Origin of the sequence: Mycolicibacterium chitae (assembly GCF_900637205.1) — a bacterium.
GTDB classification, from domain to species: Bacteria; Actinomycetota; Actinomycetes; order Mycobacteriales; family Mycobacteriaceae; genus Mycobacterium; species Mycobacterium chitae.
Genome location: NZ_LR134355.1, coordinates 3,641,284 through 3,697,083, shown reverse-complemented (window position 1 = coordinate 3,697,083; position 55,800 = coordinate 3,641,284). Strand labels below are relative to the sequence as shown.

General features: G+C 70.2%; 60 protein-coding genes (2 of these 60 cut by a window edge). 32 read left to right on the top strand and 28 right to left on the bottom strand.

Translation table 11 applies throughout. The annotated features are described in order from the left end of the window. The 3 genes from EL338_RS17670 to EL338_RS17660 all read right to left on the bottom strand — a co-directional run. Positions 1-12, bottom strand: partial view of an SDR family NAD(P)-dependent oxidoreductase gene (locus EL338_RS17670; protein ID WP_126334936.1) — the 5' end (the start) only. The gene continues 780 nt to the left of window position 1, outside the view; 12 of the gene's 792 nt are visible here — the first part of the coding sequence; it begins with the start codon at positions 10-12; its stop codon lies off the left edge, out of view. Positions 13-160: 148 nt separating this feature from the next. Next, on the bottom strand, positions 161-913 hold the full coding sequence (gene nei2 / locus EL338_RS17665; RefSeq protein ID WP_126334935.1) for an endonuclease VIII Nei2: 753 nt from the start codon (positions 911-913) through the stop codon (positions 161-163). After that, positions 913-5,487 (bottom strand): ATP-dependent helicase, encoded by a 4,575-nt coding sequence (locus EL338_RS17660; protein ID WP_126334934.1) that lies wholly within the window; start codon positions 5,485-5,487, stop codon positions 913-915. The genes nei2 and EL338_RS17660 overlap by 1 nt, the downstream gene beginning before the upstream one ends. 95 nt (positions 5,488-5,582) lie before the next feature. Between EL338_RS17660 and EL338_RS17655 the strand changes: the two genes are divergently transcribed. The 4 genes from EL338_RS17655 (at position 5,583) to EL338_RS17640 (ending at position 8,957) form a co-directional block, all read left to right on the top strand. Further along, on the top strand, positions 5,583-7,784 hold the full coding sequence (locus EL338_RS17655; protein ID WP_126334933.1) for a winged helix-turn-helix domain-containing protein: 2,202 nt from the start codon (positions 5,583-5,585) through the stop codon (positions 7,782-7,784). Between the two features lie 165 nt (positions 7,785-7,949). Beyond that, entirely contained in the window at positions 7,950-8,237 is a 288-nt protein-coding gene (locus EL338_RS17650) for a hypothetical protein (protein ID WP_126334932.1), read from the top strand. Positions 8,238-8,287: 50 nt separating this feature from the next. Then, positions 8,288-8,638, top strand: coding sequence for a heme-binding protein (locus EL338_RS17645; protein WP_126334931.1), 351 nt, complete (start codon positions 8,288-8,290; stop codon positions 8,636-8,638). A gap of 31 nt (positions 8,639-8,669) precedes the next feature. Next, the gene (locus EL338_RS17640; protein WP_126334930.1) at positions 8,670-8,957 is read left to right on the top strand and encodes a hypothetical protein; all 288 of its coding nucleotides are present in this window, start codon (positions 8,670-8,672) and stop codon (positions 8,955-8,957) included. Positions 8,958-8,964: 7 nt separating this feature from the next. Here EL338_RS17640 and EL338_RS17635 read toward each other — a convergent pair whose 3' ends face one another. Next, on the bottom strand, positions 8,965-9,600 hold the full coding sequence (locus EL338_RS17635; RefSeq protein WP_126334929.1) for a TetR/AcrR family transcriptional regulator: 636 nt from the start codon (positions 9,598-9,600) through the stop codon (positions 8,965-8,967). Positions 9,601-9,649: 49 nt separating this feature from the next. On the opposite strand from EL338_RS17635, the gene EL338_RS17630 reads away from it, so the two are divergent. Continuing rightward, a complete protein-coding gene (locus EL338_RS17630; RefSeq protein ID WP_126334928.1) occupies positions 9,650-11,089 on the top strand; it encodes a cytochrome P450 in 1,440 nt (479 codons plus the stop codon). On the opposite strand, the gene amaB is transcribed toward EL338_RS17630, so the two are convergent. Further along, positions 11,086-12,633 (bottom strand): L-piperidine-6-carboxylate dehydrogenase, encoded by a 1,548-nt coding sequence (amaB, locus tag EL338_RS17625; RefSeq protein WP_126334927.1) that lies wholly within the window; start codon positions 12,631-12,633, stop codon positions 11,086-11,088. The two genes, EL338_RS17630 and amaB, sit on opposite strands and share 4 nt — an antisense overlap. Further along, complete coding sequence (gene hglS / locus EL338_RS17620) at positions 12,621-13,880, bottom strand: 2-oxoadipate dioxygenase/decarboxylase (RefSeq protein ID WP_126334926.1); 1,260 nt, start codon at positions 13,878-13,880, stop codon at positions 12,621-12,623. The genes amaB and hglS overlap by 13 nt, the downstream gene beginning before the upstream one ends. 30 nt (positions 13,881-13,910) lie before the next feature. Here hglS and EL338_RS17615 point away from each other — a divergent pair, with 30 nt between their 5' ends. Then, the gene (locus EL338_RS17615; RefSeq protein WP_126334925.1) at positions 13,911-14,369 is read left to right on the top strand and encodes an Lrp/AsnC family transcriptional regulator; all 459 of its coding nucleotides are present in this window, start codon (positions 13,911-13,913) and stop codon (positions 14,367-14,369) included. Positions 14,370-14,413: 44 nt separating this feature from the next. Here EL338_RS17615 and EL338_RS17610 read toward each other — a convergent pair whose 3' ends face one another. Further along, complete coding sequence (locus tag EL338_RS17610; protein WP_179967217.1) at positions 14,414-14,830, bottom strand: hypothetical protein; 417 nt, start codon at positions 14,828-14,830, stop codon at positions 14,414-14,416. A gap of 115 nt (positions 14,831-14,945) precedes the next feature. On the opposite strand from EL338_RS17610, the gene EL338_RS26190 reads away from it, so the two are divergent. Further along, positions 14,946-15,086: a hypothetical protein gene (locus EL338_RS26190; protein WP_170217459.1), complete on the top strand. Its 141-nt coding sequence runs from the start codon at positions 14,946-14,948 to the stop codon at positions 15,084-15,086. 372 nt (positions 15,087-15,458) lie between these two features. Beyond that, positions 15,459-16,751 carry an L-lysine 6-transaminase gene (gene lat / locus EL338_RS17605; RefSeq protein WP_235666192.1) on the top strand — a complete coding sequence of 431 codons (1,293 nt, stop codon included), beginning with the start codon at positions 15,459-15,461 and terminating at the stop codon, positions 16,749-16,751. Here lat and EL338_RS17600 read toward each other — a convergent pair. Further along, on the bottom strand, positions 16,748-17,326 hold the full coding sequence (locus tag EL338_RS17600) for a restriction endonuclease (RefSeq protein WP_372939072.1): 579 nt from the start codon (positions 17,324-17,326) through the stop codon (positions 16,748-16,750). The genes lat and EL338_RS17600 overlap by 4 nt on opposite strands. A 147-nt stretch (positions 17,327-17,473) precedes the next feature. Between EL338_RS17600 and EL338_RS17595 the strand changes: the two genes are divergently transcribed. The 4 genes from EL338_RS17595 to EL338_RS17580 all read left to right on the top strand — a co-directional run bounded on the left by EL338_RS17595 (position 17,474) and on the right by EL338_RS17580 (position 19,883). Beyond that, positions 17,474-17,857, top strand: coding sequence for a hypothetical protein (locus EL338_RS17595; RefSeq protein ID WP_126334922.1), 384 nt, complete (start codon positions 17,474-17,476; stop codon positions 17,855-17,857). 236 nt (positions 17,858-18,093) lie between these two features. Further along, on the top strand, positions 18,094-18,546 hold the full coding sequence (locus EL338_RS17590; protein ID WP_126334921.1) for an ATP-binding protein: 453 nt from the start codon (positions 18,094-18,096) through the stop codon (positions 18,544-18,546). A gap of 59 nt (positions 18,547-18,605) precedes the next feature. Then, a complete protein-coding gene (locus EL338_RS17585; protein WP_235666191.1) occupies positions 18,606-19,331 on the top strand; it encodes an RNA polymerase sigma factor SigF in 726 nt (241 codons plus the stop codon). A gap of 69 nt (positions 19,332-19,400) precedes the next feature. Then, on the top strand, positions 19,401-19,883 hold the full coding sequence (locus tag EL338_RS17580; RefSeq protein ID WP_435404971.1) for a nucleotidyltransferase family protein: 483 nt from the start codon (positions 19,401-19,403) through the stop codon (positions 19,881-19,883). A gap of 28 nt (positions 19,884-19,911) precedes the next feature. On the opposite strand, the gene EL338_RS17575 is transcribed toward EL338_RS17580, so the two are convergent. From EL338_RS17575 to EL338_RS17535, 9 genes are all read right to left on the bottom strand, one after another. Beyond that, positions 19,912-20,904, bottom strand: a complete 993-nt coding sequence (locus EL338_RS17575) for a malate dehydrogenase (RefSeq protein WP_126334918.1) — start codon at positions 20,902-20,904, stop codon at positions 19,912-19,914. A 2-nt stretch (positions 20,905-20,906) separates the two neighbouring features. Beyond that, positions 20,907-21,245 carry a hypothetical protein gene (locus tag EL338_RS17570; protein WP_126334917.1) on the bottom strand — a complete coding sequence of 113 codons (339 nt, stop codon included), beginning with the start codon at positions 21,243-21,245 and terminating at the stop codon, positions 20,907-20,909. A 17-nt stretch (positions 21,246-21,262) separates the two neighbouring features. Then, positions 21,263-23,059, bottom strand: a complete 1,797-nt coding sequence (locus EL338_RS17565) for an acetyl/propionyl/methylcrotonyl-CoA carboxylase subunit alpha (protein WP_126334916.1) — start codon at positions 23,057-23,059, stop codon at positions 21,263-21,265. Positions 23,060-23,256: 197 nt separating this feature from the next. Beyond that, complete coding sequence (locus EL338_RS17560) at positions 23,257-23,592, bottom strand: hypothetical protein (protein WP_126334915.1); 336 nt, start codon at positions 23,590-23,592, stop codon at positions 23,257-23,259. 93 nt (positions 23,593-23,685) lie between these two features. Next, positions 23,686-24,090, bottom strand: a complete 405-nt coding sequence (locus tag EL338_RS17555) for a SufE family protein (RefSeq protein WP_179967292.1) — start codon at positions 24,088-24,090, stop codon at positions 23,686-23,688. A 2-nt stretch (positions 24,091-24,092) separates the two neighbouring features. Continuing rightward, entirely contained in the window at positions 24,093-24,986 is an 894-nt protein-coding gene (locus EL338_RS17550) for a sulfurtransferase (RefSeq protein ID WP_126334913.1), read from the bottom strand. A gap of 10 nt (positions 24,987-24,996) precedes the next feature. Further along, on the bottom strand, positions 24,997-25,668 hold the full coding sequence (locus tag EL338_RS17545; protein ID WP_197721941.1) for a Maf family protein: 672 nt from the start codon (positions 25,666-25,668) through the stop codon (positions 24,997-24,999). A gap of 25 nt (positions 25,669-25,693) precedes the next feature. Beyond that, positions 25,694-25,966, bottom strand: a complete 273-nt coding sequence (locus tag EL338_RS17540; protein ID WP_126334911.1) for an acyl-CoA carboxylase epsilon subunit — start codon at positions 25,964-25,966, stop codon at positions 25,694-25,696. 67 nt (positions 25,967-26,033) lie between these two features. Next, positions 26,034-27,659: an acyl-CoA carboxylase subunit beta gene (locus tag EL338_RS17535; RefSeq protein ID WP_126334910.1), complete on the bottom strand. Its 1,626-nt coding sequence runs from the start codon at positions 27,657-27,659 to the stop codon at positions 26,034-26,036. A 115-nt stretch (positions 27,660-27,774) separates the two neighbouring features. Here EL338_RS17535 and EL338_RS17530 point away from each other — a divergent pair, with 115 nt between their 5' ends. Then, complete coding sequence (locus EL338_RS17530) at positions 27,775-28,293, top strand: PH domain-containing protein (protein WP_126334909.1); 519 nt, start codon at positions 27,775-27,777, stop codon at positions 28,291-28,293. On the opposite strand, the gene EL338_RS17525 is transcribed toward EL338_RS17530, so the two are convergent. Beyond that, positions 28,248-28,931, bottom strand: a complete 684-nt coding sequence (locus EL338_RS17525) for a GtrA family protein (protein ID WP_126334908.1) — start codon at positions 28,929-28,931, stop codon at positions 28,248-28,250. The two genes, EL338_RS17530 and EL338_RS17525, sit on opposite strands and share 46 nt — an antisense overlap. A gap of 67 nt (positions 28,932-28,998) precedes the next feature. Here EL338_RS17525 and EL338_RS17520 point away from each other — a divergent pair, with 67 nt between their 5' ends. Genes EL338_RS17520 through EL338_RS17510 form a run of 3 tightly spaced genes read left to right on the top strand, consistent with a single transcriptional unit; the run spans position 28,999 to position 31,954 of the window. Further along, on the top strand, positions 28,999-30,249 hold the full coding sequence (locus EL338_RS17520; protein ID WP_170217457.1) for a 5-(carboxyamino)imidazole ribonucleotide synthase: 1,251 nt from the start codon (positions 28,999-29,001) through the stop codon (positions 30,247-30,249). Next, positions 30,249-30,755, top strand: coding sequence for a 5-(carboxyamino)imidazole ribonucleotide mutase (purE, locus tag EL338_RS17515; protein ID WP_170217454.1), 507 nt, complete (start codon positions 30,249-30,251; stop codon positions 30,753-30,755). The genes EL338_RS17520 and purE overlap by 1 nt, the downstream gene beginning before the upstream one ends. Before the next feature lie 29 nt (positions 30,756-30,784). Further along, positions 30,785-31,954 carry an acyl-CoA dehydrogenase gene (locus tag EL338_RS17510; RefSeq protein WP_126334906.1) on the top strand — a complete coding sequence of 390 codons (1,170 nt, stop codon included), beginning with the start codon at positions 30,785-30,787 and terminating at the stop codon, positions 31,952-31,954. A gap of 3 nt (positions 31,955-31,957) precedes the next feature. Here the strand turns inward: EL338_RS17510 and EL338_RS17505 are convergent, their stop codons facing one another. The 3 genes from EL338_RS17505 to EL338_RS17495 are packed head-to-tail and all read right to left on the bottom strand — an operon-like array spanning position 31,958 to position 34,976. Next, positions 31,958-32,764 carry a biotin--[acetyl-CoA-carboxylase] ligase gene (locus EL338_RS17505; RefSeq protein ID WP_126334905.1) on the bottom strand — a complete coding sequence of 269 codons (807 nt, stop codon included), beginning with the start codon at positions 32,762-32,764 and terminating at the stop codon, positions 31,958-31,960. Positions 32,765-32,785: 21 nt separating this feature from the next. Further along, positions 32,786-33,496, bottom strand: coding sequence for a TIGR03089 family protein (locus EL338_RS17500; RefSeq protein WP_126334904.1), 711 nt, complete (start codon positions 33,494-33,496; stop codon positions 32,786-32,788). Between the two features lie 10 nt (positions 33,497-33,506). Then, the gene (locus EL338_RS17495; RefSeq protein ID WP_126334903.1) at positions 33,507-34,976 is read right to left on the bottom strand and encodes an LCP family protein; all 1,470 of its coding nucleotides are present in this window, start codon (positions 34,974-34,976) and stop codon (positions 33,507-33,509) included. A gap of 67 nt (positions 34,977-35,043) precedes the next feature. On the opposite strand from EL338_RS17495, the gene rfbD reads away from it, so the two are divergent. Genes rfbD through manB form a run of 3 tightly spaced genes read left to right on the top strand, consistent with a single transcriptional unit; the run spans position 35,044 to position 37,887 of the window. Next, on the top strand, positions 35,044-35,901 hold the full coding sequence (gene rfbD / locus EL338_RS17490; protein WP_235666190.1) for a dTDP-4-dehydrorhamnose reductase: 858 nt from the start codon (positions 35,044-35,046) through the stop codon (positions 35,899-35,901). A gap of 25 nt (positions 35,902-35,926) precedes the next feature. Further along, positions 35,927-36,805: a glycosyltransferase family 2 protein gene (locus EL338_RS17485; protein ID WP_126334901.1), complete on the top strand. Its 879-nt coding sequence runs from the start codon at positions 35,927-35,929 to the stop codon at positions 36,803-36,805. Next, entirely contained in the window at positions 36,802-37,887 is a 1,086-nt protein-coding gene (gene manB, locus EL338_RS17480) for a mannose-1-phosphate guanylyltransferase ManB (RefSeq protein WP_126334900.1), read from the top strand. The genes EL338_RS17485 and manB overlap by 4 nt, the downstream gene beginning before the upstream one ends. A gap of 14 nt (positions 37,888-37,901) precedes the next feature. Here the strand turns inward: manB and EL338_RS17475 are convergent, their stop codons facing one another. The 3 genes from EL338_RS17475 to cofD are packed head-to-tail and all read right to left on the bottom strand — an operon-like array spanning position 37,902 to position 40,785. Next, positions 37,902-38,441 (bottom strand): NUDIX hydrolase, encoded by a 540-nt coding sequence (locus EL338_RS17475; RefSeq protein WP_126334899.1) that lies wholly within the window; start codon positions 38,439-38,441, stop codon positions 37,902-37,904. Next, a complete protein-coding gene (locus EL338_RS17470) occupies positions 38,438-39,790 on the bottom strand; it encodes a coenzyme F420-0:L-glutamate ligase (RefSeq protein ID WP_126334898.1) in 1,353 nt (450 codons plus the stop codon). The genes EL338_RS17475 and EL338_RS17470 overlap by 4 nt, the downstream gene beginning before the upstream one ends. Further along, a complete protein-coding gene (cofD, locus tag EL338_RS17465) occupies positions 39,787-40,785 on the bottom strand; it encodes a 2-phospho-L-lactate transferase (RefSeq protein ID WP_126334897.1) in 999 nt (332 codons plus the stop codon). Before cofD ends, EL338_RS17470 begins: the two co-directional genes overlap by 4 nt. A gap of 416 nt (positions 40,786-41,201) precedes the next feature. Here cofD and EL338_RS17455 point away from each other — a divergent pair, with 416 nt between their 5' ends. Continuing rightward, positions 41,202-41,465 (top strand): WhiB family transcriptional regulator, encoded by a 264-nt coding sequence (locus tag EL338_RS17455; protein WP_179967291.1) that lies wholly within the window; start codon positions 41,202-41,204, stop codon positions 41,463-41,465. 9 nt (positions 41,466-41,474) lie between these two features. On the opposite strand, the gene EL338_RS17450 is transcribed toward EL338_RS17455, so the two are convergent. Beyond that, positions 41,475-41,885: a metallopeptidase family protein gene (locus tag EL338_RS17450; protein WP_235666540.1), complete on the bottom strand. Its 411-nt coding sequence runs from the start codon at positions 41,883-41,885 to the stop codon at positions 41,475-41,477. Positions 41,886-42,079: 194 nt separating this feature from the next. Between EL338_RS17450 and EL338_RS17445 the strand changes: the two genes are divergently transcribed. The 4 genes from EL338_RS17445 (at position 42,080) to manA (ending at position 46,419) form a co-directional block, all read left to right on the top strand. After that, positions 42,080-42,499, top strand: coding sequence for a DUF3499 domain-containing protein (locus EL338_RS17445; protein ID WP_126334894.1), 420 nt, complete (start codon positions 42,080-42,082; stop codon positions 42,497-42,499). 148 nt (positions 42,500-42,647) lie between these two features. Continuing rightward, positions 42,648-44,066 (top strand): phosphomannomutase/phosphoglucomutase, encoded by a 1,419-nt coding sequence (locus EL338_RS17440; RefSeq protein ID WP_126334893.1) that lies wholly within the window; start codon positions 42,648-42,650, stop codon positions 44,064-44,066. Continuing rightward, positions 44,063-45,142, top strand: a complete 1,080-nt coding sequence (locus EL338_RS17435; protein ID WP_126334892.1) for a TobH protein — start codon at positions 44,063-44,065, stop codon at positions 45,140-45,142. The genes EL338_RS17440 and EL338_RS17435 overlap by 4 nt, the downstream gene beginning before the upstream one ends. Before the next feature lie 50 nt (positions 45,143-45,192). Further along, entirely contained in the window at positions 45,193-46,419 is a 1,227-nt protein-coding gene (gene manA, locus EL338_RS17430; protein ID WP_126334891.1) for a mannose-6-phosphate isomerase, class I, read from the top strand. Here the strand turns inward: manA and EL338_RS17425 are convergent. Then, complete coding sequence (locus EL338_RS17425) at positions 46,416-47,804, bottom strand: FAD-dependent oxidoreductase (protein ID WP_126334890.1); 1,389 nt, start codon at positions 47,802-47,804, stop codon at positions 46,416-46,418. The two genes, manA and EL338_RS17425, sit on opposite strands and share 4 nt — an antisense overlap. A gap of 60 nt (positions 47,805-47,864) precedes the next feature. On the opposite strand from EL338_RS17425, the gene EL338_RS17420 reads away from it, so the two are divergent. The 8 genes from EL338_RS17420 to EL338_RS17385 all read left to right on the top strand — a co-directional run bounded on the left by EL338_RS17420 (position 47,865) and on the right by EL338_RS17385 (position 54,614). Next, the gene (locus EL338_RS17420) at positions 47,865-49,352 is read left to right on the top strand and encodes an amino acid permease (protein ID WP_126334889.1); all 1,488 of its coding nucleotides are present in this window, start codon (positions 47,865-47,867) and stop codon (positions 49,350-49,352) included. Positions 49,353-49,447: 95 nt separating this feature from the next. Next, complete coding sequence (locus EL338_RS17415) at positions 49,448-50,689, top strand: alkane 1-monooxygenase (protein WP_235666189.1); 1,242 nt, start codon at positions 49,448-49,450, stop codon at positions 50,687-50,689. Further along, entirely contained in the window at positions 50,686-50,859 is a 174-nt protein-coding gene (locus EL338_RS17410) for a rubredoxin (protein WP_126334888.1), read from the top strand. The genes EL338_RS17415 and EL338_RS17410 overlap by 4 nt, the downstream gene beginning before the upstream one ends. Further along, positions 50,856-51,041, top strand: coding sequence for a rubredoxin (locus tag EL338_RS17405; protein WP_126334887.1), 186 nt, complete (start codon positions 50,856-50,858; stop codon positions 51,039-51,041). Before EL338_RS17410 ends, EL338_RS17405 begins: the two co-directional genes overlap by 4 nt. 35 nt (positions 51,042-51,076) lie before the next feature. Then, the gene (gene alkX / locus EL338_RS17400; protein ID WP_235666539.1) at positions 51,077-51,718 is read left to right on the top strand and encodes a TetR family transcriptional regulator AlkX; all 642 of its coding nucleotides are present in this window, start codon (positions 51,077-51,079) and stop codon (positions 51,716-51,718) included. A 79-nt stretch (positions 51,719-51,797) separates the two neighbouring features. Continuing rightward, complete coding sequence (gene ahcY, locus EL338_RS17395; RefSeq protein WP_126334886.1) at positions 51,798-53,252, top strand: adenosylhomocysteinase; 1,455 nt, start codon at positions 51,798-51,800, stop codon at positions 53,250-53,252. Positions 53,253-53,341: 89 nt separating this feature from the next. Next, positions 53,342-53,956, top strand: a complete 615-nt coding sequence (locus EL338_RS17390) for a PepSY domain-containing protein (protein WP_163792214.1) — start codon at positions 53,342-53,344, stop codon at positions 53,954-53,956. Between the two features lie 25 nt (positions 53,957-53,981). Next, entirely contained in the window at positions 53,982-54,614 is a 633-nt protein-coding gene (locus EL338_RS17385; protein ID WP_126334885.1) for a dTMP kinase, read from the top strand. Between the two features lie 4 nt (positions 54,615-54,618). Here EL338_RS17385 and EL338_RS17380 read toward each other — a convergent pair whose 3' ends face one another. Further along, on the bottom strand, positions 54,619-55,188 hold the full coding sequence (locus EL338_RS17380) for an LppA family lipoprotein (RefSeq protein WP_126334884.1): 570 nt from the start codon (positions 55,186-55,188) through the stop codon (positions 54,619-54,621). Between the two features lies 1 nt (position 55,189). Continuing rightward, positions 55,190-55,800: the final stretch of an alpha/beta hydrolase gene (locus EL338_RS17375; RefSeq protein ID WP_126334883.1), read on the bottom strand. It continues 1,183 nt past the right edge of the window; the window shows 611 of its 1,794 coding nt (coding positions 1,184-1,794); its start codon lies beyond the right edge, outside the window; the stop codon is at positions 55,190-55,192.

The window sequence follows — 55,800 nt, the reverse complement described above, 5'->3', positions numbered from 1 at the left end:
GGAATCAGTCACCGATCGACTCGCTTTCTGGGTGGGCTGCGTTGGCGTTCGGGTGCCTACGTCGAGCCGCGGAGGAGGTCACGCGCTATCTAATGCGTTTAGGTTAGCAGTGTGGGAGGTTGCCCGGCAACGGAGCCCGTGCGTCCTCGGGGCGGTGTAGTCAGCGCTGACACGCCGGACACCAGTAGGTGACCCGGTCCCCGGAACGGTCGGTCTCGATCGCCGTCCCGCAGCGCCGGCACGGCTCGCCCGCGCGGCCGTACACCCACAGGTCGCGGCCCCGGCGGGTGTCCCCGGTGGTGACCCGCTGCACCCGGGATCGGTTGGCCCACAACATCTGCTGGGTCCGCTGCAGCAAGCGCACCGGGTCGGACACGGCCCCGACGGCGGTCTGCGGCCGCAGTCCGAACACGTAGCAGAGTTCGTTCGCGTAGACGTTGCCCACCCCGGCCAGTACCCGCTGGTCCAGCAGCGTCTCGGCGATCGGGCGGCCCGGGTCGGCCATCAGGTTCGCCGCGGCGGCCTCCGCGGACCAGTCGGGCCCCAGCAGATCCGGGCCCAGGTGCGCGACGACGTCGAGATCGCGGGCCCGCTCCAGGATCTCCAGGACCCCGAGATCGACGCCGACGGCACGGGAATCGGCCGTCTCGAGGATGATCCGGACCTTGTGGGCCGGCACCCGCATCCGCCCGGTCTGCCAGCTGCCGTCCATCTTCAGGTGCGAGTGGATGCTGGCGGTCCCGGCGCGGATGAACAAATGCTTGCCGCGGCAGAGCACCTCGTCGACCACCTGACCGCTCAGGTCGACCGTGGCGTAGCGAGGGACCCGGACCTCGCAGCGGGTCAGGGTCTTGCCCACCAACGCCTCGCGCAGTTTCTCGGCCGTCCGGTAGACGGTGTCGCCCTCCGGCATCAGCGCAACCGCAGTCCACGCGGGGTGCGGGCGAACCCGGCGGCCAGTAGCGCCGCGGCGGCGGCCGAGTCGCGGCCGGTGAGCACCGGCACGCCGTCGATGCGCTCCACCACCAGGCCCGGGATCCGGCGCTGCGCAACCAGATCCGCTAGCGCCGCGGCCGCCGCGTTCTGCACGCCGACGTCGGTGGTGAAGCTCAGCAGCGAACGCCCGCCGCGTTCGAGGTACCAGGCCGGCTCGCCGTCGACGAGGGCCACCAGGGCACCAGCCTTGCGGCCCGGGCGGTGCGCGCTGTCGGTGTCGACGGCCCGGGCGGGCCAGGGCAGCGCGGCGCCGTAGGGGTTGGCGGGGTCGGTCGCGGCGAGCACCTGCGCGGCACCGGCGCGCTGCTCGTCGTCGATGGTGTCGGCGAAGCCGCGCAACCGATCCACGGTGGTGGCCGTGGCGAACTGCGCCCCACCCAGGGATTCGACGAAATAGCCGCGCTGGCAGCGGCCGGCCTCCTCCAGCGCGGCGAGCACCTTGTAGAGCGTGGCGAACCCGCCCGGGGTGTTCTCGGCGGCGACCGCGCCGCGGGTCAGCACGCCGTGCCGGGCCAGCAGCTGATCGGCCTGGAAGTGCGCGCGCACCGTCGAATCCAGCTCCACTTCCGGCAGCAGCGACCAGCGCCCGGCCACCGTCGGGTCGCTGTCCCGCGCATGCGCGCCGAGGTTGGTGTCGACGCGGTAGTTGCGCATCCGGGGGGCGCGGCGGTGCCGATGCGCCGGGGCGCTCGACCGGCGGGCGCCGGTGCGCCGGCCGCCGGTCAGCAGCGCCCGGACCGGGGCGAACGTGTCGCCGGTGACGTGGCCGCCCCAGATCAGCTGCCACAGCGCCTCTTTGAGCTCACCGGTGCCGATCCCGTCGGTGCTGAGCTGACGGAAGAAGTACGCGCCCCCGCCGTCGAGCGCCGCCAGGATGGCGCGGTGGGCGTCGGTGTGCTCGAGCTCGGTCGGGGGCGCCAACGACAGCGGGGCCGCGTCCGCGCCGTGGAACGCGATCCAGCCGTCGCCGGTGGCCAGCGGGCCGGCGCCGGACCAGATCACCTCGCCGGAGGCCAGCAGTTCGTCCAGCATCGCCGGTTGATAGTCGCGCACCCGTTGCCCGAAGATCAGCGGTTCGATCGCGGAGGCCGGCATCGGCACGCCGGCCAGTTGATCGATCACGGTGGCCAGGCCGTCGACACCGGCGGTCGCCTCACCGCCCACCTGCTGCCAGGCCGGCAGGAAGCGGGCATAGGCGGCGGTGCTGACCGGCTCGATCTGGGCGCGCAGCGCCGCCAGGGAGCGCCGCCGCAGGATGCGCAGCACCTCCGCGTCGCACCATTGGTCGCCGTGGCCGGTATCGGTAGGGACGTCGGTGAATTCGCCGCGCACCAACTTGCCGTCGACCGCGAGGCGGCCCAGCACGTCGGCGGCCACCCGCAGGCCCAGCCCGAACCGCGCCGCGGCCTCGGCGGTGGTGAACGGTCCGCGGGTGCGCGCGTAGCGGCCCAGCAGCTCGCCGAGCGGGTCGACGACGGGTTCGAGGAACGCCGTGGCCACGCCCACCGGCACCGCCACCCCGACCCCGTCACGCAGCCGGGCGATGTCCTCCACCGCGGCCCACCACTGCTTGTCGGCGTAGGAGACCGGCAGCGCCCGCTTGGCCGCCCGCAGCTCCGCCAGCCACTCATCGACCTCGGCGCCGTCGGCGCGCGCGGCGATCTCCTCGCTCGTCAGCGGCCCGAGCAGCCGCAGCAGGTCGGCGACGCCCTCGGCGTCCCGTGCGGCCCGCTCGGTGCTGAGGTGCTGCAGCTGACGGGTGGTCGCGGCGATGACGTCGGCGTCGAGCAGTTCCCGCAACTCGATGCGGCCCAACAACTCGGCCAGCAGGGTGGGGTCCAACGCCAGTGCGGCCGCGCGCCGTTCGGCCAGCGGGCTGTCGCCCTCGTACATGAACGCCCCGACGTAGCCGAACAGCAGCGACGCCGCAAACGGCGACGGGGTGGTGGTCTCGACCTCGGTGACGCGCACCCGGCGCTGCGCGATCCGGGCCATCAGCTCGACCAGGCTCGGCACGTCGTAGACGTCCTGCAGGCATTCCCGCACGGCCTCGAGGACGATGGGGAAGTCGGGGTAGTGCCGGGCCACGTCGAGCAGTTGCGCAGCGCGCTGGCGCTGATGCCACAGCGGGGACCGCTTGCCGGGGTGGCGGCGCGGCAGCAGCAACGCCCGCGCCGCGCACTCCCGGAAGCGGGACGCGAACAGCGCCGAGCCGCCGACCTCGGCGGTGACCAGCGGCTCGATCTCGTCGGGCTCGAAGACGAAAATGTCTGCCCCGGGCGCGGTTTCGGGTCCGTTGAGGGTGTCGGGCAGGCGCACGATGATGCCGTCGTCGGAGGCGGTGGGCTTCTCGTCGATGCCGTAGCGCTCGTAGATCCGCTTGCCGACCGCCAGCGCCAGCGGCCCGTGCACCCGCAGCCCGTACGGCGAGTGCAGGATGACCCGCCAGTCGCCGAGTTCGTCGCGGAACCGCTCGACCAGCAGCGCGCTGTCCGACGGCACGGTGCCGGTGGCGGTCTTCTGCTCGTCCAGCAGCTGCCACAGGTTGTCTCCTGCGTAGTCGTCGAAGCCGATCGTCTGACAGCGCTGGGTGAACGCCTCGCGGTCAAGGCGCGCCAGTTCGCCGGTGAACTCGCCGATCGCGGCCCCGAGTTCGGCCGGCCGGCCCACCCCGTCGCCGCGCCAGAACGGCAGCCGGGCCGGCTCACCGGGGGCGGGGACCACCAGCACCCGGTCGTGGGTGATCTCGGTGATCCGCCAGCTGGTGGCGCCGAGTGAGATCACATCGCCGGGGCGCGACTCGTACACCATCTCCTCGTCGAGTTCACCCACCCGGGAGGGTTTTTCGGTGTCGGCGCTGCTGGCCAGGTACACCGTGAACAGGCCGCGGTCCGGGATGGCGCCGCCGGAGGTGACGGCCAGGCGCTGGGCGCCGGGCCGCGCCGTCAGGGTGCCGGTGTCGCGGTCGTAGACCACCCGCGGTCGCAGCTCGGCGAACTCGGTGGACGGGTACTTGCCGCTGAGCAGGTCCAGGGTGGCCTCGAAGGCGCTGCGCGGCAACGTCGCGAACGGGGCGCTGCGGCGCACCGTGTCGAACCACACGTCGGCGTCCAGCGGCTCCAGCGCGCTGGCGGCCACTGTGTGCTGGGCCAGCACGTCGAGTGGGTTGGTGGGCACCCGCATGGCCTCGATGGCCCCGCCCAGCATGCGTTGCACCGTCACCGCGCACCCGATCAGGTCGGTGCGGTGCTTGGGGAACAGCACGCCCTGGCTGATCTCGCCGACCTGATGGCCCGCGCGGCCGATCCGCTGCAGGCCGCTGGCCACCGAGGGCGGGGTCTCGACCTGGATCACCAGGTCCACCGCGCCCATGTCGATGCCCAACTCCAGGCTCGAGGTGGCCACCACGGCCTTGAGTTGGCCGCTCTTGAGCGCGTTTTCGACCTCGGCGCGCGACTCCTTGGACACCGAGCCGTGGTGGGCGCGGGCCAACACCGGTTCGGCGCCGAGGGTCTGCCCGCTAGCCATGACGTAGGCCGGGGCGCCGCCGGCCACCGTGGGATTGCGCGGGTTCGGACTGTCGTTCGGACGGTCGGAGCCGAGGCGCTCGGCGTGAATCTCGTTGAGCCGGGCGGTGAGCCGCTCGGCCAGCCGCCGCGAGTTGGCGAACACGATCGAGGAGTTGTGCGCCTCGATGAGATCGACGATGCGTTCCTCGACGTCGGGCCAGATGGAGCCCTCGGCCAGATTGGCCATGTCCGGCACGGGCACCTGCACGCTGAGGTCGAAGGTCTTGGTCGCCGGCGGCGCGACGATGCTGGTCGGGCCGGCGGCCGAGCCCGACAGGAACCGGGCCACCTCCTCGGCCGGCCGCACGGTGGCCGACAGGCCGATCCGCTGCGCCGGTGTGTCCAGCAGGGCATCGAGGCGTTCCAGCGACAGCGCCAGGTGGGCGCCGCGCTTGGTGCCGGCCACCGCGTGCACCTCGTCGATGATGACCGTCTGCACGCCGGTCAGCGACTCGCGCGCGGCCGAGGTCAGCATGAGGAACAGCGACTCTGGGGTGGTGATCAGGATGTCGGGTGGCTTGGCGATCAGTTCCCGACGACGGTTGGGCGGGGTGTCCCCGGACCGAACGCCCACGGTGATCGCCGGGGCGGGTTGATTGTTGCGCTCGGCGATCCGCGCGATCCCGGTCAGCGGGGTGCGCAGGTTGCGCTCGACGTCGACGGCCAGGGCCTTGAGCGGGGAGATGTAGAGCACCCGGGTGCTGGGTGTGGTCCGCGGATCCTGGGCCAGCCGGTCGATGGCCCACAGGAACGCCGCGAGCGTCTTGCCGGACCCGGTGGGCGCGATGACCAGGGTGTTCTCGCCGTCGGCGATCGCGGCCCAGGCCTGGGCCTGGGCCGGGGTGGGGGCCACGAAGGTGCCCGCGAACCAATCCCGGGTGAGCCCGCCGAAGCGAGCCAGCGGATCAATTCGAGGGGCCACCCCTCCATGGTGCCAAGAGTGCCCGACAAATATTGCGTCGTCTTCGCGTTGTCGTAGCCGCGCGCAGGTCACGGTGCCGCGTATAGGATTCCTTCGTGGTGGCGGGGGACTGGCAGCCGCTCATTCCGGCGGCCACGATCGGGCGGCCCGGTACGCCCGGTCAATGCGTGCCGCGGACCGCCATCGTGAAGGCGGTGCTGGGCACCCGGGGCGGCGATCTGGTCACGGTGGTGGCGCCGGCGGGCTACGGCAAGACCACCGCCGTCAACCAATGGGATGAGGCCGATCCCAGGCTGTTCGCCTGGCTGCGCCTCGACCGCCTCGACGACGACCCGGTGCACCTGCTGTTGCACATTGCGACCGCGCTCGACCGGATGTGTCCGTTGGACCGGACGGTGTTGCGCTACCTGCGCGGACCCGGTCGCGATCCGCTGACGCAATTGGTACCGGCGCTGGTCGGGGCGTTGGACGAGTGCGAGCCGCTGGTGCTGGTGATCGATGATGTCCACGCACTGTCGGCCGCACCGGCTCGGCTGGCCTTGGCGGCGTTGATCGCCGAGGCGCCGATCTCCCTGACCGTGGTCCTGGTGGGCCGTTCCGTACCGCCGGTGCATGCGGCCCGGCGCCGATTGGGCGGCCGGTTGGTCGAGGTCGACATCACCGATCTGGCATTGTCCGAAGAAGAGGCGACACAGGTCTTTTCGGCCGTCGGCGCGCGCTGCGACGACGATGTGTTCTCGTCGGTCCTGGGCAGGTGCGAGGGCTGGGCGGCGGCGGTGGTGCTCGTCGCGCTCTCGGCGCGGGACGGCACCGACCCCGTCGCATTGACCGGTAGCCACCCGCTGGTGGCCGACTACCTGATGGAAGAGGTTCTCGGCCAACTCGATCCGGACTCCGTGCGGTTCCTGACGGAATCCACGGTCCTGCAGCGGTTCTCCGCGGCCACGCTGGACGAGATGCTCGGCCGTACCGATTCGGCGCGACGGCTGGAACAGATTCGCGGTTCGGGCAACCTCTTCGTGATTTCGCTTGATGCCGAGGGGGTGTGGTACCGCTACCACAGTCTGCTCGGCGACTTCCTGCGGCATCGGCTGCGCTCAACCGACCCGGTTCGACTCCGGGTGCTGGCCGGGCGGGCCGCTCGAATGCTGGACCGGCAGGGCGATCTCGATGCCGCGATGGAGTGTGCCCTGCGCGCCGGGGACCGCCGGTACGCCGCGGCCCTGGTGGGCCGCGAGGCGGTGCGGTTGGGCTTCGACGGCCGCGGCGGACTCCTGGCCCGCCGGGTGGGGATGCTGGACGAGCGCACCGTGACCGAGCACCCCGACGCGGCCATCGCCAGTGCGTGGTTGGCCGTCACCACCGGCGATGCGGCGTCGATCCAGCGCTCGCTGATGTGGGCGGCGCGCGCCGACCGCGGCGCCGCGCTGGCCGACGGTACGCCGTCGGTGGAAGTCGCTGTGGCACTGCTGAGTTCGTTGGTGGGCACGGGCGGGGTGCACGATGTCGTACGGCACGCCGAGACGGTGCGCGCGGCGGGCGACTGCACGGTGAACCCGTGGTGGGGTGCGGCCACGGTGATGCTGGGCGCCGCGGAGGCGATGCTCGGCAACAACGACCGGGCACGGGTGTTGCTGGAATCTGCGCTGCCGCTGCTGGACGAGCTGCCCGGCTTCCAGGCCGCCGCGTTGTCGCACCTGGCCCTGTTGGATCTCGGTGACGGCGACGAGGCCGGCTGCTTGGCGCGCGGATCCACGGCCCGGGATATCGCCGACGCCTTCGATCTCAGCGATGTCGTCCCGCTCATCGTCACCTACGGGGTCAGTGCGCTAGTGGAGGCCCGCACCGGGAAGGTCGCGGCGGCAAGGGAATCGATCGTGATCACCGAACGACTCCTGGGCAACCTGGGAAATCTCGCGGCGCGCACGGCGCTGCTCGGACACGGCCTGCTGGCCTGGTCGGCGGCGGTGCTCGGGGACCGCGAGGTGATGACGCGACATCTCGAGGAGGGGGGCCGGGCCGGGCGACGCGAGCCGGCGGCGGTGGCGCTGCTGCGACGGCTTGAACGGGTCCGCGTGTTGGCCGTCGGCGGTGATCGCAAGCCGTTGACCGCGGCCGAGTTGCGGCTGTTGCCGCACCTGGCAACGCATCTGTCGTTGCAGCGCATCGCCGAGGAACTGATGATCGGCCGCGAGACCGTGAAGAGTCAGGCGACCTCGATCTATCGCAAGCTGGCGGTGGCTTCGCGTGCCGAGGCGGTGGCCGAGGCGAAACGAGTGGGCCTGCTGGCCAATTAAACGCCCGCCGTGGGAATTTCCCCCATTCTGGGTGATGTCGAGGAGCCACCGCCGGTTTACATTGCTCATCAGCAAAGTCGGGGTAGGCCACGGGTGCACAGCGCCCGTGGCCATCAATTCCTGCACTTGGCGGATCGATACGACCTCACGGGCAGGAGATTGGCGATGCGCAAGGCGTTCCCTCTCGCGGTGTTGGCCGCCGGTGTCACGGCCTCGCTGCTGGTCTCCACCCCGGCGGTGGCGAGTCGCAGCGACGGTCCCCGCCCGGCGATCACCGAGAGCACCTATCCGTGGTGCGACTTCGATTGGTACTGCAACGACGACGATCTGGGTGTCCTGCTCGACGAGGGGCCCCAGCGCCCCCAGGTGGACAACGACCTACCGGGCCGCGATCGCCCCGACCGTGATCGGCCAGACCGTGACCGTGACCGTGACCGCGGCGGCCGGAGGTGACGACCGTGGTCTCCAACTTGCGCCATAGTCGACTACGTAAAGGAGCGGGTATGTCCGTTTTCGTTCGATCTGCAGTCGCCGCGGCCTTCGCCGCCGGCATGTTGCTCACCGCGGCGCCGGCAGCGTTCGCCGAGGATCCGCCGCCGCCACCGCCGAACTGCTCGGTGGGAGACATGACCGGCATCATGTCGGGGGTCTCGGCCTCGATGTCGGCCTACATGTTCACCCATCCGCCCGTCAACGCGTTCTTCACCAGCCTGAAGGGACAGCCGAAGGAACAACGGACCGAACAGATCTCGTCGTATCTGGACGCCAATCCGCAAGTACGCAACGAACTCACGGCCATCCGGCAGCCCATGATGGATTTCCGGGCCCGGTGCGGTGTTCCGCTCACCGACTGACCCCTGGACCGCGGCTGCGGCGGTTGCCGCGGTGGCCGCCGCGTCGGCCCTCGGGCTGATCACCAGCCCGCGCGTCGGCGCGGACTGCGTCACCTCGAACGGCACGGTGCTGTGCTCCCAGGGTGACACCCGCGGCAGCAACACCGGCCAGGGGCCGGGCTCGGTGTCGCACCCGTGCGACTTCGACTGGTATTGCGACTACGACGGATTCGACTACGGCATAGTGCTGGACCCGGATTTCGACGGCGGGATCTCCCGCCCGGACCGGCCGAACAACGACCTGCCGGGGCGCGGCGGCGGGCGCGGGGGACGGCGCTGAGCGGCCGTCAGCAGTGTTCGCGCAGCGCGTCGGGAATGCCGGGTACCCGCGCCACCGCGTCCAGCAGGCTGTGGGCCGCCGAGTCGGCGAGTTGGTGGGCGTCGAGTGACGGATCGATGATCCGCTGTCGGCAGATCTCGAGGGTGAAGGCCAGCCAGCCGTAGACGATGACCTGCAGATCGCGTTCGACCTTGTCGTCCAGATCTCCGGCCACCTCGACCACAGCGGCCATGATGCGCTGCATCTGCCGCTCGTTGTCGGCGCTGTCGACGCCGACGAGCACCGGGTCGGTGCGGCCCAGTCCGACGTGGGCCGCCCACGACCCGTGCGGATTGCGCTCGTGATAGTCGAGGTAGGCCAGCACGCCGGTGCGCAACCGCTCGAACAAGGTCTGGCCGGGACGCGCCGGGGTGCTGGTGGCCTCGAAGAGCCGTTCGCCCTCGTTGCGGATGACCTCGGCGAAGAACGCGCGCTTGTCGGGGAAGTAGTGGTACATCAGCGCGCGGGAGACGCCGGCGCGCGCGGCGATTTCGTCGATGCGCACCTCGTCGTAGGGGCGTTGTCCGAAGGCCTGCGCGCCGAGTGCGAGCAGTTCGGTGCGACGATCGTCGGGGGACAACCGACGGCGGGCCTTGCCGGACATGTCAGGGATACTACTTGACACATGTATAACAACGCCGGAGGCTGGACCCATGACCGCCGTTGCTTCCGAAACCGACCGGCGTGCTGCGGGCCAAGCCCTGCGTGCTGCGCGGATCCCGCGCCCGCCCAAGCGGGTTCCGCTGCTCGGCGACATCCTGACCTTTCGCGGTAACGAGCCCACCGGATCGGCGCTCGACTACGCCGCCCAGTTGGGGCCGATCTTCGAGTTCACCTTCATGGGCGCGCGTTACGTGGTGGCCGCCGGCGCCGAGGTCGTCACCGACCTCAACGACGAGAAGCGGTTCTGCAAGCACCTGGGCCCCGAGATCGTCGCGCTGCGCATCGTCGGCGGCGACGGCCTGTTCACCGCCTACAACGACGAACCGAACTGGCGTCGTGCGCACGAACTGCTGATGCCCGCCTTCACCCAGGCGGCGATGCGCCGCTACCACCCGACCATGGTCGACGTGGGTACCGAACTCACCGCTTCCTGGGACATCCACGCGGACAACGGGAGCACCGTCGAGGTCTCGGCCGACACCACCCGGGTCACGTTGGAAACCATCGGACGCTGCGCGGCCGGTTACTCCTTCGACGCGTTCGCCTCCGAGGGCATGCACCCGTTCGTCGACAACATGGTGGCCGCGCTGCGGGGTTCGGACAAGGTCGGGGTGCTCTGGCAGACCTATCTACCGCGCTTCGTCGCCAACGCCTATGAACGACGGGTCCGCCGGTACGCGGCCAATCTGCATGCCATCGCCGACGACATCATCGCGGCGCGCCGCGCCGAGGGGCCGGGTCACCACGACGACCTGTTGGAGCTCATGCTGACCCCCGACGCCGACGGTCGGCCCCGCCTCGGCGAGGCCAACATCCGCTACCAGCTGATCAACTTCCTGATCGCCGGCCATGAAACCACCTCCGGGGCCTTGTCTTTCGCGCTGTACTTCCTGTCCACCCATCCCGAGGTGTTCGCGCGGGCGCGCGCCGAGGTCGACCAGGTGTGGGGTGAGGCGCAACGCCCGGAGTTCGAACAGATCGCCAAACTGCGGTATGTGCGACGGGTGCTCGACGAATCGCTGCGGCTGCAGCCCACCGTGCCCGGCTACTACCGGCAGGCCCGCGAGGACACGGTGCTGGCCGGCACCTACCCCGTCCGAAAGGGAGAATGGGTGCTGGCGCTGACCGGGACGCTGCACCGCGACCCGCGTTGGACCGGCCCGGGTCTGGCCCCGGTCGACCAGTTCGACCCCGACCGGTTCGCCCCCGAGCACCTGCGCGCCCGGTCCGGCACGCTGTACAAGCCGTTCGGCACCGGCGAACGCTCCTGCATCGGACGGCAATTCGCCCTGCACGAGGCGGTCCTGCTGCTCGGCATGCTGATCCGCCGCTACGACCTGGTTGCCGACCCGGACTATCAGCTGGCGGTCTCGGAGCGGCTCACGGTGCTGCCCAAGGGGTTCCGGCTGGGATTGCGCCGGCGCAGCTAGCCGAACTGCACACCTTGGGCCAGGGGGAGTTCCGAGGAGTAGTTCACGGTGTTGGTGGCGCGGCGCATGTAGGCCTTCCACGAATCGGATCCGGATTCCCGCCCGCCGCCGGTCTGCTTCTCGCCGCCGAAGGCCCCGCCGATCTCGGCGCCCGAGGTGCCGATGTTGACGTTGGCGATGCCGCAGTCGGAGCCGTCGGCGGCCAGGAACCGCTCGGCCTCGCGGACGTCGGTGGTGAAGATCGCCGAGGAGAGGCCCTGGGGCACCGCGTTGTTCAGCGCGATCGCCTCGTCCAAGGTGTCGTAGGTCAGCACGTACAGCAGCGGGGCGAACGTCTCGTCGTGCACCACCGCGGTCTGCGCGGGCATCCGCACCAGCGCGGGCGAGACGTAGTAGCACGCCTCGGGGGAGGCGTGCCGCTCCCCGCCGAGCACCTCACCGCCGTCGGCGGCGGCCTGTTCCAGCGCGCCCACCATGGACCGGTAGGCCGTCTCGTGGATCAGCGGCCCCACCAACGTGTCCGACGAGAACGGATCACCCACCGGCAGACTGCGATACGCGGTGGCGATGCGTTCGACCAAGGTGTCGGCCACCGACCGGTGCGCGATCAAGCGGCGCAGCGTGGTGCACCGTTGACCCGCGGTGCCGGCCGCGGCGAACACGATGCCGCGCACCGCGAGATCCAGATCCGCCGCCGGGGTCACCACCGCGGCGTTGTTGCCGCCGAGTTCGAGCAGGGAGCGCCCGAAGCGCCGCGCCACGCGCGGGCCGACCTCGCGGCCCATCCGCACCGATCCGGTGGCGCTGAGCAGCGCGACGCGCGGGTCGTCGACGAGGACCTCGCCGAGGTCGCGACCACCCAGCAGGAGCCGACTGACCTCCGCGGGGGCGCCGACCTCGGCGGCGGCGCGCGCGAGCAGGGCCTGGCAGGCGATGGCGGTCAGGGGCGTCAGTTCGGAGGGTTTCCAGACCACGGTGTCGCCGCAGACCAGGGCCACCGCGGTGTTCCAGGCCCACACCGCCACCGGGAAGTTGAAGGCCGTGATGACCCCGACGACGCCCAGCGGATGCCAGGTCTCCATCAGGCGGTGGCCGGGGCGCTCGGAGGCGATGGTCTTGCCGTAGAGCTGCCGGGACAGTCCCACCGCGAACTGACAGACGTCGATCATCTCCTGGACCTCGCCGAGCGCCTCGGAGCCGATCTTGCCGACCTCGATGGTCACCAGGTCGGCCAGCGCGCTCTTGTGCTCGGTGAGCAACTCGCCGAGCCGGCCCACCAGCGCGCCGCGGACCGGGGCCGGCGTGCTGCGCCAGACGGTGAAGGCCTGCGCCGCTTGGGCTATCGCGGCCTCGGCGTCCGCGGGTGTGGACTCGGCCACCCGGAACAGGATCTCGCCGGTGATCGGGGTGCTCGCCGGCAGGCCCGGCGCGTCGAGATCGCCGAGGACCGGGTCGGCGCCGACGGAGCGCAGTGCGGCGCGGGCCCGGTCGCGCAGGTCGGCGATGTCGGGGAGGGTGAGGGCGGGGAATTTCACGGTGGACATGCGGCCGCTTTCTGGTAGAGGGCGTACGGGTCGAGCAGGTCACGGCCGAGCGCGTCGGCCAGCCAGTGCTCCGAGTAGTCCGAGTCATCGTCGTCAACGTCGTCGTCGGCCGCGGTGCGGCGGGTTTCGCCGTCCAGATTGGACCGGAAGATGCCGGCCGCAGAGGCGGGCAGAAAGTCCTCGTAGACAACCGGTTTGGCGGGGTCACCGCCGACGTAGTAGGCGAGTTGCTGGTCGGCGAACTCGCGGTCGGTGGCGGGGAAGTGCTGGTCCCAGGTGGCCGCCGGGTCGGGGGCGGCCATCGCCGCGTCGTAGCGCTGTCGCCCGGCCGGGGTCAGTGCGACGCCGCGGGCCTCCACCTCTCCGAAGCGCACCCGCAGGCTGCCGTCGCGCACCACGCCGTCGGGGTGTCGGAGCCGGCGCGGCTCGGCCAGCGCCCGAAACGACGTCTGGCGCAACAGGACCGCGGGCCCCTCGGTGCGAGGCGGCCCCTGGATGGCGTCGATCATCGCGACCCCGCGCGCGGTCATCCGTCGGTACAACTCGTCGATGTCGAGCACCCGCGGGGTCAGGTGGTTGATGTGCGTGGTGGTGACCCCGGCGATGTCGGCGGCGACCGCGGAGACCGCCGCGAGTTCGGTGTACCACGCCTTGTCGATCGGTTCCCGGGACAGGGCGAAGGCCGCCACCGCGTCGGCGACGAACTCCTCGGCCGTCTCGGCCGGACACCCGCCGTCGGCGCCGACGCGGGCCGCGCGGGCGATCAGGTCCGGATCGAACAGGGTGCGCCGGACCAGGAAGTTCTGCACCCGCGCACGAAGATCGTCGTCGAAGAAGCGACGGTCGGCGGTGGCCAGCACGGAGGTGAAGACGCGAAACGGGTTGCGCGCCAACTCGTCGGGCGTGGTGGGCCGAAACGCGGTGGAGATCACGGGGACCGGGGAGGCCGCGTCGCGCAGGTCGTAGAACCCCACCGGATACATGCCGAAGGCGGCGAACAGGGTTGCCACCTCGCCGATCTCGCGGGCCGTGCCGACCCGGATCGCGCCGTGGCGCTCGGCAGTGACCCGGTCCAGCGAACCCAGGCGGTACGCCTGCGGATGCGACGCCACGTAGGCGGCGTTGACCTCGGCGCTGACCGCCACCAACGTCGTGTAGGCGGGCACCTCGGCCCCGTACATCGCCGACAGTGCCGCGGCGAACCGGGCGCGCAGTTGCCAGGTCGGGATGTGGAGCGATGGGCTCATCCTGTGGCCCCGCTGCGATAGTCTCCGGCAATGGCCGCAGACGAGCTCGACGACATCGACCGGGCCCTGCTGCGTGAACTCGTTGCCGACGGCCGCACCACCCTGGCGCATCTGGCCTCCACGGCGGGGCTGTCGGTGTCGGCGGTGCAGTCGCGGGTGCGCCGGCTGGAGTCGCGCGGGGTGATCGCGGGGTACGCGGCGCGCGTGGCGCCCGACGCGGTGGGCAAGCAGTTGTCGGCGTTCGTGGCCATCACGCCGCTGGACCCTTCCCAACCCGACGATGCACCCGCACGGTTGGAGCACCTCCCAGAAATCGAGTCGTGTTATTCGGTGGCCGGTGAGGACAGCTACGTGTTGTTGGTCCACGTGGAGTCCGCGCGGGCGCTGGAGGGGTTGCTTCAGCGGATCCGCACCGCGGCCAACGTCAAGACGCGCAGCACGATCATCCTACAGACGTTCTACAGCGACCGGCACTTCATACCGGAATAGTTCCGCTGCTGGTGCGCTCTCGCCATAAAAATGTAGCGCCGACGTTATGAACGCTTGGTGGCCTTGGTGGGGGACGTCTTCTTCGCCGGAGCCTTGCGAGCGGTGGACTTCTTGGCGGGTGTTTTCTTCGCCGGGATCTTGGCGGCGGCTTTCTTGACCGGGGCCTTTTTGGCCGGGGCTTTTTTGGCGGGGGACTTCTTGGCCGGGGTCTCGGCCGCGACACCGCTGTTGTCGTCGGTGGCCTCGATGGCCGCCTCCACCGCCGTCTCGGCCGCGTGGCGGGTGGTCAGCGCGTGCCCGACGCCCAGGCCGAGCGCCACCGGCCACGGGATCAGTTCGGTGACGCCCAGCGCGCCCAGCACCCCGTAGAACGCCAGGTGATCGGGGGGTGGCACCGAAACCTTGCCCACCACCGGGATCTTCACCGAGAACCGCCGCGCGTCGCGTACCAATTCCGACACGTCGGAGTGGGATGACAGGTGGGACGAAACATAGTTACGAACTGAATCCAACATTTCTCTCTCCGTTAACTCGGGCGACCCTGCTCCGGCCTATTCGCTGTTTACCCTCGCGTTCGTGTCCGATGTCCTGCGCAACGTCCACTCCGACACCCTCGTCGAGTCCGGCGTCCGACTGTTGACCCCCGCGGTCGAGCACTTCTACGCCGTCCTGGTCCGGATCGGTGTCCTTGCCATCGACGACGCCACCGACGACTGAGCGCTTCCGTCTCGGGGGCGGGTCGTCGTACCCCGGCCTCGTTCGGCCGCCCTGCCGCCGTCTCGACGGGGCGGCACCGGGCGTGGAAATCATTGCCGCACCGGCTCTTTCTCCGGCGTCCAGTGGCGGCGGCGGGGAGCGGCGGGGGGATTCGCAGACCCGCGGTCGGGATTTCCATCCGGATTCTCTTTCTGATGGACGTGAGTCTACGTATGCGCAGATGTGGGCCGGCTAAACGCGGCGACCCTGGGGGCGACGTGTGCGACGGTCGCAGCCGGTGGTCCTGCCCTTAAGTTCGCATCAGGCTGGAAAAATTACGGTACTATCGGGCGTATGACCGAACTTTTTACGAGTCGGTGTGACCGTGGGGCCATGCGGATAGACGCGAGCGCGGTCCCGACGGTGGTAGGCCGGCGGATGTTGGCAGATGGTATGGACATGGTCCTCGATCTGGAACGGTCGTCCGGCTCCTACCTGGTCGATGAACGCACCGGCCGACGCCATCTGGACATGTTCACCTTCTTCGCCTCGTCCGCGCTGGGCATGAACCATCCCGCGCTCGCCGACGACCCCGGGTTCCGGGCCGAACTGGCCGCCGTCGCGATCAACAAGCCGTCGAACTCCGACATCTACACCGTGCCGATGGCCCGCTTCGTCGACACCTTCGCCCGGGTGCTCGGGGACCCCGCCCTGCCGCACCTGTTCTTCATCGACGGCGGCGCCCTGGCCGTCGAGAACGCGCTCAAGGCCGCCTTCGACTGGAAGAGCCGGTTCAACGAGGCCCGCGGGATCGACCCGGCCCTGGGCACGAAGGTGCTGCATCTGCGCGGGGCCTTCCATGGTCGCTCCGGCTACACGATGTCGCTGACCAACACCGATCCGGCCAAGGTCGCGCGGTTCCCGAAGTTCGACTGGCCGCGCATCGACGCGCCATATCTGCGCCCGGACACCGACGTCGCCGCAGCCGAGGCCGAGGCGGTGCGGCAGGCGCGCGCCGCCTTCGAGGCCCACCCGCACGACATCGCGTGTTTCATCGCCGAACCCATCCAGGGCGAGGGCGGCGACCGACACTTCCGGCCGCAGTTCTTCGCCGCGATGCGGGCGTTGTGCGACGAGTTCGACGCGCTGCTGGTCTTCGACGAGGTGCAGACCGGCTGCGGGATCACCGGAACCGCCTGGGCCTACCAGCAATTGGGGGTGCAGCCCGATCTGGTGGCATTCGGCAAGAAGACCCAGGTGTGCGGGGTGATGGCCGGCGGTCGGATCGACGCCGTGGCCGACAACGTCTTTCGGGTCAGCTCGCGGATCAACTCCACCTGGGGTGGCAACCTCGTCGACATGGTGCGCAGCCGGCGCATCCTGGAAACCATCGAAGCCGAATCCCTTTTCGACAACGCGGCCCGCATGGGCGCCCACCTGCTGGGCCGGCTGCAGGAACTGTCCCGGGAATTCCCCGACACCGTGCTCGATCCGCGCGGCCGCGGCCTGATGTGTGCGTTCAGCCTGCCCTCGCCCGAGGACCGCGACGAGTTGCTGCGCCGACTATGGGACCGCGGCGTGGTCATGCTGGGCAGCGGCGTGGATTCGGTGCGGTTCCGGCCCGCGTTGACGGTGGGCCGCCAGGAACTCGACACCGCCGTCGAGGCGGTCCGCGCCGCGCTCTAATCGGTGCGCGCACCCGGGGCGGTCAGCCGCCGGATGGTGGCCCGCAGATACCGCAGATCGGCGCCGCCGACCAGGACGCAGCCGTGCAACTCGGCCAGTTGGACGGCTGCCGGGGTGAAGCTCTGGTTGGACACCACCATGGTCGCGACGCAGTCCTGCATCGGGGCGCCGGCCACCACCTCCTGCACCGCCGCGGGACCCACCGGACGCGACTGCCGTTTGCATTGGATGGCAACTCGATTGGGACGGGCGCCGACGATGAGGTCGACCCCCCAGTCGCCCGAGAGCGGGGTCATGATCACCGGGACGCCGCAGCTGCGCGCGACCCGGGCGACGTGATCCTCGAACTCCAGGCCGGACATCGCTTCGGCCGGGTGCTCCCGTCGCCCCGGCGTGCGGACCCCGGTCAGCGTGCCGCGCAGGAAGCGCGGCGCGGCGTACACGGCCACCGGAACCGCGGCGCCGATCCCCACGCTGAGCTTCGCGTCGAGCCCGCACAGGTAGGCGCCCGCCGCGATCGCGACGGCCACGGCGACGTAGAGCTTCGTCAGCCGGAGGATGTTGCGCCGCACCACGCCTGGAGATCGTAGAGGTGGGCCCCGACAACTCCGAGGTTTACCGGTGTGGCCCGGCGGGAACCCGGCAATCACCCCGCCTCGGCGGGGTTCGCGCGTGCGACGCATACGTCGAGGGCGAACGAGACGAAGAGGATACGGAGAACCATGAGCACGCAAGAGCGGCGCGGCGGCGATCGACTGGGCCAGGAAGACGACGAGGTCCGCTCGGCCATCCGGTTCGCCGCGATCGCCACGGTGATCGGCGTGGTGTTCCTGGTCATCGCCGCGGTGTGGGTGGGTGGCTGCGACGGTGCCACGGCCGACGCCGACTCGTTCGCCTGCGGTGCGCCGCAGCGCACGGTGCTGGGACTCGGTGCACCGGCGATCCTGATGGCCTCGGGACTGTGGGCGTTCTACCGCACCTACCGGGTGTGGCGCGCCAGGGGCACCTGGTGGGGCTGGCAGGGCGCGGGGTGGTTCCTCATGATGGTCATGCTGATCACCCTGATGGGGATTCCGGCGATGATCGGGCCGATCCTCGGTGACTGAGGCCGACGCCGGGGCGCGAAGGACATTCGGCGGCAGGCGCATTGGCCGACGCCAACTCGTCATCAACTCGTTGCTCCGCGGCAGTTTGGTTCGCGGCCACCTTGGGGTACTCGCTGCCACGATGACTTGTACACGAATTGATGACCGAAACGGCATGTCGGCGCGGGGTCGTCGGCGTGCGTAACAGATCACCGGGCTGCGGTAGTCTCGGTTCGATATCGCCGGGAGGCCACCACATGTCGAATGCCGAAAGCGCGGACTCGCGCGTCCACTCCCGCTCCGCTCGGACCGTCAACGCGGTCGAAGTGCGAGTGACCGCACAGCTGGAGAGCCTTGCGGTGTTGCGCACCATCATCGGAGCGGTGAGCACCTTCGAGGACCTCGACCTCGACACGGTGGCCGACCTCAGGCTCGCCGTCGACGAGGCCTGCACCCGGCTGATCCGGTCGGCCGGCCCGGATGCGTCGCTGGTGGTGGTGATCGACCCGCGGCCCAACGAGGTCGTCGTCGAGGTCTCCACCGAAACGACCGCGACCGACGATATTCTCCCCTCGGGCAGCTTCAGCTGGCATGTGCTGACCTCGCTGACCGACGACGTGCGGACGTTCCGCGACGGCGCCGATGTCGAGGGGGCAGTGCCGGTGTTCGGCATCGCACTGACCACGAGGCGAGTGAGCCCCGCGAGGTGACTTCCTCTGCCCGCCGGTCGCGGACGCGATCGAGCTCTGAGTACGCCGACGTCCCGGACATGTTCCGGGAGCTGGCGAAGCTGGAACCGGACTCGCCGCCGTTCCGGCGCCAGCGCGACAGGATCGTGGAACGGTGCCTGCCGCTGGCCGACCACATTGCCCGCCGGTTCGACGGGCGCGGGGAACCGCGCGACGACCTGGTGCAGGTGGCGCGCGTCGGCCTGGTCAACGCCGTCATCCGGTTCGACGTGAACGCCGGATCGGACTTCGTGTCGTTCGCCGTCCCGACGATAATGGGCGAGGTCCGCCGCCACTTCCGGGACAACAGCTGGTCGGTGAAGGTGCCGCGGCGGCTCAAGGAACTGCACCTGCGGCTGGGTACGGCCACCGCGGAACTGTCCCAACGCCTCGGCCGGGCGCCCACGCCCAGCGAGTTGGCCACCGAGCTGGAAATGGACCGCAACGAAGTGGTCGAAGGCCTGGTCGCCGGCAGCTCCTACAACACCTTGTCGATCGACAGCGGCGGCGGCGGTGGGGACGAGGACGCCCCCGCGATCGCCGACAGCCTGGGCGATGTGGACACCACGCTCGACCAGATCGAGAACCGGGAGGCGTTGCGGCCGCTGCTGGAATCGCTGCCCGAGCGCGAGCGGGTCGTGGTGGTGCTGCGCTTCTTCGAATCGATGACCCAGACCCAGATCGCCGAGCGGGTCGGGGTGTCGCAGATGCACGTGTCGCGGCTGCTGGCCCGGGCCCTGGGCCGGCTGCGCGATCAGCTGGAATAGCCGGCCGTGTCCGCACCGCACTCGGCCGTGGGCATCGTGTTGGCGGCCGGCGCTGGATCGCGCTATGGCATGCCGAAAGTCCTTGCCGAGCAGGGCGATTGGCTGCGTCGCGCGGTGACCGCGCTGGCCGACGGCGGCTGTGACGACGTGCTGGTGGTGCTGGGCGCGGCCGTGGTCGAGGTGCCGCCCCCGGCGCGCGCGGTGCTCGCGGAGGACTGGGCCGACGGGATGAGCGCCTCGGTGCGCGCGGGGCTGACCGCCGCAGACGGCGAGTACGCGGTGCTGCACGTCGTGGACACCCCGGATGTGGGCGCCGAGGTGGTGGCCCGCCTGCTGGCGGCGGCGCACGGAGCCGAATCCGGCGTGGCCCGAGCGTTCTTCGCGGGCCGACCGGGTCATCCCGTGGTCATCGCGGCCGCGCACTGGCCCGCGGTTCTCGCGAGCCTGCGCGGCGACCACGGCGCCCGCGACTTCCTGGCCGCCCGCTCCGATGTGGTCGCCGTCGAGTGTTCCGACCTGGCCGACGGCCGGGACATCGACACCCCTGAGTAGACACCCCTGAGTAGACACCCCCTGAGTATCAGGACGGCAGCAGGCCCAGCGCGGCCACTGCGTCACGCTCGGAACGCAATTCGGCGACCGAGGCGTCGATGCGGGCCCGGGAGAACGAGTTGATGTCGAGGCCCTCGACAATCGCCCAGCGCCCGTCGACCGAACGGCACGGGAACGAACACACCAATCCCTCGTCGACCCCATAGATGCCGGGCGACGGCAACGCCACCGAGGTCCAGTCGTCCTCGGGGGTGCCGTGGACCCAGTCGTCGATGTGGTCGATGGCACCGTTGGCCGCCGAGGCGGCCGAACTCGCGCCGCGCGCCTCGATGATCGCGGTGCCGCGGCGCGCCACGGTGGGGATGAAATCGTCGCTGAGCCAATGGGTGTCGGCGGCATAGTCGGCGCCGGACCGGCCGGCCACGGTGGCGTGGAAGATGTCCGGGTACTGGGTGGGGGAGTGATTCCCCCAGATCGACATGCGGGTGATCTCGGTGACCGGCACCTGCGCGTGCCGGGCCAGCGCGGCCACCGCGCGATTGTGGTCCAGCCGGGTCAGGGCGGTGAACCGGTCGGCGGGGATGTCCGGGGCGTGCGCGGCGGCCACCAGCGTGTTGGTGTTGGCCGGGTTGCCCACCACCAGGATTCGCACCTGCGAGCCGGCGCCGTCGTTGAGCGCCTTGCCCGCGTTGGCGAAGATCTGCGCGTTGGCGGACAACAGGTCGGCGCGTTCCATGCCCTTGCTACGCGGCTTGGCCCCGATCAGCAGCGCGACGTCCACCCCGTCGAACGCCTTGGTCGGATCGTCGTGGATCTCGGTGCCCGCCAACAGCGGAAAGGCGCCGTCGTCGAGTTCCATCACCACGCCCTCGGCGGCGCGGACGGAGGCGGGCAGTTCCAACAGGCGCAGGACCACCGGGGTGTCATGCCCCAGCATGGCCCCGGCGGCGATGCGGAACAGCGCGGCGTAGCCGATCTGGCCGGCGGCCCCGGTGACGGTGACGATCTGCGGCGTGGACACCCCTACGACCTTAGGTGCGCGTCGGCGATCCCGCAGGAGGCGGCGAATCGGGTCACGGCCTCGGCCGCGGCGTGGGCCGCCTCGTCGTGCTCGGGGCGGGCGCGGGTGTCGATGGCGCCGGTGCGGGGGCACAGCGCCACCTCGGCGAGCATCTCCCCGGTGGTGGGTTCGCACACCGCCCAGGCGTACCGGGTGTCGTCGGCCCACTGCTGTTCGACCCGGCCGACGTAGCCGTCGTCGGTCTCGCCGAGTTGGGCCAGCGAGGGCCGGTCGTCCATTCGCTCGTCGGCCCGCACCGCCCGCAGATACCAGTTGCCGGCGTTGATCTCGACGGGTTCCATCGCGAACAGCTCGGGCGTCAGTCCTTGAGTTCGCAGACCACGGTGCCCTGGGTGACCGCGGCGCCGGCCTCGACGGACAGGCCCGTGACGGTGCCGTCCTTGTGCGCGGTGACGGGGTTCTCCATCTTCATGGCCTCGAGCACCACCACCAGGTCGCCGGCCGAAACCTGCTGGCCCTCCTCGACGGCGACCTTGACGACGGTGCCCTGCATGGGCGCGGTCACCGAATCGCCGGAGGCCGCGGCGCCGCCGTGCCCACCGCGCTTGCGCGCCTTGGGCTTCTTGCGGAGGGCGCCGTGGGCGGGCCCGCCACCGTTGCCGATGGCCATGTCGCCGGGCAGCGACACCTCGAGACGGCGGCCGCCGACCTCGACGACCACCTTCTGCCGCGGCTGCTCTTCCTCGGCGTCGACCTCGCCGCCGCCGGTGAACGGCTCGACGGTGTTCTCCCACTCGGTCTCGATCCAGCGGGTGTGCACCGAGAAGCCGTTGTCGTCACCGATGAAGGCCGGGTCGGAGACCACGGCGCGGTGGAACGGGATCACGGTGGCCAGACCCTCGATCTCGAACTCGGCCAGCGCGCGGCGCGAACGCTCCAGCGCCTCGGTGCGGTTGGCGCCGGTGACGATCAGCTTGGCCAGCATCGAGTCGAACTGGCCGCCGATCACCGAGCCACTCTCCACGCCGGAATCCAGGCGCACGCCCGGGCCCGTCGGCGGGGTGAACTTGTTGACCGGTCCGGGGGCGGGCAGGAACCCGCGGCCGGCGTCCTCGCCGTTGATGCGGAACTCGAAGGAGTGCCCGCGCGGGGTGGGATCCTCGGTGATGTCCAGCTTCTCGCCGTTGGCGATGAGGAACTGCTGGCGCACCAGGTCGATGCCCGCGGTCTCCTCGGTGACCGGGTGCTCGACCTGCAGGCGGGTGTTCACCTCGAGGAAGCTGATCAGGCCGTCCTGGCCGACCAGGTACTCGACGGTGCCGGCGCCGTAGTAACCGGCCTCCTTGCAGATGCGCTTGGCGGACTCGTGGATCTCCTTGCGCTGCGCGTCGGTGAGGAACGGCGCCGGGGCCTCTTCCACCAGCTTCTGGAAGCGACGCTGCAGCGAGCAGTCGCGGGTGCCGGCGACGATGACGTTGCCGTGCTGGTCGGCGATCACCTGGGCCTCCACGTGGCGGGGCTTGTCCAGGTAGCGCTCGACGAAGCACTCGCCGCGACCGAAGGCCGCGACGGCCTCACGGGTGGCGGACTCGAACAGCTCGGGGATCTCCTCGATGGTGCGGGCCACCTTCATCCCGCGGCCGCCACCGCCGAAGGCGGCCTTGATGGCGATCGGCACGCCGTACTCCTTGGCGAAGGCGACGACCTCGTCGGCGTCCTTGACCGGATCCGGGGTACCCGGGACCAGCGGGGCCTCGGCGCGCGCGGCGATGTGGCGCGCGGTGACCTTGTCACCGAGGTCGCGGATGGACTGCGGGGACGGCCCGATCCAGATCAGGCCCGCGTCGAGCACGGCCTGCGCGAATTCGGCGTTCTCGGAAAGGAATCCGTAACCGGGGTGGATGGCGTTGGCGCCGGACTGCTCGGCGGCGTTGAGCAGCTTGCCGAAGTCCAGGTAGGACTCCGCCGAGGTCTGACCACCCAGCGCGAAGGCCTCGTCGGCCAGCCGCACATGGGGCGCGTCGGCGTCGGGCTCGGCGTAGACCGCCACGCTCTCCAGGCCCGCATCCTTGGCCGCCCGGATCACCCGGACGGCGATCTCGCCACGGTTGGCTACCAGGACCTTGGTGATGGTCGAGCTGGCGTGACTGGGCACCTGTGCCTCCTACTGCTGGGCATGTCTAAGAAACGTCTTTAAGAATGTATCGGGGGAAGTTTATGCGGCGCGAGTTGCCGGTGGTCAGGCGGTGCCCGTTACCCGCGGGTAAGTTCGAGAGTTGCGCTGGTGGCCGCCCGAAAACGGGGCGGCGAAAATTGTTCGCGCCGCCCCTCGTGTCGGAACCCGCACCGGTCTTACCAGCTGCCCAGACCCGGGTAGCTGTAGCGGCCGCGCGAGAACCCGTTGGCGCGACTGCCCGGATGCGGCACGGCCTTGACCGAGCCGCCGCGGGAGTCGCCCTGACCGCGGACGCTGCCCCTGGGCGAGTAGCGCACCCCGCCGTGGGTCGAGTTACCCGCCACCGCGTCGGCCTGCCTGCTGCTGACGCCCGGATCCGGTCCGATCTCGACGACATCGGCGTGCGCCAGGGGGCCACCCGGTGCGACGACGCCGAGCAGGGCCGCGGCCGCGACCGCCCCGGCGACGGTCAGCTTGCGCGCGGTGGAGAGGCCGACGATGGGCTTGAGCATGAAAGTCTGTCCCCCTGGCTGTTGCCTGTCAGTGTGCTGGCGTTCACCTGCTGAGTGCTAGCACCCTAGCAACAACTGCGCGCCCTGGGCGGCCTACCGCAAACGCCGCTTGATCCGCGCCAGCATGGCCGACATGCCGCGCAGCCGCAGCGGGCTGATCAGCGCCGCCAGGCCCAACTCGGTGTAGAAGTCGTCGGGCACCGCGAGAATGTCGACCTTGGTCTGCCCGTCGAGTCCGGTCGCCAGGATCCCGGCGAAGCCCCGCGTGGTCGGCGCCTCGGGCGGGGCGGAGAAGAACAGCCGGACGTGCTCGGGATCGGCGGCGTCGACGTGCAGGAACAGCGGCGACTGGCATTCGGGTACCGGTTCCATGGCCGCCTCCTCGAGGTCGGCCGGCAGCGGCGGCAACTCCTCGGCGAACTCCAGTAGCAGCCGCAGCTTGTCCTGCCCCTCGACCTCGGTGAAGTCGGAGACCACCTCGGCCAGCGGCGCGGGCATGCTCACCCGGGCACCGCTCCGGGCTCCTCGCCGGTGACGATCGGCACCCGCACGGTGTTGCCCCACTCGGTCCACGAACCGTCGTAGTTGCGCACGTTGTCCATTCCCAGCAAATGCGTGAGCACGAACCAGGTATGGCTGGACCGCTCGCCGATGCGGCAGTAGGCGATGACGGGCGTCTCGGCGTCGCGGGCGAACGCGTAGATCTCGTCGAGTTCGGCCCGGTTGCGGAACCGGCCGTGGTCGTCGGCGGCCTTGGCCCACGGCACCGAGACGGCGGTGGGGATGTGGCCGCCGCGCAGCGCGCCTTCCTCGGGGTAGTCGGGCATGTGGGTGCGCTCGCCGGTGTACTCCTGCGGCGAGCGCACGTCGATGAGCACCTCGGTGCCCAGGGTGTCCAGCACGTCGTCCTTGAAGGCGCGGATGGGCGCGTCGTTGCGTTCGACGACGGGGTAGCCGGTGGAGGTCCGGGTCGGCACGTCCAGCGTGGTGTCGCGGCCGTCGGAGATCCACAGATCGCGGCCGCCGTCGAGCAGGCGGACGTCCTCGTGGCCGAACAGCGTGAACACCCACAGCGCGTACGCGGCCCACCAGTTGCTCTTGTCCCCGTAGATCACCACGGTGTCGTCGCGGGCGATGCCCTTGCGGTCCATCAGCGCCGCGAACTGCTCGCCGGTGATGTAGTCGCGCACGCGCCCGTCGTTGAGGTCGGTGTGCCAGTCGATCTTGACGGCACCGGGAATGTGGCCGACGTCGTAAAGCAGGACGTCCTCATCGGATTCGACGATGGCCAAACCCTTGGAACCCAGGTGGGCCGACAACCAGTCGGCGGTCACCAGGCGCTCGGGGTGGGCGTAGGCCTTCAGGGCGGGGCTGGGATCTGCGGGAAGCGGCACGGTGTTGAGCCTACCGGGCAGTACCTCGATGCTGAAGGTCGGTGGAGTTGCCGCCCGCGCCCCACAACCCGTCGATCGATACTCCGACGCGCTCGAACAGCCTGCGGGTCAGCGGCAGGCTCAATCCGATCACGTTGGACGGATCACCCTCGATGGCCCTGACGAACCAGCCGCCGAGGCCGTCCAGGGTGAAACCGCCCGCCACGCCCAAGGGTTCGCCGCGGGCGATGTAGGCCGTCAGGTCGGCCTCGGTGGGGGTATCGAAATGCACTGTGGTGCTGCCGGTTTCGCCGACCTTGCCGACCGTGCGGCCGGACCGCACCCGCACCACGCAGTGCCCGGTCAACAGCTGACCGGCGCGGCCGGCCATCGACTGCCACTGCGCCCGCGCGGCCGCGGCGTCACCGGGCTTGCCGCACAGCGCGCCGTCGAGCAGCAGCATCGAATCACAGCCGATGACAACGCAATCCGCGGCCACCTCGGCGGGCAGGGCCACGGTCACCGCGTCGGCCTTGGCCTCGGCCAGCACGCGTACTCGCTCGGCGGCCGGGGCGTCGGCGTGAGCGGCCAACAGCGCGTCCTCGTCGACGTCGGAGACGATGATGAGCGGGTCGATCCCGGCGCCGCGCAGCACCGAGAGTCGACCCGTGGACGCCGAACCCAGGACAACCCGGGTCATCAGTGCTGTTCTTCGCGCCAGCGGCTCATCAACGCCGCATGTGGGTGCGCTCCAGCAGCGTGACCCGCTGCCAGCTGGTGACCGCGTAGCGCAGCTTGTCCACCGGGTGGCCCCACGGGTTGAGTTCCTGCGGGCCGGGGGCCTGTTGCCCCCCGCCGGCGGCGGCCAGCACGGTGGCCAGTGCGGCGACCTCCTCCACGGTCGGGTTGCCCTTGAGGACCTGGATCTGCGGCACCGGCGGGGCCGGGTCGTCGATCGTCATGTCCCGCGGGTCGCTGACCTCGATGATGTCGGTGTCCATCTTTTCCTTCCGATTTAGGTGCGCTGGGTTGCGCCAAGCGCCACCGGGCGCACCGAAATCACTCCGGTCACAGGGGGATGTTGCCGTGCTTCTTCGGCGGGGTCTGGACGATCTTGCGCTCCAGCAGCCGCAGCGCGGTCGAAATGTAGCCGCGGGTGTGCGACGGCGGGATCACCGCGTCGAGGTAACCGCGCTCGGCGGCCACATACGGGTTCACCAGGGTGTCCTCATAGGACTGCTGCAGCTCGAGGCGCAGCGCGTCGACGTCGTCGCCGTTCTTGGCGGCCTCCTTGAGTTCGGAGCGATACACGAAGCCCACCGCGCCCGAGGCGCCCATCACCGCGATCTGCGCCGTCGGCCAGGCGACGTTCACGTCGCAACCCATGTCCTTGGATCCCATCACGCAGTACGCGCCGCCGTAGGCCTTACGGGTGATGACGGTGATCTTGGCGACGGTGGCCTCGCCGTAGGCGTACAGCAGCTTGGCGCCGCGGCGGATGATGCCGTTGTACTCCTGATCGGTGCCGGGCAGGAAGCCGGGGACGTCGACGAGCATGACGATCGGGATGTTGAAGCAGTCGCAGGTCCGGACGAACCGGGCGGCCTTCTCCGAGGCGTTGATGTCCAGGCAGCCCGCGAACTGGGTCGGCTGGTTGGCCACGATGCCCACCGGGCGGCCGTCGATGCGACCGAAGCCGACGACGATGTTCTGCGCGTAGCCCGCCTGGATCTCGAGGAACTCGTCGTCGTCGAGGATCCGGGTGATCACCTCGTGCATGTCGTACGGCTGGTTCGGCGAATCCGGGATCAGCGTGTCGAGTTCGAGGTCGGTGTCGGTGAGGTTGTCCTCGATGGCACCGGGGTGCGGCGGCGCGGGGTAGCGCGGTGGCTCGGCGTAGTTGTTGGGCGGCAGGTAGCTCAGCAGATCGCGCACATACTCCAGCGCGTCCTGCTCGCCGGAGGCGACGTAGTGCACGGTGCCGGACTTCGACATGTGGGTGTGGGCGCCGCCGAGGGCCTCCATGGTGACGTCCTCGCCGGTGACGGTCTTGATGACGTCGGGTCCGGTGATGAACATCTGGCTGGTCTGGTCGACCATGATGACGAAGTCGGTCAGGGCGGGGGAGTACACGTGCCCGCCGGCCGCGGCGCCCATGATCAGCGAGATCTGCGGGATGACGCCCGAGGCCTTGATGTTGTTGTGGAAGATGCGGCTGTAGAGGCCCAGCGAGACCACACCCTCCTGGATGCGGGCGCCGGCGCCGTCGTTGATGCCGATCAGCGGGCGACCGGTCTTGATCGCGAGCTCCTGGACCTTGACGATCTTCTCGCCGTAGACCTCACCGAGGCTGCCGCCGAACACCGTGGCGTCCTGGCTGAACACGCACACATCGCGGCCGTCGATGGTGCCGTAGCCGGTCACCACGCCGTCGCCGGTGGGTCGGTTCTTCTCCAGGCCGAAGTTCTTGCTGCGGTGCTTGGCCAGCGCGTCGAGTTCGACGAACGAACCCTCGTCCAGCAGCGCCAGCACCCGCTCGCGAGCGGTCAGCTTGCCCTTGGCGTGCACCTTCTCCACGGCGGCTTCGCCGACCGGGTGCAGGGCTTCGGCGGCGCGCTTGCGCAGCTCCGCCAGCTTGCCGGCGGTGGTGTGGATGTCGGCGGTCTCGTTCTCGGGCTCGGTAACGCTCGTCATGGCGTAGATGCTAACGGCGACGCCTCCCGCGGCGACGCTCGGCCCTTACTAGTCCCTTAAGAAGCCTCGGGAATTAGGGTCCGCGCGCCCGCCGCGCCCCAGTAAACTCCCGTCGGTGGGATACCCCGACAACGTCCTGGCCCGCGACGAGCAGGTGGTGCTGCACCGGCACCCGCACTGGAAGCGGCTGGTGGGCCCGGTGCTCATCCTGCTGGTGATGACCGCGCTGGCGTCCTTCGGTGCGGCGTATGTCAACTCGCTGGACTGGGACGGCAACGCCACCACGGTGGTCTCGCTGGTGATCCTGGCCATCTGGGTGGTGATCGTCGGCTGGCTGTCGCTGTGGCCGTTCCTGACGTGGTGGTCGACGCACTTCGTCATCACCGAACGCCGGGTGATGTTCCGGCACGGCCTGCTGACCCGCGCCGGCATCGACATTCCGCTGGCGCGCATCAACAGCGTGGAGTTCCGGCACGGGATCGTCGACCGGATGCTGCGCACCGGCACGCTGATCATCGAATCAGCGAGCCAGGATCCGTTGGAGTTCTACGACATTCCGCGCGTGGAGAGGGTCCACGCGCTGCTGTATCACGAGGTCTTCGACACCGTGGGGTCCGAGGAATTCCCCAACTGACGGGCCGCGCGGCGCCGTGACCGCCGCAGCGGAGTGACGACATTGTTGGGATCCTGGGCGCCCATGGGCTGACGCAGCTCGTAGTGATCCTCGAGCGCCTCGGCCAACCCGCCACCGGTGAAGGTGGATTCCAGGGCCTTGTCGGGGTTGCGGGCGAATTCGTCGGGAAAGACGAAACGGCGAAATGCCCAGAACCGGAACATCATCTGCAGCAAATTGCCGATGATGTAGGCCGAGATGAAGTCGGCGATGTTCTCGGTGGTCAGCGACACCATCGGAACGCGCAGCATCAACACGTAACTCGACACCCACAGCGGCGCCATGGACAGCAGCACGCCGACCCCGCTGACCCCGAAGAACAGCAGCGCCTCGTGGTGGCGTTCGCGGCCGCCGCGGTCCCGGAAGCTCCATTCGCGGTTGAGGATGTAGGACGCGATCACCGCGACGATGCCCGCGATGATCTTGGCCGTCACCGGCTTGGGCTCGAGGATGGTGAGCTTCAGCGTGTAGAAGATCGCCGAGTCGATGACGAAAGTCGTCGCCCCGACGATGGCGAACTTGATCAGCTCATGGTGCCGCTCGGCGAACGGTCGGACCGGGCGCGGCAGGCGCGCGATCGTGGCATCGGCAAAGGACACGAATAGCCAGTGTACGGAACTTGCGTGAGAGACGCTTAATCGTCCGCCGGATATCGGCCATGACACGATGGATGACGTGCCTGATCCGACTCCTCAGCGTTCGGCTCGAACCATGCCCGTGGTGGCCATGGTCGGCGGTGGTCAACTGGCCCGGATGACCCATCAGGCCGCCGTGGCCCTGGGGCAGACGCTGCGGGTGCTGGCGGTCGACCCGACCGAGTCCGCCGCGCAGGTCAGCCCCGATGTGGTGCTGGGCTCGCACACCGACCTCGATGCCCTGCGCCGGGTTGCCAAGGGCGCGACGGTGCTGACGTTCGATCACGAGCATGTGCCCCCCGAGCATCTGGCCGAGTTGGTGGCCGACGGGGTGACGGTGGCCCCGCCGCCCGAGGCGCTGGTGCACGCACAGGACAAGCTGCTGATGCGCACCAAACTGGCCGCGCTGGGCGCCCCGATCCCGCGGTTCGCCGAGGTCACCTCCGCCGAGGTGGCGCAGCGGTTCGCCGCCGAGGCCGGCGGGCGCGCGGTGATCAAGACCATCCGGGGCGGCTACGACGGCCGCGGCGTGGTGCTGCTCGACGACCCCGAGCAGGCGCACCGCGTGGCCGCGGAGTACCTGGCCGACGGTGTGCCGATCATGATCGAGGAGCGCGTGGCCATGCGTCGCGAACTCGCGGCGCTGGTGGCGCGCTCGACCTTCGGGCAGGGCGCGGCCTGGCCCGTGGTGCAGACCGTGCAGCGCGACGGCATCTGCGTGGAGGTCCTGGCCCCGGCGCCCGACCTCGACGAGGACACCGCGGCCGGGGCCCAGCAGTTGGGCCTGCGCCTGGCCGCCGAACTCGGCGTGGTGGGCGTGCTGGCGGTGGAACTGTTCGAGACCGTCGACGGCGCGATCCTGGTCAACGAGCTGGCGATGCGTCCGCACAATTCCGGGCACTGGACCATGGACGGCTCGGTCACCAGCCAGTTCGAGCAGCACCTGCGGGCCGTGCTGGACTATCCGCTCGGCGATACCTCGGCGCGCGCCCCGCTGGTGGTCATGGCCAACGTGCTGGGCGCCGCGCAGACCCCGCAGATGAGCGTCGACGAGCGGGTGCACCACGTGTTCGCCCGGATGCCCGACGCCAAGGTGCACCTGTACGGCAAGGGCGAGCGGGCCGGCCGCAAGCTGGGCCACGTCAACCTGGTGGCCAAACCCGGCGAGGCGCTGGACGTGGTGCGGGAGCGGGCCAACCGGGCCGCACACTGGTTGTCGCACGCGCAGTGGACCGACGGATACGACGAGCATGAGCACAACGAGCACGGAACGGACAATTGATGACGACTGGACCCCGGGTGGGGCTGATCATGGGCAGCGACAGCGACTGGTCGGTGATGGCCGACGCCGCCGAGGCGCTCGCGGAGTTCGAGGTGCCCTTCGAGGTGGGCGTCGTCTCCGCGCACCGCACGCCCGGGCGGATGCTCGACTACGCCCGCTCGGCCGCCGAGCGCGGCCTCGAGGTGATCATCGCGGGGGCCGGCGGCGCGGCGCACCTGCCCGGCATGGTCGCCGCGGCGACGCCGCTGCCGGTCATCGGGGTGCCGGTGCCGCTGGCGCGCCTGGACGGCCTGGATTCGTTGCTGTCGATCGTGCAGATGCCCGGCGGGGTCCCGGTGGCGACGGTGTCGATCGGCGGGGCCCGCAACGCCGGTCTGCTGGCGGTGCGCATCCTGGGCGCCGCCGACCGCGCCCTGCGTGACCGGATGGCGCGCTTCCAGGCCGATCTGGAGGAGATGGTCCTGGAGAAGGACGCGGCGTTACGGCAGAAGCTGCTGGGCGAGTAAAGTTACCGGCGAGTAGCAAGGAGATCACGATGGCTGACTGGACCGGCAATCCGTCGTTCGATTTGTTTCAGCTGCCCGAGGAGCATCGGGAGTTGCGGGCGGCGATTCGGGCGTTGTGTGAGAAGGAGATCGCGCCGTACGCGGCTGATGTCGACGAGAACGCGCGGTTCCCCGAGGAGGCCTTGGCGGCGCTGAATGCCTCGGGTTTCAGCGCGATCCATGTGCCCGAGTCCTACGGCGGGCAGGGCGCGGACTCGGTGGCGGCGTGCATCGTCATCGAGGAGGTCGCCCGGGTGGATGCTTCGGCGTCGTTGATCCCGGCGGTCAACAAGTTGGGCACGATGGGGCTGATCCTGCGCGGTTCCGAGGAACTCAAGGCCCAGGTGTTGCCGTCGCTGGCCGACGGGTCGGCGATGGCCTCCTACGCGTTGTCCGAACGCGAGGCGGGCTCGGATGCGGCCGGGATGCGGACCCGGGCCAAGGCCGACGGCGAGGACTGGATCCTCAACGGCGCCAAGTGCTGGATCACCAACGGCGGCAAGTCCACCTGGTACACGGTGATGGCGGTGACCGATGCCGACAAGGGCGCCAACGGCATCTCGGCGTTCATGGTGCACGCCGACGACGAGGGGTTCGTCGTCGGGCCCAAGGAACGCAAGCTGGGTATCAAGGGCTCGCCGACCACCGAGTTGTACTTCGAGAACTGTCGCATCCCCGGGGACCGGATCATCGGGGCGCCCGGCACCGGGTTCAAGACCGCGCTGGCCACCCTGGACCACACCCGCCCGACCATCGGCGCCCAGGCCGTCGGCATCGCCCAGGGCGCGCTGGACGCGGCGATCGACTACACCAAGGACCGCAAGCAATTCGGCAAGTCCATCAGCGACTTCCAGGCCGTGCAGTTCATGATCGCCGACATGGCGATGAAGGTCGAAGCCGCCCGGCTGATGGTCTACACCGCCGCCGCACGCGCCGAACGCGGCGAGGGAAACCTCGGGTTCATCTCCGCGGCCAGCAAGTGCCTGGCCTCCGATGTGGCCATGGAAGTCACCACCGACGCCGTGCAATTGTTCGGCGGCGCCGGCTACACGACCGACTTCCCCGTCGAACGAATGATGCGCGACGCCAAGATCACCCAGATCTACGAAGGCACCAACCAAATCCAACGCGTCGTCATGAGCCGCGCACTACTGCGCTGAACCTCAGCGCAGGTGCGTGATGTCGCCCGCGGACACGGTCGCCCCGGCGCCGCCGTCGTCGATGCCGAGGCGGCCGAGCTCGTCGACATGCGTTGCGGTGCCGGTGATCTCGTCACCACCGGGCAATAGCGCCCGCACCGGCGCGCCCAGCGTCAGGCTGTATCGGCGGTAGTCGTCCCGCAACGCCGCGTCCGGGCCGCCGGCGGCCTGCCACGCGGTGACGCGGGCGCCCAGCTGCGCCAGCCACGCCGCGGCCAGCGTGGTCCGGTCGACGTCGCCGTGCCCGAGCTGCAGCAGCGAGGTGGCCCGCGGGTCGGGTGCCTCCTCGGTGGTCAGCGTGACGTTGAGGCCCAGGCCGACCACGATCGTCGGCCCCGGGCTCGCGACCTCGGCCAGGATGCCCGCCAGCTTGCCGTCGCCCGCCAGCACGTCGTTGGGCCACTTCAGCCCGGCCGGCAGCCCGCAGACCTGATCGAGCGCGTCGACGACGGCCACACCGGTCAGCAGCGGCAGCCAGCCCCAGGCCTCGGTGGGCACCCCCGCGGCGCTGACGGCGACCGAACAGGACAGCTGCGACCGCGGTGGGGCCGACCAGCTGCGGCCGTGGCGGCCGCGGCCGGCGGTCTGATGCTCGGCCAGCAGCACCGCCCCGGCGATGTCGGCGCCTTGGGCGGCGCGGGCCAGCAGATCGGCGTTGGTGGAACCGGTTTCGGGCACCACATCGACCTGCCGCCACGGTGAATCGCCGCCGATCACGGCCGCGCGCAGCGTTGCCAGGTCCAGTTCGGGTCGCGGGGCCTCGGTTGCCATGGCCGCCAGCGTAACCGGCTCTCAGTCCAGGACCCGGGTCACCTTCTCGGTTTCGATGCGCCGCGGCGCGGCGCCCGGGTCGGGGTTGGCGACCTGCACCAGCGAGGCGCCGACGGCGAACACACCCACGACGTGGGCCAGCAGGTCCTCGGGCGTGGACCAGCCCAGCGAGGTCAGCACCCGGTCGCCGGGCTCGAGATTCCTTGCCGCCGCCGCGCTTTGGGCCTCGGCCAGCACCTGCTCGGCGGAGCGGCCGCCCAATGCGGGGCCGGGCTGGGTCTCGGGGAAGATCTGATCGCCCTGGGCGCGCACCGCGGTCGCGTAGTCGGTGAGGCCCACCGGCAGGTCCGCGACGGGCTTGCCGAACGGGTCCAGCGACAGGACGGCGATCTCACCCATGCCGACCGCCTCGTCGGCCTCGTCGAGCCGATCTGCGGTGCACAGCGCGATGTCGGCGGGTCCGGACAGCGTCACCTCGGCGCCGATCCACCAGATGCCGAACAGCACGGCCGCGGTCTGCCAGTGCGCGGGCAGCAGCACGGCCACCGTGGTGCCCGGCTGCGCCCCGAGTTCGTCGCGCAGCAGGTTGCCGGTCTTGGCCGCCCAGTTGGCCAGCGTCGCGGTGGACAGCTCGATGCGCTCCCCGGTCGCGTCGTCGTAATAGGTGATGCGCGGACCCGCGGCGTTGTCGTCGAGGAGCGGATCGAGCACCGCCGAGGCCAGGTTCAGCACGGGCCTCAGGCTAGTTGACGCACTTGGGGTCGTCGGATCCGGCGGTGATGATCGGCGACGGGGCCGGCGCCGAGTTCACCTCGAAGGTGCCGGAGTCGGGGGAGCCGCCCGCCAGCTCGGGCTCGTAGCCGTCCAGGCCGGAGCCCGGGCCGGTGTAGTCGTAGGACAGCACCACCCGCACCGTGCCGGCCGGGACGGCCTCGTCGGCGACGACGGGCAGGCCCAGTTCCTCGGCGACGGCCTTGGCGCCCAGATCCTCGGAATCGGCGGCCTGGATCTGGCTCTTGTCGACGGGCTCGCGGTCGTTGTTGCCGACGTTGCCGCCGGTGAATCCCTTGGTGCCCAGGATCGTTGACACGGCCGCGGCCAGACCGCCCACATCGGAGTCGTTGATGACGTCGACGGTGGTCTGGTCCCGCGAGTAGGCGACCTCTTCGGTGTTGCCCTCGTCCTGGTTGTGCAGCAGGCCTTCCACCCATTCCTCGACCGCGGCCTCGTCGACCCGCACCACGCTCTGCATGCCGTCGTCGCTCCAGCCGGCCTCGTCGAGCACCGGGATGGTGGCGAACACCACGTTGCCCGCCGCCAGCTTCTGCAGCTGATCGATGAAACTCATGATGTCCCAGCCCTCGGAGAGCACCACCGAGCGCTGCACGGCTTCCTCGAGCCGGTTCAGCGTGGCCGGGCTGGACAGCGTCTGGCTGGAGATCACCTGGTGGGCGAGGGAGGCCATCACCACCTGCTGGCGCACCACCCGGTCGAGGTCGCCGCGCGGCAGGTCGTGGCGCTGCCGCACGAAGCTCAACGCGCGGGGGCCGTCCAGTTTCTGCCAGCCCGCGGGGAAATCGGCGCCCGAAAGGGGCTCGTACACCGCGTCTTTGAGGCAGACGTCGACACCGCCGAGCGCGTCGGTGATCAGCGAGAAGCCCAGCAGGCCGATCTCGGCGTAGTGGTCGACGGTGACGCCGGTCAGCTTGGCCACGGTCTTGATCAGCGATTCGCGACCGGCCTCGATGCCGCGCTTCTCACCCTCGAGCGGATCCATCTTCTGGACCTCGATGAGGTCCTTCATCACCGCGAGCTTGGCGTCGCCGTAGACGCCGTTGATCTTCATCTTGCCCTCGTTGTCGGGCAGTTCGACGTAGGTGTCGCGGGGGATCGAGATGGCCGTGGCGGAGCGGCCGTTGTTCGGGATGCGCACCAGGATGATGGTGTCGGTGTTGGTGGCCACGTCGTTGCCCGCGTGCAGGATGGCCAATTCCTCGGGCGACAGCGGGTTGCCGTGCGCGTCGGTGCGGCTGTCGGAGCCCACCAGCAGGATGTCGATGGCGCCGTCGTCGCCGTCGCCGCCGAGCGCGGCGGTGCTGATGTGGTGGATGCCGCCCTCGAAGGACCGGATCTTGGCCCAGGCCACGCCGGTTCCGAGCACGATCGCAACGGCAATCACACTGGAGATGACGCGGAAGACCTGGACCGGCACCCCGCAAGGCTACTTGCGCAACCGCCGGGATCCCGTTAGCCGGACCCGGCGTGCCAGACTTCGATCCGTGTCCAACAGAATCGTCATCACGGGTGCAGCGGGTCAGGTGGGGCGGTTCCTGACCGCCCGCGCAACGGCGGAGGGCCGGGCCGTGCTGGCCCTGAACTCCGCGCAGTGGAACATCGCCGACCCGGCCGCCGCGCCCGCGCTGAGCAGCGACGACGTCGTCGTCAACTGCGCGGCCTACACCAACGTCGACGGCGCGGAGGCGGCCCCCGCCGACGCCCGGGCGGTCAACGCAACCGGGCCGGCGAATGTGGCGCGCGCCTGCGCGGCCGCCGGGGCGCGACTGATTCACATTTCCACCGATTACGTGTTCGGCGGCGACACCGACCGCGGCCCGGGACGGCCCTACGAACTCGACGACCCGGCCGACCCGGTCAACGTGTACGGCGCCAGCAAGCTCGACGGCGAGCGGGCCGTGGCCGAGGCGCTGCCGACGGCCACCGTGGTCCGCACCTCGTGGGTCTACACCGGCGGCTCCGGCAACGACTTCGTGGCCGTGATGGCCGGCAAGGCGCGGGCGGGCCAGGCCGTCGACGTCGTCGACGACCAGGTCGGCTCGCCCACCTACACCGGCGACCTGGTGGCCGCGTTGCTGCAGATCGTCGACGAGCGGCCGGCGGCGCCGCTGCTGCACGCCGGCAACGGCGGCGAGGCCAGCCGGTTCGATCAGGCCCGCGCGGTGTACGCCGCCGTCGGTGCCGACCCCGACCTGGTGCGCCCCGTCGGGTCCGGGGCCCATCCGCGCCCGGCCGCGCGCCCGTCGTACTCGGCGCTGGCCCACGGGCAGTCCGAATGGGCCGGGCTGCGGCCGCTGCCGCCCTGGCAGGATGCGGTGGCTCGGGCACTCGCCGGGGCCTGAGGGTTCGCCCGATACCCTCTACGCCGTGAGTGACGAACTGCCCGTGGTGACGGTGACGTATTCACCGGGCCCGCACCTCGAGCGGTTCCTGTCGTCGCTGACGGTGGCCACCGACCGGCCGGTCAGCGTGGTCATCGCGGACAACGGTTCGCAGGACGGCAGCCCGGAGGAGGCCGTCGAGCGCTACCCGAACGCCCGGCTGATCCACAACGAGGCCAACGTGGGCTACGGGCGCGCGGTCAACCGCGGGGTGCGGGAGATCGACCCCGAGTGCTCTGATTTCGTGGTGATCGCCAACCCCGACGTGGTGTGGGCGCCGGGCAGCATCGACGCGCTGCTCGAGGTGGCCACGCGCTGGCCGCGCGCCGGGGCCGTGGGCCCGCTGATCCGCGATCCCGACGGCGCGGTGTACCCGTCGGCGCGGCATCTGCCCAGCATCATCCGCGGCGGTATGCACGCCGTGGTGGGCCCGTTCTGGCGGAAGAACCCGTGGACGGCGGCCTACCGGCAGGACCGCGAGGCGCCGTCCGAGCGTGCGGTGGGGTGGCTGTCGGGGGCGTGCCTGCTGGTCCGGCGCGAGGCGTTCGAGCAGATCGGCGGGTTCGACGAGCGGTACTTCATGTACATGGAGGACGTGGACCTCGGCGACCGGCTGGGCCGGGCGGGCTGGCAGAACGTCTACGCGCCGTCGGCGGAGATCCTGCACGACAAGGGGCATGCCACTGGGCGAGATCCGGCCCGTAATCTGGCCGCGCACCACGAGAGCACCTGGACATACTTGTCGGATCGACATTCGGGGTGGCGGCGCAGCCCGCTGCGGTGGACCATGCGCGGCGCGCTGGTGGTCCGGTCGCGGCTGGTGGTCCGGCGGTCACGGCGCGAGATGAGGAGACAGGACCGATGAGCGGATTCGATCCGAAGAAGGTCGATGCCGTCGTACTGGTCGGGGGGAAGGGCACCCGCCTGCGGCCGTTGACGCTGTCGATGCCCAAGCCGATGCTGCCCACCGCCGGCCTGCCGTTCCTGACCCACCTGCTGTCGCGCATCGCCGCGACCGGCATCGAGCGGGTCCTGCTGGGCACCTCGTACAAGGCCGAGGTGTTCGAGGAGGAGTTCGGCGACGGCTCCAAGCTGGGCCTGCAGATCGAGTACGTCTTCGAATCCGATCCGCTGGGCACCGGCGGCGGCATCGCCAACGTCGCGCCGCGGCTGCGCCATGACACCGTCGTCGTGTTCAACGGCGACGTGCTGTCCGGCGCGGACCTCGGTTCGCTGCTGGAGTTCCATCACGGCCACTCCGCGGATCTGACGCTGCACCTGGTGCGGGTGGCGGACCCGCGCGCGTTCGGGTCGGTACCCACCGACGAGAACGGCCGCGTCACAGCCTTTCTGGAGAAGACCCAGGACCCGCCGACCGATCAGATCAACGCGGGCTGCTACGTGTTCGACCGCAAGATCATCGACCGCATCCCGCGCGGGCGGCCGGTGTCGGTGGAGCGCGAGGTGTTCCCGGCGCTGCTGTCCGACGGGGTGAAGGTGTGCGGCTACGTCGACGCGACGTACTGGCGCGACATGGGCACCCCGGAGGACTTCGTGCGCGGGTCCTCGGATCTGGTGCGCGGGATCGCGCCGTCGCCGGCGCTGCCGGGCGACCGCGGTGAGGCCCTGGTGCACGACGGCGCCTCGGTGGCCCCGGGCGCGGTGCTGATCGGCGGCACGGTGGTGGGCCGCGGCGCCGAGATCGGCCCGGGCTCGCGGCTGGACGGCGCGGTGATCTTCGACGGGGCCAGGGTGGACGCCGGTTCGGTGATCGAGCGTTCGATCATCGGCTTCGGCGCGCACGTCGGGCCGCGGGCGCTGATCCGCGACGGCGTGATCGGCGACGGGGCGAACATCGGGGCGCGCTGCGAGCTGCTCCGCGGGGCGCGGGTGTGGCCGGGAGTCGAGCTGCCGGATTGCGGGATCCGGTACTCCAGCGACGTCTGAGCTTCCTGCGCGCGCTAGCCGCGGGCGGTGGCCTGCGACACCAGGTACGCCAGGGCGTGGTCGGTGTCCGGCGGCAGCGCCGCGCAGGGCCACCAGCGCAGATCCAGGGACTCGTCGCTGAGGGCGATCCTGGCGTCCGCCGGGGCGTGGGCGACGAACTGCAGATCGAGATGCCGGGTGGGGACACCCAGCGAGCAGGTCACCGGATGCACGTGCACGGCAACCAGATTCGGGTCCATGCGCAGCCCGGCGACGCCTGACTCCTCGTGGCCCTCGCGCAGCGCCGCGGCCACGATGTCGGCGTCCTCGGCCTCGCAGTGACCGCCGAGTTGCACCCACCGGCCCAGCCGCGGATGCAGCGTGAGCAACACCTGGGTGCCGGTGTGGTCGAGCACCGCCACCGAGGCCGTGATGTGGCCGGGCACGCAGGCGCGCTCGCAGGCGTCCTCGCGGGCCAGCACGAACGACAGCACCGCGTGCCGCAGCGTGTCCTGCTCGGGGTCGGGGGCCACCCAGTCGGTCAGGGCCCGGATCACCGAATCGCGCAGCGTCATCGCAGCACCAGCAGGCCGTCGGGGTCGGCCGGGTCGCGCGGGCCCGGGGGATCGCCGGGGTGGTGGCCGATGGCGATGGCGCCCAACGGTTCCCAGTCGGCGGGCAGATCGAGCCCGGCGCGCACCAGGTCGGCGGCGAAGATCGTCGAGCCGATCCAACAGCTGCCCACGCCGCGGACCGCCAGCGCGACCAGCAGGGCCTGCACCGCGGCGCCGACGGCCACGGTGAACATCGTCCGTTCGGCGGCGGTGCGCGCGGCGTCCGGATAACTGTGTGCGCCTTCGGGAACCAGGAACGGGATCAGGACTTCCGGGGCGTCGTACAGGATCTGGCCGCGGGCCACCCGGCGCTCGATCGCGTCGGCCGGTTTGCCGTCGGCGGCCAGGTCGGCGCGCCACTTGTCCCTCATCCGGTCCAGCAGCGCGGTGCGGCGGTCCGCATCGCGCAGCCACACGAAGCGCACCGGCCGGGTGTGGTGCGGGGCGGGCGCGGTCAGCGCCTCGGCGACGGCGGCCTCGATGATCGCCGGGTCGACGGGATCGGGGGAGAACCGGCGCACCGAGCGGCGCAGCAACTGCGCCTGGGTGCGGCCCAGCTCGATGGCCTCGGCGGTGCCCAGCCAGAACAGGTCCTCCTCGCCGCCGCGGACCAGGTTGCGCCCGGCCGAGCCGTCGTCGGGCAGGTCCAGCCCGCGCACCACCGCGACCGGGATGGCGGTGAGCTTGCCCTTGACCAGATCGGCCGCGGCGGCCAGCTCGTCGGCGACGGCGATCTCGGTGACCAACAGCTCGTTGCCGAAAGTGTCGGCGGCACCGGCGTATCCGTAGAGCACCGGCAGGCCGGCGGCGCCGATCGCGACGTCGGTCTGCCCGTTGCGCCAGGCGCGGCCCATGGTGTCGGTGACGACGACGGCGACCGACACCCCGAGGGCGGCCCGCAGCCCGGCGCGGACCCCGGCCGCGCTGGCGTCGGGATCGGTGGGCAGCAGCGCCAATTCGTCGCTGCCGATGTTCGAGCCGTCCACCCCGGCGGCGGCCTGCACCAGCCCGTAGCTGTTCTCGGTGATCAGCGTGCGGCCCTTGCGCGCCAGCACCCGCACCGCCTCCCGGTCGATGAGCTTGCGCCGCAGGGCGTCCCGCTCCTCGGGATCGGTGGGGGCCGGCACCACCCGGCCCTCGACCTTGGAGAGCACCTTGCTGGTGATCACCACGATGTCGTTGTCGCGCAGCCACGGTGCGGCCGCGGCCAACGCGCCGACCAGGTCGTCGCCGGGCCGGAAGTCCGGCAGGCCCGGCACGGGCAGCACCTCGATGGCCCCGGCCGCGCCGTGTTCGGGCGTCGCGCTCACGGCGCCGCCACGCCGACCAGATCCAGCCCGGCGCGCACCATCTCGGCGGTGGCCGGCGGATCGGTCATCAGCAGCGGGACCGACCGCACCGCCACGCCGTCGATGGCGGCGGTGTCGCCGTCGTGCACCAGCCAGCCGTCGAGGATGCCGGTGCCCGAGCGGGCGCCGTAGTGCTCGCCGACGGCCTGCGAGGTGGATTCGACGCCGATGACGGTCAGGCACTCGTCGGCCATGCCCCGCAGCGGGCGACCGCCGATGATCGGCGAGTACCCGACCACCGGGGCCGAGGTGGAGCGCAGCGCGCCGCGGATGCCGGGGATGGCCAGGATGGCGCCGATACTGACGACGGGATTGGACGGCGCCAGGAACACCACGTCGGCCTCGGCGATCGCCTCGGTGACCCCCTCGCCGGCGGCGGCCTTCTCGGCGCCGACGAACGCGAAGCTGTGGGTGGGGATCTTGGCGCGGTAGCGCACCCACCATTCCTGGAAGTGGATGGCGCGCCGCTCGTCGGTGTCGGGATCGGTGACGACCACGTGGGTCTCGCTGCGGTCGTCGGAGGCCGGCAGCAGCCGCGCCCCGGGCGCCCACCGCTTGCACAGCGCCTCGGTGACCGCGGAGAGCGGATAGCCCGCGCGCAGCATCTGGCTGCGCACCAGATGCGTGGCCAGGTCGCGGTCGCCCAGGCCGAACCAGTCGGGTTGGACGCCGTAGCGGGCCAGCTCTTCCTTGGCGTGCCAGGTCTCGTCCCGGTGGCCCCAGCCGCGTTCGGGATCGATGCCGCCGCCGAGGGTGTACATGCAGGTGTCCAGGTCCGGGCAGATCCGTACGCCGTGCATCCAGGCGTCGTCACCGACGTTGACCACGGCCGTCAGTTCGTGCTCGCCGGAGTCGGTAGGCTGGGCGCCCGCAAACTGTCCCAACCCCAACAACTGCTGCACGCCCAAGAGGAAGCGGGCTCCGCCCACTCCGCCGACCAGTACGGTGACCTTCACACCGAACGAGACTAGGCGTAGGTGCTGCCGCGCCGGTCAGCCGGTCGCACTGTGATCGACACGCAGAAATCGCAGTGCGATTACTCACACGACACGCCAAGGTTGCGACGCGCCGCAATTTCGGCGGTTGGTGGTATGAATTTCGACCCTACCGCTTGACCCTGGCAGCTAACCCGTGTCTAATCACATCAGTGTCATTTCCCGGTTGGCCGGCCGGTTCCGGTGTCGCAGACCGAGATTCGATCACCTGTTCGAATTGGGATGACCACAGAACAATAGTGGGCGACATTTTTTGAATTGACGAAACCAAGGTGAGGAGGCGGAACATGTCCTTTGAGCATTTTCTTGGCTCAATTGGCAGTGCACCGCACACCAATATGGACTCGGCAACGGGGGCAGCGGCGGGGCGGTCGCATTTGAGTGTGGTGCCGGACATTTTCGATGCCGGCCCGGCAACCGAAGATGACGACTGGCAAGAAAACGCGCTGTGCGCGCAAACCGACCCCGAGGCATTCTTCCCGGAGAAGGGTGGCTCGACCCGCGAGGCCAAACGGATCTGCCTGGGCTGCGAGGTGCGCGACAAGTGCCTCGAGTACGCCCTGGCCAACGATGAGCGCTTCGGCATCTGGGGTGGGCTCTCCGAGCGGGAGCGCCGCCGGCTCAAGCGCGGCATCATCTAGCAAACTCGGTCAGTCGTCCTCGATCGACGGGTCGATGACCGAGGGCTCGACGCCCAGATGCGTGGCCACCTGCGCCACCAAGATGTCATGCAGCAGATCACCGAGATCCAGGGCGTCTTTGGCGCGCCGCTCGATCGGCTTGCGGAACAACACGATTCGCGCCCTGGTCGAATTCCCCCGCACATCCACGCCGGCCGGGATCAGCCGCGCAAGCGCAATCGGGCCGTCGGCGATGACCTCCGGGGGGAACTGCACGTTGTCCGGATCCCGCGGCGAGATCCGCGGGATCTCGTCGACTGCGATGTCCAGCGTGGTGAGCCGGTCGTGCCAGCGCCGTTCGATGGGTTCGTAGGCCTCGAGTACGGCCATGTCGAACCGCTCGGCGCGGCTGCGCCAGCCCGGCACGGTCGGTGGCAACAGCGGACCGCGGAACTCCCGGCCGTGCCGTCGGCTGCCGCGGCGGGCCGGGCCGCCTCGGAAACTGCGGGAATCGGCCACCCGCAGATGGTATCCGGCGACCTGGGCGGGACCGGGCAAGGTAACGGTTCGGCTGCGCGGCGCGGTGTGCGCGTGTCCCGCGCAGCCGAATCGAGTCCTCGCGATAGCCTCACGGAGTGAATGTTCCGCGTCGCTGCTGCAGGCCTGGGTGCCCCCATTATGCGGTGGCGACGTTGACGTTCGTCTATTCGGATTCGACCGCCGTCGTGGGGCCGCTGGCCACCGTGGCCGAGCCGCACTCCTGGGACCTGTGTGTTTCGCACGCCGGCCGCATCACCGCACCGCGCGGCTGGGAGCTGGTCCGGCACGCCGGCCCGTTGCCGACCCACACCGACGACGACGACCTGGTGGCCCTGGCCGACGCGGTGCGCGAGGGCCGCGAGCTGCCGAAGGCGCCCGCGCACGGTTTTTCGGAGCCGTCCGGCGCCCACGGCGCGTCGCACGCCGGGGCGGTGCTGGCCCCGTCGGCCCCGAGCGGGTCCGGATCCGGCCGCCGGCGCGGGCATCTTCGGGTGTTGCCGGACCCCAGCGACTGAGCTGTGGCTGGGCGGGCATTGCCCGAACTGAGGCCATAACTCGAGTGATGTGAAATCGACGGCCTAGTCACGAGACGGTAACCGCTAGGCTGGCACCGACATTTCCATCCATTCGATGCACCCCCTTGTGCCGTCAGGAGTCTCGAGCATGTCGCGTTCCGCCGGGTTTGCCGCCGAAGCGGTGCACCGCGTGATCAAGGCATACGATGTGCGCGGTCTGGTCGGCGAGGAGATCAACGCCGACTTCGTCACCGCCGTCGGCGCCGCGTTCGCCCGGCTGGTGCGTGCGAACAGCTCGACGGTCGTGGTCGGCTACGACATGCGGGCCAGCTCGCCGGAATTGGCCGCGGCGTTCGCCGCCGGTGTCACCGCCCAGGGGCTCGACGTGGTGCGGATCGGGCTGGCCTCCACCGACCAGCTCTACTTTGCCTCCGGCCTGCTGGACTGCGCGGGCGCGATGTTCACCGCCAGCCACAACCCCGCGGCCTACAACGGCATCAAGCTGTGCCGCGCCGGCGCCAAGCCCGTCGGCCAGGACAGCGGTCTGGCCACCATCCGCGACGAGGTCATCAACGGCGTTCCCGACCACGACGGCCCGGCCGGCACCGTCACCGACCGGGACGTGCTCGCCGACTACGGCGAGTTCCTGCGCTCCCTCGTCGACCTCGCCGGCCTGCGGCCGTTGAAGGTCGCCGTCGACGCGGGTAACGGCATGGCCGGGCACACCACCCCGGCGGTGCTCGGCCCGGTCGAGGCGCTGCAGGTGCTGCCGCTGTACTTCGAACTCGACGGCACCTTCCCCAACCACGAGGCCAATCCGCTGGACCCGGCCAACCTGGTGGACCTGCAGAACTTCGTGCTGGACAGCGGCGCCGACATCGGCCTGGCCTTCGACGGCGACGCCGACCGGTGCTTCGTGGTCGACGAGCAGGGCCGCCCGGTGTCACCGTCGGCGGTCACCGCGCTGGTCGCCGCGCGCGAGCTGTCCCGGGAGATCGGCGCCACCGTCATCCACAACCTGATCACCTCGCGGGCGGTGCCCGAACTGATCATCGAGCGCGGCGGCACACCGGTGCGGTCCCGGGTCGGGCACTCCTACATCAAGGGTCTGATGGCCGAGACCGGCGCGATCTTCGGCGGCGAACATTCGGCGCACTACTACTTCCGCGACTTCTGGGGTGCCGACTCCGGGATGCTCGCGGCGCTGTATGTGCTTGCCGCGCTGGGCCATTCGGACCGGCCGCTCTCCGAGCTGACGGCCGACTACCAGCGCTACGAGGCCTCCGGCGAGCTCAACTACACCGTCGAGGACGCGCCCGCGTGCGTCGAGGCGGTGCTGAAGTGGTTCGGCAACCGCGTGCAGTCCCTCGACCACCTCGACGGGGTGACGGTGGACCTCGGCGACGACAGCTGGTTCAACCTGCGCACCTCCAACACCGAACCGCTGCTGCGGCTCAACGTCGAGGCCCGCACCACCGAGGACGTCCGCGACATCGTCGAACAGGTCACCGCACAGATCGACGCGGTGGCCAGCGCGGCGCTGACCGGTCCGCAGGCGGTCCCGTGAACGCGGTGCGCGCAGTCGTCGACATCGACGACACCGAGGGCCTGATCGAGGCGGACCGCGACGGACTGTTGCGGTCCGCCTCGATGGCCGGGGCGCAGGTCCGGGCCACCGCCGCGGCGGTCGACGAGGGCGCACTCGACGCGCTGCGCGGCGCGCAGCGGCCGCGTTCGGTGGTCTGGGTGGCTGGGCGCGGGACCGCCGAATCCGCGGGCGCGGTGCTGGCGGCGACGCTGGGCGGCACGGCCGTCGAACCGATCGTGGTGGCCGCCGAAGTGCCGCCCTGGATCGGTCCGCTCGACGTGTTGGTGGTGGCCGGTGACGACCCGGCCGACCCGACGCTGGTGACCGCGGCGGCGACCGCGGTCCGCCGCGGCAGCCAGCTGGTGGTGGCCGCGCCGATCGAGGGTCCGCTGCGCGACGCGGCGGCGGGCCACTCGGCCGATCTGGCCCCCCGGCTGACGGTGCCCGACGAGTTCGCGTTCTGCCGCTACCTGGCCGCGGGTCTGGCCGTGCTGGCCGCCGTCGACTCGGCGGTGCCCGCCGACCTGGGCGCACTGGCCGATGAGCTGGACGCCGAGGCCTTGCGCAACAGCGCGGCCCGCGAGGTGTTCACCAACTCCGCCAAGGGGTTGGCCGAGCGCATCGCCGGCCGCGATGTGGCGCTCACCGGGGACTGCGCCGCGACGCTGGCCCTGGCCCGCCACGCCGCGGTGCTGTTCTTGCGGATCGCCGGGCAACCGGTGGCCGCGGCCGGCCTGGCCGACGCGATGGCCGTGCTGCGCTCCGGCGTGCTCGGCGCCGGTGCCGGCGTCGACGCGCTGTTCCACGACGAGGAGATCGACGGGCCCGCCCCGGCGCCGCTGCGGGTGCTCGCGCTGACGCTCAGCGCCGAGCGGCCGACGCTGACAGCACGGCTGGCCGGCTTCCCGGACGTCGATATGGTGGGTGTTCAGGATGTCCCCGACGCCGACGAGGCCGCCGCCCCGATGGGAGTCGACCGTCCTGAACAGCAATTGGCTACGCTCGCTGTTCGGCTCGCGATGGCCGCGGTGTACCTGCGTCTGGTCCGAGGCTGACGGCGTGGGGACGGCATGACACAGGGGATCAGGACACAGGGGATCAGGTAGTGGAGCTGCTACGCGGGGCGATACGCACGTACGCCTGGGGTTCGAGGACCGCTATCGCGGACTTCACCGGTCGGCCGGTGCCGACCGCGCACCCCGAGGCGGAGTTGTGGCTCGGCGCGCACCCGGCCGACCCGGCGTGGGTGCAGACCCCCGACGGCGAACGCCCGCTGCTGGATCTGGTGAAGGCCGACCCGGAGGGGCAGCTCGGCCCGGCGGTACGCGCGCGGTTCGGCGATGCCCTGCCGTTCCTGGTGAAGATCCTGGCCGCCGACGAACCGCTGTCGCTGCAGGCCCATCCCAGCTCCGAGCAGGCCGTCGAGGGCTACGCCCGCGAGGACCGCCTGGGGGTGCCGCTGAGCTCCCCGGAGCGCAACTACCGCGACCGCAGCCACAAGCCCGAGATCCTGGTGGCGCTGCAGCCGTTCGAGGCCCTGGCCGGATTCCGCCCGGCGGCCCGGACGGTCGAGTTGCTGCGCGCGCTGGCGGTCTCCGACCTGGACCCCTACGTCAACCTGCTCTCGGATCAGTCCGACGCCGACGGGCTGCGCGCGCTGTTCACCACCTGGATCACCTTGCCGCAGCCCGACCTGGACGTCCTGGTGCCCGCGGTGCTCGACGGCGCCATCAACTATCTGCGTTCGGAGGACACCGAGTTCGCCGCGGTGGCCCGCACGGCGCTGGAGCTGGGGGAGCGTTATCCCGGCGACGCCGGGGTGCTGGCCGCGCTGCTGCTCAACCGGGTCCACCTGCAGCCCGGCGAGGCGATCTATCTGCCGGCCGGCAACCTGCACACCTATCTGCACGGCGTCGGCCTCGAGGTGATGGCCAACTCGGACAACGTGCTTCGCGGCGGGTTGACCCCGAAGCACGTCGACGTGCCCGAGCTGTTGCGGGTGCTGAACTTCACCCCGGCCACCGACAAGGATCTGCATCCGGAGGTGCAGCAGGACGGCTTCGAGCGCAGCTACCGCACCCCGGCCGCGGAGTTCGCGGTGTCGATCCTGCACCTCGACGGCGAGCACCTGGGCCACGAGGTCGACGCGCCCTGCCGGCACGAGGGGCCGCAGGTGCTGATCTGCGCCGACGGGGCCGTGACGGTGCTCGGCAAGGCCGGTGAGGTGCAGCTCGAACGGGGCAGTGCCGCATGGGTTTCCGCCGACGACGGCCGGATCCGCCTGGTCGCCGAGCAGCCCGCCACCCTGTTCCGGGCCACGGTCGGCATCTAGGAACTCGCGACGGCTTCCTCGCCGACGTCGTCGCGGCGGCGACCATGCTCGGCCATCCACTGCCGCATGTTGGTGCGGACCGCGCGCCCGATGATCCGCGGCGGCGGTGTCATCCAGACGCTGTCAAGCAGGCTGGTGCGGCGCAGGAACCATTCGGCCAGAACGGGATCGGTCTCGGCCGCGCCGAGGAACTGATCGAACAGCCCGAACATCGGCCCGTACCACTTGGGCCGCGGCCCCTGGGCGCCGTGGGCCTCGATGTCGGCCACCGAGTTCATCAGCCACACCGGCAGCGTCGTGCGTGCGGTGCGGCGGATCAGTCGCTGGACGAATCCGTCGACGCCGGGGGACAGCGCCTCGCGCAGGTTGGCGGCCTGCAGCGCGGTCATGGTCACACCCTGACCGAAGGTCGGGTTCAGGCTCGCGACGGCGTCGCCGAACGGGAAGATGCCCTCGGGCAGCCGATCCATCTTGTCGTAGCGCCGCCACTTGCTGGTGGGGTAGCGGTGAAAGTTCATCTGCCCCACCGGTTCTCCGGCCCGCAGCGCCGCGCTGATGTGCGGCGGGAGCACCGTCTCGGCCAGGTCGCAGATGCCGGTGAAGTCCCCGGGCGGTTCGGCCTTGGCGACGCCGAACGCCGTCACCGTCCAGATGGCGTCCTCGTGGAAGAGCATGCCCATGCCCAGCGGCCGGTCGTGCGGCGCGCTGACCAGGACCATCTTCTCGGCCATCAGGCCCGCGGGGATGCGCACGCGCTGCGATGCGTAGGTGACGCCGATCTTGACCGAATCCTCGCGCGGACGCCCGAATCCCCACTGCTCCAACCACGTCGGGAGCCGACTGCCGCGCCCGGAGGCGTCGACGACCAGGTCGGCGGGCACGGTTTCGCCGTCGTCGAGCACCACCCCGGTGATTCGGCCGGCCACCGGGTCGTAGACCGGTTCGGTGACCCCGCGCTCGATGATGTGCACCTTGGGCAGCGCGCTGACCCGCGAGCGGATCTGCCACTCGAGCTGCGCCCGGCTCGGGACGTAGGCGGTGAAGTTCGATTCGAGGACCTGCCCGGTGCCCAGCACGTGCCCGCCGGCGGTGAAGTGAATGGACTCCGGCTGGTTGCGCACCACCGGCACGCCCTCGTCGGTCATGGCCGAGAGTAGCCCGGGGAACACCTTCTCGAGTTCCTCGGCCCCGCGGGCCATCAGCAGGTGCACGTGGTCGCCCTGCGGGATGGCGCTGCGATTGACCGGGGTGTCGGGCAACCGGTCGCGTTCGTACAGCGTCACCCGCTCGAAATGCTCGGAAAGCAGCTTGGCCGCACAGAGACCGGCGACGCTGCTGCCGATCACCACGACATGATCGCGCGGGAGATTATGTGTCCTGCTCATTGAGGGCCACCGTAATGGGTAGATTGCCGAAACCGGGACAACTTGAAAGGTGACAAAACTGTGATCAGCAGATGGCGCACCAAATCGGTCGAACAATCGATCGCCGACACCGACGAACCCGGGACCCGGCTGCGCAAGGACTTGACCTGGTGGGATCTGACCATCTTCGGGGTCTCGGTGGTGGTCGGCGCGGGCATCTTCACCGTGACCGCCACGACGGCCGGCAACATCACCGGCCCGGCGATCTCGGTGTCGTTCCTCATCGCCGCGTTCACCTGTGGCCTGGCCGCCCTGTGCTACGCCGAGTTCGCATCGACGGTGCCGGTCGCCGGGAGCGCATACACCTTCTCGTATGCGACCTTCGGGGAGTTCATGGCCTGGATCATCGGCTGGGACCTGATTCTGGAGTTTTCCATCGGTGCGGCGGTGGTGGCCAAGGGATGGTCGTCCTACCTGGGCACCGTATTCGGATTTTCCGGCGGTGTCGCCGATGTCGGTGCCCTGCAATTGGACTGGGGCGCCCTGTTGATCGTAGCGGTGGTGGCGGTTTTGTTGGCGATGGGCACGAAGCTTTCGGCCAACTTTTCGGCCACCATCACCGCCATCAAGGTCGCGGTGGTGCTGCTGGTGGTCATCGTCGGCGCGTTCTACATCAAGGCCGTCAACTACACGCCGTTCATCCCGCCCTCGGAGCCCGGCGAGGCGGGCGGCACCGGCGTCGACCAGTCCCTGTTCTCGCTGTTGACCGGCGCCGAGGGCAGCCACTACGGCGTCTACGGCCTGCTGGCCGGCGCGTCCATCGTGTTCTTCGCGTTCATCGGCTTCGACGTCGTGGCGACCACCGCCGAGGAGACCAAGAACCCGCAGCGCGACGTCGCCAAGGGCATCCTGGCGGCGCTGGCCATCGTGACCGTCCTCTACGTGGCGGTTTCCGTGGTGCTCACGGGGATGGTGTCCTACACCGAGTTGAAGACCGGCCCGGACGGCAAGGCCGCGAACCTGGCGACGGCCTTCTCGGCCAACGGGATCGACTGGGCGGCCCAGATCATCTCGATCGGCGCGCTGGCCGGTCTGACCACCGTGGTGATGGTCCTGGTGCTGGGGCAGTCCCGGGTGATCTTCGCGATGTCCCGCGACGGCCTGCTGCCGCGGTCGCTGGCCAAGACCAGTGACCGGGGGACCCCGGTGCGGATCACCGTGATCGTGGCGGTCCTGATCGCGCTGGCGGCCTCGCTGTTCCCGATCGACAAGCTCGAGGAGATGGTCAACGTCGGCACGCTGTTCGCGTTCGTGCTGGTCTCGGCGGGCGTGCTGGTGTTGCGTCGGACCCGGCCGGACCTCGAGCGGGGCTTCCGGGTGCCGTGGGTGCCGCTGCTGCCGATCGCGTCGATCGTGGCCTGCGTGTGGCTGATGCTCAACCTCACCGCGCTGACCTGGATCCGGTTCCTGATCTGGATGGTGCTCGGCGTCGTCATCTACTTCGCCTACAGCCGGCGGCACTCGGTGATGGGACGGCGCTTGCAGGCGCAGGAGGCCGACCTCCGGTAGCCGCTTTACAAGACCTGCCTCTATGTCTAGACAGGCGACAAATCTGGCTTTATAGTCAAGTCATCGACGTGATCGCACTCACTTGGAGGTAGACGGTGACTTCACTGGAGGCAACAACGCCCGCCAGCGGCGAGCAGTGGCGGGACAAGAAGCGCTACCTGTGGCTGATGGGGCTGATCGTGCCCACCGCGCTGTTCGTGATGCTGCCGGTGGTGTGGGCGCTCAACAACCTCGGTTGGCACCTCGCGGCGCAGGTCCCGTTCTGGATCGGCCCGATCCTGCTCTACATCGTGCTGCCGCTGCTGGACCTGCGGTTCGGTCCGGACGGTCAGAATCCGCCCGATGCGGTGATGGCGGACCTGGAGGACGACAAGTACTACCGGTACTGCACCTACATCTACATCCCGTTCCAGTACGCCAGCGTCGTCGTCGGCGCCTACCTGTTCACCGCGTCCGACCTGAGCTGGCTGGGCTTCGACGGCGCACTGGGCTGGCCGGCCAAGATCGGGCTGGCGCTGTCGGTCGGCGTGCTCGGCGGCGTCGGCATCAACACCGCCCACGAACTGGGCCACAAGAAGGCCGCCCTGGAACGCTGGCTGTCCAAGATCACCCTCGCCCAGACCTGGTACGGCCACTTCTACATCGAGCACAACCGCGGCCACCACGTCCGCGTCGCCACGCCTGAGGATCCGGCGTCGGGCCGGTTCGGCGAGACGTTCTGGGAATTCCTGCCGCGCAGCGTGTGGGGCGGCCTGAAGTCGTCCTGGCAGCTCGAGGCCGCCCGGCTGCGGCGCGGCGGGCGCAGCCCGTGGGATCCGAGAACGTATCCGTCCAACGACGTACTCAACGCGTGGGCCATGTCGGTGCTGTTCTGGGGCGTGCTGATCGCGGTGTTCGGTCTGGCGCTGGTCCCGTACATGCTGATCTCGGCGGTGTTCGGCTTCAGCCTGCTCGAGGCGGTCAACTACCTCGAGCACTACGGCCTGATGCGGCAGAAGACCGCCAGCGGCCGCTACGAGCGCTGCACACCCGCGCACAGCTGGAACTCCGACCACATCGTCACCAACCTGTTCCTGTACCACCTGCAGCGGCACAGCGACCACCACGCCAACCCCACCCGGCGTTACCAGACGCTGCGCAGCATGGACGGCGCGCCGAATCTGCCCAGCGGCTATGCATCCCTGATCGGGTTGACCTACTTCCCGCCCCTGTGGCGCAGGCTGATGGACCACCGGGTGCTCGAGCACTACGACGGCGACATCAGCCGGGTGAACATCGCCCCGCGGGTGCGCGACAAGGTGCTGGCCCGGTACGGCTCCCCGGCGGTGGACCAGTGAGCAGCTACCGCTGTCCGATCTGCGACTACGTCTACGACGAGACCAAAGGCGCTGCGCGGGAAGGATTCCCGCCCGGCACCGGCTGGGACCAGGTGCCCGACGACTGGACCTGCCCGGACTGCGGGGTGCGCGAGAAGATCGACTTCGAACCGGTAGGAGCCCCCTCATGAGCGACGCGTACAAGCTGTTTGTCTGCGTGCAGTGCGGATTCGAGTACGACGAGGCCAAGGGCTGGCCGGAGGACGGTATCGCCCCGGGCACCCGCTGGGACGACATCCCCGAGGACTGGAGCTGCCCGGACTGCGGCGCGGCCAAATCCGACTTCGAAATGGTGGAAGTCGTCCGGCCGTGACCGCGGCCGCACCGAACGCGGTCGCCGGAGGCGTTATTGTCGCGCGTGTGAGTAGCACGCAGCAGCCGGGCCGCCGGGCCGCCTCCTACGCCGAGGCCTCCCGCGGACTGCTACGCGAAATGGTGCTCGACGCCATGCGCGACCTGCTGCTGGCCAAGGACTGGTCGTCGATCACGCTCTCCGATGTCGCCAAGGCGGCCGGGGTCAGCCGGCAGACCATCTACAACGAGTTCGGATCGCGGCAGGGCCTGGCCCAGGGCTACGCGCTGCGGCTGGCCGACCGCCTCGTCGACGCCGTCGGCGACGCGATGGACAACAACGTCGGCCAGATGTATTCGGCGTTCCTGGAGGGATTCCGGTCCTTCTTCACCGAATCGGCCGCCGACCCGCTGGTGATCTCGCTGCTGACCGGTGTCGCAAAACCGGACCTGCTGCAGCTGATCACCACCGACAGCGCCCCGATCATCTCGCGGGCCTCGACCAAACTCACCGACTCGTTGATGAACAGCTGGGTGGCGTGCAGCGAGGAGGACGCCGGGGTACTGGCCCGCGCGATCGTCCGGCTGGCCATGAGCTACGTGTCGATGCCGCCGGAGGCCGACCACGACGTCGCGGGAGATCTGGCAAGGCTGATGACGCCGTTCGGCGAGCGGTACGGTGTGATCCAGACCGACTGATCCGCCCGGGCGACCGCCCCGCTGGCCGTCTACCGTGTAAACGAGCCAAGTCACTGGACCGCGAAGGAAGCTATTTCGAATGACGCTGACCGCCGATAGCAGCAACGGGATCGACTACAAGGTCGCAGACCTGTCCCTGGCCGAGTTCGGCCGCAAGGAGATCCGACTGGCCGAACACGAGATGCCCGGCCTGATGGCGCTGCGTCGCGAGTACGCCGAGGTGGCGCCGCTCAAGGGCGCGCGGATCTCGGGTTCGCTGCACATGACCGTGCAGACCGCGGTGCTGATCGAGACCCTGGTGGCCCTGGGCGCCGAGGTGCGCTGGGCGTCCTGCAACATCTTCTCCACCCAGGACCACGCCGCCGCGGCCGTGGTCGTCGGCCCGCACGGCACCCCCGAGAAGCCCGAGGGCACCCCGGTGTTCGCCTGGAAGGGCGAGACGCTCGAGGAGTACTGGTGGGCGGCCGAGCAGATGCTGACCTGGCCCGGCGAGCCGGCGAACATGATCCTCGACGACGGCGGCGACGCCACCATGATGGTGCTGCGCGGTGCGCAGTACGAGAAGGCCGGTGTGGTGCCGCCCGCCGAGGACGACGACCCGGCCGAGTGGAAGGTGTTCCTCGGCGTCCTGCGGGAGCGCTTCGAGGCCGACAAGACGAAGTGGACCACCATCGCCGAGTCGGTCAAGGGCGTCACCGAGGAGACCACCACCGGTGTGCTGCGGCTCTACCAGTTCGCCGCCGCCGGTGAGCTGTCCTTCCCGGCGATCAACGTCAACGACTCGGTCACCAAGAGCAAGTTCGACAACAAGTACGGCACCCGGCACTCCCTGATCGACGGCATCAACCGCGGCACCGACGTGCTGATCGGCGGCAAGAAGGTGCTGATCTGCGGCTACGGCGACGTCGGCAAGGGCTGCGCCGAATCGCTGGCCGGCCAGGGCGCCCGCGTCCAGGTCACCGAGATCGACCCGATCAACGCCCTGCAGGCGCTGATGGACGGCTTCGACGTGGTCACCGTGGAGGGCGCGATCGGCGACGCCGACATCGTCGTCACCTCGACCGGCAACAAGGACATCATCACCCTCGACCACATGAAGGCGATGAAGAACAAGGCCATCCTGGGCAACATCGGCCACTTCGACAACGAGATCGACATGGCCGCCCTGGAGCGCTCCGGCGCCGTGCGGGTCAACATCAAGCCGCAGGTCGACGAGTGGCAGTTCGACGGCGACAAGTCGATCATCGTGCTGTCCGAGGGCCGGCTGCTCAACCTGGGCAACGCCACCGGCCATCCGTCGTTCGTGATGAGCAACAGCTTCTCGAACCAGGTGATCGCCCAGATCGAGCTGTGGACCAAGAACGACGAGTACGACAACGAGGTGTACCGGCTGGCCAAGCACCTCGACGAGAAGGTCGCCCGCATCCACGTCGAGGCGCTCGGCGGCGAACTGACCAAGCTCACCAAGGAGCAGGCCGAGTACATCGGCGTCGACGTCGAGGGCCCGTACAAGCCGGATCACTACCGCTACTGATCCGCCCCGAGCAGACACAGAATCGCCCAGATCCGCCCGGATCTGGGCGATTCTGCGTCCGCGGGGCCAAATGTGGGTACCAGGACACGATGAGGCACTGGGGACGACCGGCCGCGCTGAGCCTGCTCGCGGCCGCACTTGTGATGAGCGGCTGTTCCGAGGACGCGGCACCGGAGCAGACCAACACCACCGCGCCCGCCGCCGAGACCACCTCGCCGCCGGGGATGGCCACCGCCGAGATGACCACCGCCGAGACCACCTCGCCGGTCGCCGCGCCGGCCGGCAAGGGGGCGCCGGTCGACGCGGTCGAGCGGGCCCTGCAGACCGCCGCCGGCGCCGTGCCCAACGGCCGGCCCTTCGACCTGGAGCTCGAAACCGAGGACGGCCGACGGGTTTTCGACATCGAGGTGGCCTCCGACGGCAACGAGTTCGAGGTGCGCGTCAACGAGGCGGGCACCGAGGTGGTCGGGCAGCGCCAGGCCGGCGATCCGGGTGACGACGTCGCCAAGGCCGAGGCCGCCCAGGTCGACGCGACCCGCGCCCTGCAGACCGCGCTGGAACGCGAACCGGGGGCCACCGTTGACGAGATCCAGATCGACACCGAACGCGACGTGATCGTCTGGCAGATCGAACTGGTCCGGCCCGACGGCTCGGAGGCCGAGATCGACGTCGACGCGCGCAGCGGCGCCATCGCCGGGGGCTGAGCCGGGGCCGGTTAGGCTCGGCGGCGTGCTCATTGTGATCGAGGGTCTCGACGGTGCCGGCAAACGCACGCTGACCGAAGGGTTGCGCGGCGCCTGGCAGGCCGCCGGGAAAACGGTGTCCACGTTGGCGTTTCCCCGCTACGGCCAGTCCGTGCACGCCGACGTCGCCGCCGAGGCCCTGCACGGCGAACACGGCGACCTCGCCGACTCGGTGTATGCGATGGCGATGCTGTTCGCTCTCGACCGCGCGGGCGCCGCCGAACACATCGCCGAGCTGACCCGCACCCATGACGTGGTGCTGCTGGATCGCTACGTGGCCTCCAACGCCGCCTACAGCGCCGCGCGGCTGCGCCAGGGCGCCGACGGCGCGGCCGCGGACTGGGTGTACCGGCTCGAGTTCGAGCGATTCGGGCTACCCCGTCCGGATTTCCAACTGCTGCTGGATGTTTCGGTGGAGCTGGCCGGCGAACGCGCCCGGCATCGGGCCCGCAACGAGCAGGGCCGGGAGCGCGACGCCTACGAGCGCGACGACGAACTCCAGCAGCGCACCGGCGCGGTGTATGCCGAACTGGCCGCGGCCGACTGGGCCGGCCGGTGGTTGACGCTGGGACCGCAGACCCGCCCCGCCGACGTGCTGAGCGCGGTCGCCGAGGGCTGAGCGCTCACCGCGCCGGCGGATCCGGCGGCATCGGGATCTCGCCATCCACCCGGATCGGTTCGTCGCGGATCTCGCGGCAGGAGATCCGCGCGCTGATCACCGTCGCGCCGGCGGCGCCCAGCAGCAACTGACGGCCGTCGGCGCTGGAAAAGCGCGCGTCGTGGTTGTTCTCGGCGTTGCCGGGCAGCGACACCTCGGTCAGGCCGGCCGCCGCGCTGAGCCGTTCGACCAGCGGGAAAACCCGATCCCACTCCGCGGTGCTCAGATTGTGCGTGGTCACCAGGTTGGGGAAGTACAGCATGAGCCCCTCGTCGACCTCGCCCGGACAGCCCGAGGTCGCCCATTCCCGGTTCCAGTGCCAGGCCGCGGCAGCCGGCACCTGTTCCGAGATGCGTTGTCGCACATCGTCGATCAGGCCGAGCATCTGCTGCTGGGTCTGCCTGAGCGTCGGCAGGGCGGCAAGGTCCATCGGGGTGGCCTCCTCGTTGAGGATGGGGGACTCGGGCTGCTGGCAGGCCGTGAGCAGGCCGACCAGCGCGAGCGCGGTCACCAACATCGGCAGGCGGGGTTTCATCTCATCCTTCCTCGCGGATCAACAACTCCGGGCGGCGATCCGCCAGGCCGGCGGCGACGATCGCCAGGTTGTAGCCGGGGGTGCGCAGCACGGCGTTGGATCCCAGCCGCGGGTACTCCGAATGTCCGCTGGCGCCCTCGCGCGGCGGGCCGTAGGTGGGCTCCGAGGCGTCGGTGGCCAGCCGCTCGAACGGCAACGACGTCGGGTTGGGTCCGTGCGCGCCGAGGTCGGCGATGGACACCGGCAGGTCGATGCCCCACTTGGAGACCTCCTCGGACACCGGGTCGCGGTCGGCGGACATCACGAACGCGTGCCCGTCGGGCAAGAACAGCTGCGATTCGTCCACGATCAGCGCCGGCATGCCCAGGATGGTCTCGTTCGCGTAGCCCAGGCCCGGCGAGCCGTAGAACACCGCGTCGTCGACGACGCCGGTCTCGCCGAGTTCGTTGAGCGCCTGGGCCGTGGTGGTCGAACCGTAGGAGTGCCCGAGCGCCGACAGGTGCACCTCGGAGCCGTGGGCGTTGGTGGCGTTGATGCCGCGGTAGAAGTCGGCGAGGTCCACGGCCCCGGCGTTGGCCCGGTTCTCCAGCACCGCCCCGCCCACGGTCCCGT

Bases quoted from the DNA above. Each gene is read 5' to 3' on its own strand.
- manB (WP_126334900.1), top strand. From the start codon at position 36,802: ATGAGCGGATTCGATCCGAAGAAGGTCGATGCCGTCGTACTGGTCGGG.
- EL338_RS17380 (WP_126334884.1), bottom strand. From the start codon at position 55,188: ATGAAACCCCGCCTGCCGATGTTGGTGACCGCGCTCGCGCTGGTCGGC.
- purE (WP_170217454.1), top strand. From the start codon at position 30,249: ATGACGACTGGACCCCGGGTGGGGCTGATCATGGGCAGCGACAGCGAC.
- EL338_RS17560 (WP_126334915.1), bottom strand. From the start codon at position 23,592: ATGCTCAAGCCCATCGTCGGCCTCTCCACCGCGCGCAAGCTGACCGTC.
- EL338_RS17650 (WP_126334932.1), top strand. From the start codon at position 7,950: ATGCGCAAGGCGTTCCCTCTCGCGGTGTTGGCCGCCGGTGTCACGGCC.
- EL338_RS17520 (WP_170217457.1), top strand. From the start codon at position 28,999: ATGGATGACGTGCCTGATCCGACTCCTCAGCGTTCGGCTCGAACCATG.
- EL338_RS17505 (WP_126334905.1), bottom strand. From the start codon at position 32,764: ATGGCAACCGAGGCCCCGCGACCCGAACTGGACCTGGCAACGCTGCGC.
- EL338_RS17540 (WP_126334911.1), bottom strand. From the start codon at position 25,966: ATGGACACCGACATCATCGAGGTCAGCGACCCGCGGGACATGACGATC.
- EL338_RS17635 (WP_126334929.1), bottom strand. From the start codon at position 9,600: ATGTCCGGCAAGGCCCGCCGTCGGTTGTCCCCCGACGATCGTCGCACC.
- amaB (WP_126334927.1), bottom strand. From the start codon at position 12,633: ATGTCCACCGTGAAATTCCCCGCCCTCACCCTCCCCGACATCGCCGAC.
- hglS (WP_126334926.1), bottom strand. From the start codon at position 13,880: ATGAGCCCATCGCTCCACATCCCGACCTGGCAACTGCGCGCCCGGTTC.
- EL338_RS17475 (WP_126334899.1), bottom strand. From the start codon at position 38,441: ATGACGCTGCGCGATTCGGTGATCCGGGCCCTGACCGACTGGGTGGCC.
- EL338_RS17405 (WP_126334887.1), top strand. From the start codon at position 50,856: ATGAGCGACGCGTACAAGCTGTTTGTCTGCGTGCAGTGCGGATTCGAG.
- EL338_RS17615 (WP_126334925.1), top strand. From the start codon at position 13,911: ATGGCCGCAGACGAGCTCGACGACATCGACCGGGCCCTGCTGCGTGAA.
- EL338_RS17645 (WP_126334931.1), top strand. From the start codon at position 8,288: ATGTCCGTTTTCGTTCGATCTGCAGTCGCCGCGGCCTTCGCCGCCGGC.
- EL338_RS17390 (WP_163792214.1), top strand. From the start codon at position 53,342: ATGAGGCACTGGGGACGACCGGCCGCGCTGAGCCTGCTCGCGGCCGCA.
- EL338_RS17425 (WP_126334890.1), bottom strand. From the start codon at position 47,804: ATGAGCAGGACACATAATCTCCCGCGCGATCATGTCGTGGTGATCGGC.
- EL338_RS17595 (WP_126334922.1), top strand. From the start codon at position 17,474: ATGAGCACGCAAGAGCGGCGCGGCGGCGATCGACTGGGCCAGGAAGAC.
- EL338_RS17630 (WP_126334928.1), top strand. From the start codon at position 9,650: ATGACCGCCGTTGCTTCCGAAACCGACCGGCGTGCTGCGGGCCAAGCC.
- EL338_RS17590 (WP_126334921.1), top strand. From the start codon at position 18,094: ATGTCGAATGCCGAAAGCGCGGACTCGCGCGTCCACTCCCGCTCCGCT.
- EL338_RS17570 (WP_126334917.1), bottom strand. From the start codon at position 21,245: ATGGAACCCGTCGAGATCAACGCCGGCAACTGGTATCTGCGGGCGGTG.
- EL338_RS17440 (WP_126334893.1), top strand. From the start codon at position 42,648: ATGTCGCGTTCCGCCGGGTTTGCCGCCGAAGCGGTGCACCGCGTGATC.
- EL338_RS17535 (WP_126334910.1), bottom strand. From the start codon at position 27,659: ATGACGAGCGTTACCGAGCCCGAGAACGAGACCGCCGACATCCACACC.
- nei2 (WP_126334935.1), bottom strand. From the start codon at position 913: ATGCCGGAGGGCGACACCGTCTACCGGACGGCCGAGAAACTGCGCGAG.
- EL338_RS17555 (WP_179967292.1), bottom strand. From the start codon at position 24,090: ATGCCCGCGCCGCTGGCCGAGGTGGTCTCCGACTTCACCGAGGTCGAG.
- EL338_RS17580 (WP_435404971.1), top strand. From the start codon at position 19,401: ATGCCGAAAGTCCTTGCCGAGCAGGGCGATTGGCTGCGTCGCGCGGTG.
- EL338_RS17510 (WP_126334906.1), top strand. From the start codon at position 30,785: ATGGCTGACTGGACCGGCAATCCGTCGTTCGATTTGTTTCAGCTGCCC.
- ahcY (WP_126334886.1), top strand. From the start codon at position 51,798: ATGACGCTGACCGCCGATAGCAGCAACGGGATCGACTACAAGGTCGCA.
- EL338_RS17585 (WP_235666191.1), top strand. From the start codon at position 18,606: ATGTTCCGGGAGCTGGCGAAGCTGGAACCGGACTCGCCGCCGTTCCGG.
- lat (WP_235666192.1), top strand. From the start codon at position 15,459: ATGCGGATAGACGCGAGCGCGGTCCCGACGGTGGTAGGCCGGCGGATG.